The sequence below is a fragment of the Methylibium sp. T29 genome, assembly GCF_000576205.1.
GTDB classification, from domain to species: domain Bacteria; phylum Pseudomonadota; class Gammaproteobacteria; order Burkholderiales; family Burkholderiaceae_C; genus Methylibium; species Methylibium petroleiphilum.
Genome location: NZ_AZND01000009.1, coordinates 1 through 40,704, shown reverse-complemented (window position 1 = coordinate 40,704; position 40,704 = coordinate 1). Strand labels below are relative to the sequence as shown.

General features: G+C 66.6%; 33 protein-coding genes and 8 pseudogenes. 29 read left to right on the top strand and 12 right to left on the bottom strand.

Going from position 1 to position 40,704, the window contains the following annotated elements; translation table 11 throughout:
• Positions 1 to 26: 26 nt before the first annotated feature.
• Entirely contained in the window at positions 27 to 614 is a 588-nt protein-coding gene (locus x551_RS03050) for a TetR/AcrR family transcriptional regulator (RefSeq protein WP_011828513.1), read from the bottom strand.
• A gap of 224 nt (positions 615 to 838) precedes the next feature.
• On the opposite strand from x551_RS03050, the gene x551_RS03045 reads away from it, so the two are divergent.
• The 3 genes and pseudogenes from x551_RS03045 to x551_RS24015 form a co-directional block, all read left to right on the top strand.
• Positions 839 to 1,834, top strand: a complete 996-nt coding sequence (locus x551_RS03045; RefSeq protein ID WP_036230291.1) for an ATP-binding protein — start codon at positions 839 to 841, stop codon at positions 1,832 to 1,834.
• On the top strand, positions 1,831 to 3,279 hold the full coding sequence (locus x551_RS03040) for a sigma-54 dependent transcriptional regulator (protein WP_036230293.1): 1,449 nt from the start codon (positions 1,831 to 1,833) through the stop codon (positions 3,277 to 3,279). The genes x551_RS03045 and x551_RS03040 overlap by 4 nt, the downstream gene beginning before the upstream one ends.
• 18 nt (positions 3,280 to 3,297) lie before the next feature.
• Positions 3,298 to 3,618 (top strand): annotated as a pseudogene (locus x551_RS24015) (cyclic nucleotide-binding domain-containing protein); the annotation flags it as partial.
• Between the two features lie 161 nt (positions 3,619 to 3,779).
• Here the strand turns inward: x551_RS24015 and x551_RS26835 are convergent.
• The 4 genes and pseudogenes from x551_RS26835 to x551_RS26825 all read right to left on the bottom strand — a co-directional run bounded on the left by x551_RS26835 (position 3,780) and on the right by x551_RS26825 (position 6,250).
• Positions 3,780 to 3,938 (bottom strand): hypothetical protein, encoded by a 159-nt coding sequence (locus x551_RS26835; protein ID WP_253950286.1) that lies wholly within the window; start codon positions 3,936 to 3,938, stop codon positions 3,780 to 3,782.
• Positions 3,911 to 4,519, bottom strand: coding sequence for a sulfite exporter TauE/SafE family protein (locus x551_RS03035; RefSeq protein ID WP_253950285.1), 609 nt, complete (start codon positions 4,517 to 4,519; stop codon positions 3,911 to 3,913). Before x551_RS03035 ends, x551_RS26835 begins: the two co-directional genes overlap by 28 nt.
• Entirely contained in the window at positions 4,519 to 5,298 is a 780-nt protein-coding gene (locus x551_RS26830) for an STAS domain-containing protein (RefSeq protein ID WP_253950284.1), read from the bottom strand. Before x551_RS26830 ends, x551_RS03035 begins: the two co-directional genes overlap by 1 nt.
• Positions 5,271 to 6,250: pseudogene (locus x551_RS26825) on the bottom strand (SulP family inorganic anion transporter). The gene x551_RS26830 and the pseudogene x551_RS26825 overlap by 28 nt, the downstream one beginning before the upstream one ends.
• Before the next feature lie 431 nt (positions 6,251 to 6,681).
• Here x551_RS26825 and x551_RS03025 point away from each other — a divergent pair.
• The 18 genes and pseudogenes from x551_RS03025 to x551_RS24010 all read left to right on the top strand — a co-directional run.
• Positions 6,682 to 7,893 (top strand): Rieske 2Fe-2S domain-containing protein, encoded by a 1,212-nt coding sequence (locus tag x551_RS03025; protein WP_036230297.1) that lies wholly within the window; start codon positions 6,682 to 6,684, stop codon positions 7,891 to 7,893.
• A 27-nt stretch (positions 7,894 to 7,920) separates the two neighbouring features.
• The gene (locus x551_RS03020; protein ID WP_011828520.1) at positions 7,921 to 8,382 is read left to right on the top strand and encodes an aromatic-ring-hydroxylating dioxygenase subunit beta; all 462 of its coding nucleotides are present in this window, start codon (positions 7,921 to 7,923) and stop codon (positions 8,380 to 8,382) included.
• Positions 8,383 to 8,404: 22 nt separating this feature from the next.
• Entirely contained in the window at positions 8,405 to 9,442 is a 1,038-nt protein-coding gene (locus x551_RS03015; protein ID WP_011828521.1) for a 2Fe-2S iron-sulfur cluster-binding protein, read from the top strand.
• A gap of 13 nt (positions 9,443 to 9,455) precedes the next feature.
• Positions 9,456 to 10,184, top strand: a complete 729-nt coding sequence (locus x551_RS03010) for a cyclic nucleotide-binding domain-containing protein (protein WP_011828522.1) — start codon at positions 9,456 to 9,458, stop codon at positions 10,182 to 10,184.
• Positions 10,185 to 10,311: 127 nt separating this feature from the next.
• Positions 10,312 to 11,457, top strand: a complete 1,146-nt coding sequence (locus x551_RS03005) for an NrtA/SsuA/CpmA family ABC transporter substrate-binding protein (RefSeq protein WP_152543385.1) — start codon at positions 10,312 to 10,314, stop codon at positions 11,455 to 11,457.
• A gap of 96 nt (positions 11,458 to 11,553) precedes the next feature.
• Positions 11,554 to 12,888, top strand: coding sequence for an ABC transporter permease subunit (locus x551_RS03000; RefSeq protein ID WP_036247499.1), 1,335 nt, complete (start codon positions 11,554 to 11,556; stop codon positions 12,886 to 12,888).
• Position 12,889: 1 nt separating this feature from the next.
• Entirely contained in the window at positions 12,890 to 13,756 is an 867-nt protein-coding gene (locus x551_RS02995) for an ABC transporter ATP-binding protein (protein WP_011828525.1), read from the top strand.
• A 3-nt stretch (positions 13,757 to 13,759) separates the two neighbouring features.
• The gene (locus x551_RS02990) at positions 13,760 to 14,584 is read left to right on the top strand and encodes an ABC transporter permease (RefSeq protein ID WP_011828526.1); all 825 of its coding nucleotides are present in this window, start codon (positions 13,760 to 13,762) and stop codon (positions 14,582 to 14,584) included.
• 10 nt (positions 14,585 to 14,594) lie between these two features.
• Positions 14,595 to 15,485, top strand: a complete 891-nt coding sequence (locus x551_RS02985; RefSeq protein ID WP_011828527.1) for an ABC transporter ATP-binding protein — start codon at positions 14,595 to 14,597, stop codon at positions 15,483 to 15,485.
• A gap of 58 nt (positions 15,486 to 15,543) precedes the next feature.
• A complete protein-coding gene (locus tag x551_RS02980; RefSeq protein WP_036230300.1) occupies positions 15,544 to 16,401 on the top strand; it encodes an amidohydrolase family protein in 858 nt (285 codons plus the stop codon).
• A gap of 22 nt (positions 16,402 to 16,423) precedes the next feature.
• Positions 16,424 to 16,900, top strand: coding sequence for a GNAT family N-acetyltransferase (locus x551_RS02975; protein ID WP_011828529.1), 477 nt, complete (start codon positions 16,424 to 16,426; stop codon positions 16,898 to 16,900).
• A gap of 19 nt (positions 16,901 to 16,919) precedes the next feature.
• The gene (locus tag x551_RS02970) at positions 16,920 to 17,285 is read left to right on the top strand and encodes a hypothetical protein (RefSeq protein WP_036230304.1); all 366 of its coding nucleotides are present in this window, start codon (positions 16,920 to 16,922) and stop codon (positions 17,283 to 17,285) included.
• Positions 17,231 to 17,590, top strand: a pseudogene (locus tag x551_RS28080) (nitroreductase family protein); the annotation flags it as partial. The gene x551_RS02970 and the pseudogene x551_RS28080, both read left to right, overlap by 55 nt.
• Before the next feature lie 43 nt (positions 17,591 to 17,633).
• Entirely contained in the window at positions 17,634 to 17,945 is a 312-nt protein-coding gene (locus x551_RS28075) for a nitroreductase family protein (RefSeq protein ID WP_343252108.1), read from the top strand.
• Between the two features lie 57 nt (positions 17,946 to 18,002).
• The gene (locus x551_RS02960; RefSeq protein ID WP_036230308.1) at positions 18,003 to 18,581 is read left to right on the top strand and encodes a class I SAM-dependent methyltransferase; all 579 of its coding nucleotides are present in this window, start codon (positions 18,003 to 18,005) and stop codon (positions 18,579 to 18,581) included.
• Positions 18,582 to 18,701: 120 nt separating this feature from the next.
• A complete protein-coding gene (locus tag x551_RS02955) occupies positions 18,702 to 19,256 on the top strand; it encodes an Rrf2 family transcriptional regulator (RefSeq protein WP_036230311.1) in 555 nt (184 codons plus the stop codon).
• Between the two features lie 135 nt (positions 19,257 to 19,391).
• On the top strand, positions 19,392 to 20,600 hold the full coding sequence (locus x551_RS02950) for an NAD(P)/FAD-dependent oxidoreductase (RefSeq protein WP_036230313.1): 1,209 nt from the start codon (positions 19,392 to 19,394) through the stop codon (positions 20,598 to 20,600).
• A 91-nt stretch (positions 20,601 to 20,691) separates the two neighbouring features.
• Positions 20,692 to 20,887, top strand: a pseudogene (locus tag x551_RS24010) (cupin); the annotation flags it as partial.
• A gap of 34 nt (positions 20,888 to 20,921) precedes the next feature.
• Here x551_RS24010 and x551_RS02940 read toward each other — a convergent pair.
• The 7 genes and pseudogenes from x551_RS02940 to x551_RS26815 all read right to left on the bottom strand — a co-directional run bounded on the left by x551_RS02940 (position 20,922) and on the right by x551_RS26815 (position 28,076).
• The gene (locus x551_RS02940; RefSeq protein ID WP_051495569.1) at positions 20,922 to 21,581 is read right to left on the bottom strand and encodes an SDR family NAD(P)-dependent oxidoreductase; all 660 of its coding nucleotides are present in this window, start codon (positions 21,579 to 21,581) and stop codon (positions 20,922 to 20,924) included.
• Between the two features lie 98 nt (positions 21,582 to 21,679).
• Positions 21,680 to 21,841 (bottom strand): annotated as a pseudogene (locus tag x551_RS26820) (helix-turn-helix domain-containing protein); the annotation flags it as partial.
• 85 nt (positions 21,842 to 21,926) lie between these two features.
• On the bottom strand, positions 21,927 to 22,415 hold the full coding sequence (locus x551_RS02935; RefSeq protein WP_161727948.1) for a heme-binding protein: 489 nt from the start codon (positions 22,413 to 22,415) through the stop codon (positions 21,927 to 21,929).
• A 124-nt stretch (positions 22,416 to 22,539) separates the two neighbouring features.
• The gene (locus tag x551_RS02930; protein ID WP_036230314.1) at positions 22,540 to 23,433 is read right to left on the bottom strand and encodes an alpha/beta fold hydrolase; all 894 of its coding nucleotides are present in this window, start codon (positions 23,431 to 23,433) and stop codon (positions 22,540 to 22,542) included.
• 29 nt (positions 23,434 to 23,462) lie between these two features.
• A pseudogene (locus tag x551_RS02925) lies at positions 23,463 to 26,533 on the bottom strand (efflux RND transporter permease subunit).
• A gap of 41 nt (positions 26,534 to 26,574) precedes the next feature.
• Positions 26,575 to 27,672 carry an efflux RND transporter periplasmic adaptor subunit gene (locus x551_RS02920; protein WP_161727946.1) on the bottom strand — a complete coding sequence of 366 codons (1,098 nt, stop codon included), beginning with the start codon at positions 27,670 to 27,672 and terminating at the stop codon, positions 26,575 to 26,577.
• A gap of 32 nt (positions 27,673 to 27,704) precedes the next feature.
• Positions 27,705 to 28,076 (bottom strand): hypothetical protein, encoded by a 372-nt coding sequence (locus x551_RS26815; RefSeq protein WP_051511817.1) that lies wholly within the window; start codon positions 28,074 to 28,076, stop codon positions 27,705 to 27,707.
• 68 nt (positions 28,077 to 28,144) lie between these two features.
• Here x551_RS26815 and x551_RS26810 point away from each other — a divergent pair, with 68 nt between their 5' ends.
• The 8 genes and pseudogenes from x551_RS26810 to x551_RS02875 all read left to right on the top strand — a co-directional run bounded on the left by x551_RS26810 (position 28,145) and on the right by x551_RS02875 (position 40,595).
• The gene (locus x551_RS26810) at positions 28,145 to 29,080 is read left to right on the top strand and encodes a hypothetical protein (protein WP_051511814.1); all 936 of its coding nucleotides are present in this window, start codon (positions 28,145 to 28,147) and stop codon (positions 29,078 to 29,080) included.
• A 316-nt stretch (positions 29,081 to 29,396) separates the two neighbouring features.
• Entirely contained in the window at positions 29,397 to 29,918 is a 522-nt protein-coding gene (locus tag x551_RS02910) for a TetR/AcrR family transcriptional regulator (RefSeq protein WP_253950283.1), read from the top strand.
• Between the two features lie 739 nt (positions 29,919 to 30,657).
• The gene (locus tag x551_RS02905; RefSeq protein WP_197028733.1) at positions 30,658 to 31,566 is read left to right on the top strand and encodes a WYL domain-containing protein; all 909 of its coding nucleotides are present in this window, start codon (positions 30,658 to 30,660) and stop codon (positions 31,564 to 31,566) included.
• A gap of 7 nt (positions 31,567 to 31,573) precedes the next feature.
• Positions 31,574 to 33,144, top strand: a pseudogene (locus x551_RS02900) (class I SAM-dependent DNA methyltransferase).
• On the top strand, positions 33,141 to 34,421 hold the full coding sequence (locus tag x551_RS26805) for a restriction endonuclease subunit S (protein WP_036230321.1): 1,281 nt from the start codon (positions 33,141 to 33,143) through the stop codon (positions 34,419 to 34,421). The pseudogene x551_RS02900 and the gene x551_RS26805 overlap by 4 nt, the downstream one beginning before the upstream one ends.
• 56 nt (positions 34,422 to 34,477) lie before the next feature.
• Entirely contained in the window at positions 34,478 to 35,167 is a 690-nt protein-coding gene (locus x551_RS02890) for an abortive infection family protein (RefSeq protein WP_253950282.1), read from the top strand.
• A 97-nt stretch (positions 35,168 to 35,264) separates the two neighbouring features.
• A pseudogene (locus x551_RS28070) lies at positions 35,265 to 37,531 on the top strand (AAA family ATPase).
• Positions 37,452 to 40,595, top strand: a complete 3,144-nt coding sequence (locus tag x551_RS02875) for a type I restriction endonuclease subunit R (RefSeq protein WP_036247492.1) — start codon at positions 37,452 to 37,454, stop codon at positions 40,593 to 40,595. Before x551_RS28070 ends, x551_RS02875 begins: the two are co-directional and overlap by 80 nt.
• Positions 40,596 to 40,704 lie beyond the last annotated feature (109 nt).

The window sequence follows — 40,704 nt, the reverse complement described above, 5'->3', positions numbered from 1 at the left end:
CTGCCGGGCGCCGCGGGACCGCGGCGTCAGGCGGCCAGCGCCCGCAGCGCCATCGAGTTGAAGCGCTCGGCGATCTGCCGCGGCCCGACGCGGCCCGAGGGCTTGAGCCACAGGTAGCTGTAGAAGTACATGCCCAGCAGGCCCTTGAGCACGATGGCGTCGTAGGGGCGGAACACGCCCTGGCGTTCGCCATCGACCAGGATGCTCTTCCACGCACCCTCGTAGCGGGCGTGCAGCGCCATCACCTCGCGGTGCCGCTCGCCGGTGAGCGACTGCACCTCGCGGAAGCACACCGTCAGCTCGGCCTGGTGCGACGCGATCTTCAGCATCAGGTAGTCGCCCAGCAGCACCAGCCGCTCGGCCGGCGGCAGCTCGCTGCGTGCCACTTCGGCGGCGTGCGCGGCCAGGTCGACGATGTACTCGCGGCTGATGTCGTACAGCAGGTCTTCCTTGCTGCGGATGTGGTGGTAGAGCGCGCCGCGCCCGAGCGAGACCGCGTCGCCGAGTTCGGCGATGCCGACCGCGTGGAAGCCGCGCGCCGCGAACAGTTGGGCCGCGGTCTTGAGGATGCGATCGCGCTGGGAGGCTTCGGCGGGGGCCTTGTTCTTGTTCATCGGTCGTTCTGAAATCGGCAATCGACAGCCGGATTCTAGAGGCCGCTGTACCGTTTGTTCCACCCTTCGATACGGGGTCGGCGCGAGCGCCGATCGGTGCGTGGGGGTCGCTCTCTATTGCTGCGTGCACTGCCTGCCCATACGCTCTGTTCTGCCCCCGCCATCATCTGTTCCATTGACCGATACCGATGAGAGCCCAGCGCCATACGTACGATCTTGCCGAGGTGTTCGAACAGATCTTCTCGGCCGCGCCGTGGCCGATGCTGATGCTGGGCGAGGACGCCGCGGTGCTGGGTGCGAGCGACGAATACGGCCACGGTGAGTCCGACTCCGACCTGCCGCTGCGCGCGCGTGCGCCGCACTACCTGGCGTCGTTGCGCGGCGGCCCGCCGTGGTCGGCCGCGCAGGAGGCCGACAGCGTGCGGACGCTGCCCTCGGGGGCGCAGGTGCACGAGCGGCTCTTCCTGCGCCGCACGCCCTGGGGGGCCAGCCTCGTGATCGTCGACCAGACCGACCTGCGCCAGCTCCAGACCTCCGACCTGCAGACGGCACGGCTCGCGGCGCTGGGCTTCATGGTGGCGGGCGTCTGCCACGAGATCACGAACCCGCTCACCTCGCTGCACTCCATCGTGCAGATCCTGCGGTCCGAGAAGCAGCCGAGCCCGGCGCTGCTGGACAAGGGCTTCGACAACATCGCGGTCAACGTCAAGCGCATCCTCGACATCTCGCGGCGGCTGGTGAAGTTCTCGCGCGTCGGTGACGAGCCGCGCTACGGCTTCGCGGTCGACGAGGCCATCGAGGAGGCGCTCTACGTGCTGCGCCAGGACGACCTGCTGCGCGACGTGGAGCTGCAGTACCTGCGCCGCGACGCGGGCCTGAAGGTGTTCGGCAACACGGGGCAGATCCGCGAGATCTTCCTGAACCTGTTCGTCAATGCCGCTCAGGCGATGGCGGGCCGCGGCACGCTGCGCATCGAGACCCGCGAGGCCGGCCCGATGGTCGAAGTGCTGGTCGGTGACACCGGCCCGGGCGTGCCGGCCGAGGCCGTGGGCCGCATCTTCGAACCCTTCTTCACCACCAAGTCCAGCATGCACGGCACCGGGCTCGGGCTGGCGATCAGCACCGAGATCGCCCACGAGCACGGCGGCAGCCTCTCGCTGCGACACACCGGCAGCGAGGGCGCCACGTTCTGCGTCGCGCTGCCCAGGGAACGCGCATGAGCAGCCAGCCCCGCAGGGAAGCACCGGCCGAGGCACGGCGGCCGTCGGAACAGGTGCTCGTGATCGACGACGACCACGGCATCGGCGACTGCGTCGAGATGCTGCTGCAGCGCGCCGGCTACACCTGCGTGATCACGCGCACCGGCGGCGAGGGCCTGGCGCAGCTCCGCAGCCGCGAGTTCGACATGGTCATCACCGACCTGCGCCTGCCCGACGCCAGCGGGCTGGACATCGTGGCGGCCAGCAAGGCGGCCAACCCCGAGACGCAGGTGATCCTGATGACCAGCTTCTCGTCGGTCGAGAGTGCGATCGAGGCGTTGCGCCTGGGCGCCAACGACTACGTGATCAAGCCCTTCGACAACGACGACTTCCTGTTCTCGGTGGAGCGGGCGCTCGGCGAGCGCCGCACCCGCATGGAGAACGTGGCCCTCAAGCGCAGCCTGCGCAAGGCCTATTCCCAGAACGCCATCATCGGCGAGAGCGACGGCGTCAAGCGCCTGCTGGGCATGATCCAGCGCGTGGCCGCCACCGAGGCCAACGTGCTGATCCAGGGCGAGAGCGGCACCGGCAAGGAACTGGTGGCCCAGGCCATCCACTTCGGCGGCAATCGGGCGCACCGGCCGTTCGTCGCGGTGAACTGCGGGGCCATTCCGGCCGAGCTGATCGAGTCCGAGCTGTTCGGCCACGTCAAGGGCGCCTACACGGGCGCGGCCTCGGCCAGCGAGGGCCTGATCCGCGAAGCCAGCGGCGGGACGCTGTTCCTCGACGAGATCTCGGAGATGCCGCTCAACGTGCAGGTGAAGCTGCTGCGGGTGCTGCAGGAGCGCCAGGTGCGACCGCTCGGTTCGGGACAGAGCTACATCACCGACACGCGCTTCCTCGCGGCGAGCAACCGCAACCTGAAGGAGAGCGCCGAGAGCGGCAGCTTCCGCGCCGACCTCTACTACCGCCTGAACGTCATCACGATCCACGTGCCGCCGCTGCGCGAGCGCGGGGCCGACATCGAGCTGCTCGCGCGCCACTTCATGCAGTTGTTCAGCCGCAAGTTCGGCAGCCGGGTCAGCGGCATGGACCGGGACTTCATCGACTTCCTGCACCGCCACTCCTGGCCCGGCAACGTGCGCGAGCTCCAGAACGTGATCGAGCGCGCGGTGATCCTGGCCGATGCCGACATCCTGAGCGCCGCCGACCTGGAGGAAACGATCGCGCTGCCGGCCAAGGAGACCCACCTGCCGCTGGGCAGCGGGTTGCCCCTGTCGGTGGAGGAGTACATCAAGGAAGTCGTGCTGCTCTACCAGGACCGGCACGGCGAGGCCGAGCTTGCGGCGATGCTCGGCATCGGCCGCAAGGCGCTCTGGATGCGCCGCCGCAACTGGGGCCTGCACCGGCAGCGCGAGCGCGCACCGGCCGGCGACGAGCTAGACCACCTCCACCGCGTTCAGTGAACCGCACGGAAAGCAGCCATGTCGAACGAATCCGCCGAACTGCTGACACCGAACCTGATCCTCGCGCAGACGGGTTTCTTCCAGGGCCTGACCGCGCGCCAGCTCGAGCGCATCGCGCTGCTCAGCGAGGTGCAGCACTGCAGCGAGGGGCAGCAGGTCTACCGGGTCGGCGAACCGGCCAGCCTGGTCTATGTGCTGGTGCGCGGCATGGTCCGGCTCGCGGTGGGCTACGGCGAGCGCAACGCGAGTGCCGGCAACATGCTGCGGCGCGGCGAGGTGTTCGGCTGGGCGGCGCTCACGCCGAGCTGCAACCTGCGCATCGCCACCGCCACCTGCCTCACGCCCTGCAGCTTCCTGGCGATCGACGGCAACGGCCTGCTCGGTCTGATGGAGCAGGATCACACGCTGGGCTACCGCCTGATGACCCAGCTCAACCGCATCATCTCCGGCACGCTGACGGCCTTCGCCGCGGTTGACGCAGAGCCCGCGCGGCCGACGCGCTACAGCGCGCGCAGCAGCAGGCCGGCTCCGACCGCGACGCACAGCGCGCCCACGGCGCGGCGCAGCAGCGCGGCATCGACGGCGTGCGCGAGATGCACGCCGATCCACACGCCGGCCACCTCGAACACCGTCAGCAGCGCGGCGAGTTCGAGGTCCACGATGCCGTGCGCCAAGTGGCCCACGCTGCCCGAGACCGACGCAGGATCTGCACCACCTGGCTGGCGCCGATCGCGGTCAGCGGCGCGAAGCCGCTCAGCACCATCATCGGCACGGACAGCGCCGGACCGCCCACGCCGGTGAGCCCGGATCCGAAGCCGGTGAGCGCGCCGATGCCGAACAGCAGCGCGCGCCGCCACTGCGGCCGACCCTCGAAGGCGGTGCGGCGTCGTGCGCCGCCCCCGAGCAGCGTGTAGACACCGGCCAGCACGATCAGCACGGCCAGCACCAGCCCGAGCAGGTGGGCATCGAGCAGAGCGTTGGCCCAGGCGCCGACCGCGCCGAACAGCGCGCCGCCCACGCACAGCGGCAGCGTCACCGACCAGTCGATGCTGCCGCGCCGTTGGAAGAACCAGGTGCCGACGATGCCGGTGAAGATGAAGGTGAAGAGGGCCGTGGCCATCGACGCCTGGATGGGCAGCGGCGCCAGCAGGTTGAGCGCCGGGATCAGCAGGATGCCACCCACTCCCACGGCGCCGATCAGCACGCCGACGACCAGCGCGACCGCGATCAGCCCGGCCATCATGGGGTGCCGGCCGGCTCGCGCGGTGTGCCGTCGGGCAGCGTGCGCTGGCACTGGCTGAAGATGCGGGCCGGGCAGTGGCGGCAGATCTGCGGGTCCAGCCGCGGGTAGAGGGCGTCGATCACGTTGCTGCCGATCGCATGCAGGTTCTCGCGGCCGATGGCGTCGAGGTGGCCAGAGCGCGCCAGCACGTCGACGGCCGACGGGTGCAGGCGGTGGAAGTACAGGCCGCCGCCGAGCTGGCGCCGTCGGCGCGCCTCCTGGCCCAGCAGCTCGGCCCCCGAGCTGTCGATGAAGTTGATGCCCGGCGCCAGCACGAGCAGGTGCTTGTGGCCGGGATCGGCCGCGTCGATGTCGCGCAGCCGGCGCTGCACGTGATCGACGGCGCCGAAGTAGATGGGCCCGTCGATGAAGACCATCTTCAGCTGGCAGCAGTCGGGCTCGTCGGTCTGCGGCACGAAGTGGTAGCTGTGCGCGCCCGGCGCCGGGACCGCGTCGCGGATCTCCGGCCGGGCGGTGCGCTCCAGGAACACCATCAGCGACAGCAGCACGCCGACGTAGATGGCGAACTCGAGGTGCAGGAACAGGGTGGCGAGGAACGTCGCCGCCAGCACCGCAGCCTCGGCGCGACTGGTCCGCAGGATGCCGCGGATGTGGTGTACGTCGACCAGCGAGTACGCGACGACGAGCAGGATCGCCGCCATCGACGCGATCGGCAGGTAGCGCACCAGCGGCGCCAGCGCCACCAGCGTCAGCACCAGGAACAGCGCCGAGAACACCGGCGCCAGCGGCGTCTTCGCGCCGGCTGTGTGGTTGACCCGCTGCGCGTGAACGAGCCACTGGAGACATAGCTCGAGGCGAAGCTGCCGACCACGTTGGCGAGGCCCTGGCCGATGAACTCCTGGCTGCTGTCGATGCGCTGCCCCGACTTGAGCGCGATCGCGCGCGCGATGGCCACCGCCTCGGTGAGCGAGAGCATCGCGAGCGCCAGCGCGATCGGTGCGAGCTGCCTCAGGGTCTCACCCGAAGGATCGGCATCGACAGCGGCGGCAGGCTGCGCGGGATGGCCGACACCATCGCGATGCCCGTCTGCGGGCCGAACAGCGCGGTCAGCGCCAGCGCATGCAGGCTGCCGACCGCCATGGCGACGATCATGTGCGGCGCGCGCGGCAGCCAGGTGCGCGTGCCCACCGCGGCCAGCAGCGTGACGATGCCCACGCTCAGCACGTGGACGTTGGTGTCCGGCAGGCGCTGCACGAACAGGCGCAGGGTCTCGATGAACGAGGCGCTGGCCGGCGCGGTGATGCCGAAGAAGTTCTTCAGCTGGCTGGTGGCGATCAGCACCGCGGCGCCGGCGGTGAATCCGATCACCACGCTGTGCGAGATGAAGTTCACCAGCACGCCGAGGCGCGCCAGCCCCATCGCCAGCATCAGCAGCCCCGTCATGAAGGTGAGGCTCAGCGCGAGCTGGATGTAGGCCGCGCTGCCCGGCTCGGCCAGCGGGCTGAGCGTCGCGAAGATGACGATCGACAGCGCGGCGGTGGGGCCGGACACGAGATGCAGCGACGAGCCGAACAGCGCGGCCACGATCACCGGCACGATCGCGGTGTAGAGGCCATAGGCCGGCGGCAGCCCGGCGATGCTGGCGTAGGCGACCGCCTGCGGCACCAGGATGATGGTGCCCGTGAGTCCGGCGAGCAGGTCCGCGCGCAGGCTGCGCCGGTTCACCATCGGCCACCACTGCAGCATGGGCAGGAGCCTTGCGAGCCAGCGGTCGGTCGTTGCCATGGTGCTTTCGTTGGGACGCGCGTGAGGGCGGTGCGATGCGCGCCGCCCTCACGTCGTCGCATCGCCAGCGCCTCGTTCAGCAAAGTTGGTGCCACGCACGCCAGCGTGGACATCGCGGCGCATCGGCACGTGCGCGTTTCGAATGGAAACGGTCGCCGGTTTCGCTGTGAAACGTCGGTCGGTCCAGCGCGCTGATGGAAACCCTTGGAAGCGCCGCAACATCGGTTCGATGAAGCGCGATTTCGGCCTCCGCGCGGCCCGGAAACCGCGATTTTTCCCTTGGGCACGGACCGTGCAATGAAGGTGTCGTCACGGACGCAGCGGTGACCTCGAGCGCTGTGTCATCCCTGTCTTCGCAACTCACGGAGAGCCGCATGTCGCGCAATGCAACCGAGTGGCAGCAACGCCCCAATTTCCCCGACACCCACTTCGTCAGCACCGACATCTACACCGACGAGCAGATCTTCCGGCAGGAGCAGGAGCTGATCTTCAACAAGGTGTGGATCATTGCGTGCCACGAGTCGGAGCTGCAGAACGCCTACGACTACCGCACCTTCAACCACCCGGGCGGCGCGCCGCTGATCGTGGTGCGCGGCGAGGACATGAAGGTCCGCAGCTTCTACAACATCTGTCCGCACCGCGGCAACACGCTGCTCTACGAGCCGGTGGGCAATGCCAAGCGCATCACCTGCATCTTCCATGCATGGTCGTTCGACGTGAAGGGCAACTGCATCGACATCTCGCGCGGCAAGCAGGGCTACCAGGACCGCTACGGCTGCGAGCAGGCCGGCCTGCGCGAGGTGAAGACCGAGATCGGCTACGGCGGCTTCGTGTGGGTCAACGTGGATGACCAGTGCTCATCGCTCGGTGAGTACATCGGCGACTCGATGAGCATGCTCGACGAGCAGCTGAACATGCCGCTCGAGGTCTTCCACTATCACAAGGCCGTGGTCAACACGAACTACAAGCTGTGGCACGACACGAACAGCGAGTTCTATCACGATTACATGCACTACTTCAATCGCATCACCGGGATGATCCAGCCCGGCTATTTCGATCGGAAGTACACCGGCTACCCCAACGGCCACGCCTCGGTCGGCTCGATGGCGATCAAGTACGACGCCTACGAGGGCAGCAAGGCGCGCGGCGTGGGCTGGCCCGGCCTGGCGCCGGGAGGCTGGGTGCTGATCGACATCTTCCCGGGCATGACGTTCAACCTGCGCACCTCGGTGCTGCGGATGGACACGGCGATCCCGCTGGGGCCGAACAAGCTGCTGATCGAGTTCCGCGGTCTGGGCCTCAAGAGCGACACGCCCGAAGAGCGGGCCGAGCGCATCCGCGACCACAACACCATCTGGGGGCCGTTCGGTCGCAACCTGCACGAGGACCTGCTTGGGGTGCATGGCCAGGGGCTGGCGATGCGCGACCGCACCGACAGCAAGTGGGTGCTGCACGGGCGCGAGGAGAACATGACCATCCACGACGAAGGCGGCATGCGCCACTTCTATGCGGAATGGAGTCGCCGCATGGGCCGCATGGCCCATGACCCGCACGGCAAGGCCGGCACGGCCCAGGCCGCCGCCTGAGTCCGGACCACCGACGCGAGGAACACCGTGGACACACGCACCGCCATCACCGAACTGATCAGCCGCTCGGCCATGACCCTGGACGAGAAGAAGTTCGACGCCTACCTCGAACTCTGCGATCCGGCCTACGTGTACCGGATCACCGCCTACAGCCCCGAGATCCGCAAGGAGATGACCTGGCTGGAGCACGACAAGCCGGGCCTGAAGACGCTGTTCACCAACCTGCCGCGGCACAACAGCGACCAGTCGCCGATGACCCGCCACGTCTGCGTGTACACGGTGAAGCTCGACGACGGCGCGGCGCAGGCCGAGGTGGTGAGCACCGTGCAGGCCTACCGCACCACGCTGGACGGCGGCACGACCGAGCTGTTCGCGGTCGGCAAGATCTACGACCGGGTCGCGCTCGGCGCCGAGGGCCCGCGGATGCTCGAGCGCAACGTGCGGCTCGACACGCGGATGCTCGGCTTCGGCTACCACATCCCGATCTGAGCGCCGGCCACGGAGCCACCCCATGAAGATCGAAGTCAAGGCGCGCAACCGCGCCCACGCGTTCGACGCCGAGCCGGGCAGCCGGGTGCTGTACGCCGGGCTCGGCCAGGCCATCGACCTGCCCTACGAGTGCGGCAGCGGCACCTGCGGCACCTGCAAGGCGCGGCTGCTGTCGGGCGAGATCGACGACCTGTGGCCCGAGGCGCCCGGCCGCAAGTACCTGAAGCAGGCCGACGAGTTCCTGATGTGCCAGTGCGCCGCGCGCGGCCCGCTGTCGATCGAGGTGGCGAGCTTCGTCGAGGACCTCGAGCCCGATGTCTGCATCCCGCGCGCCGCGTCCGGGCGCATCGTCGCCGCCCGGCTGCTGACGCACGACGTGATGTCGCTGCGCATCGCGCTGGCCGCACCGCTGTCGTTCGACGCCGGGCAGTTCGTGCTGGTCCAGGTGCCGGGGATCGACGGCTACCGCGGCTGGTCGATGGTGAACCACGCGAAGGACGCCCTCGAGCTCGACTTCGTCATCAAGAAGAAGCCCGACGGGAAGCTGTCGGACTGGCTGTTCTCGGCCACGCCGGCCGGCACCGCGGTCGAGCTGTTCGGTCCGCTCGGCGCGGCCACCTTCTATCCGGAGCTCGACAAGAACATCCTCTGCATCGCTGGCGGCAGCGGCATCGCCGGGATGATGTCGATCCTGGAGCGGGCCGCGCGGGCCGACTACTTCGCCAGCCACGACGGCGACGTCTTCTTCGGCGTGCGCTCGATGAAGGACGCGTTCTTCCTCGACGAGTTCAGCCGCCTGCGCGCCGCCTGTGGCGAGCGACTGCGCGTCACGATCGCGTTCTCCGAGGAGCCGGCGTCCGACGCGTTGCGGGCGAGCCATCCGCTGCTGCAGTTCGAGACCGGCTTCGTGCACGAGGTGGCCGGCCGTGGCATGCAGGGGCGCTATCAGGGCGTGCGTGCCTACCTGGCCGGGCCGCCGCCGGCGGTGGACGCCTGCGTGCGCATGCTGCTGATGGCGCGCGTGTCGACCGACAACATCCGCTACGACAAGTTCAGCTGACGACGGGCCCCCCATGAAGCGCATCCGCATCTGCAGCGCCAGCGAGATCCCCGGCCAGGGGATGAAGTGCTACGACACGGCCACGGGCAGCAAGGTCCTGGTGGTGAACAGCGGCGACCAATTCCACGCCTTCCAGGGCCTGTGCCCGCACCAGGACGTGTGCCTCGACGAGGGCTTCTTCGACGGCAGCACGCTCACCTGCCACCAGCACCTGTGGCAGTGGGACGTGAAGACGGGCGAGGCCCTCGGGCTGGCCGAGGCGCCGCTGGAGCGCTACGAGATCGAGCACGTCGACGGCGAGATCTTCGTGCTGCAGTCCAGTGCGCTGCGGGCCTGCGAGCTGTTCAAGGGCATCTCCGACGCGGTGATCGGGCGGCTCGACGCCCTGGCGCGGCGGGAGGAGCACGGCGTGGCGGCGGCGCTGTACGACATCGGCGATCCGGCCGACGACCTCTACATCCTCGAATCGGGCCGCGTGGAGTTCGAGATCGGCCGCGAGGACCGCACGCGCATGGCGGGCTTCATGCTGCGCAAGGGCGAGATGTTCGGGTGGGCCGCGCTGCTGCAGGACCAGCCGCGCCGCATCGCCCGCGCCACCTGCATGGAGCCGTCCACGTTCCTGCGGCTCAAGGGCGAGGACGTCCTGAAGGTGCTGGCGGAGGAGCCGGCGGCAGGCTTCCTCGTGATGCGCCAGCTCTCGACGCTGATCACGCGGCATCTGCGCACGCAGGGCGGCAAGTGAACCGCGCCGCACGGGAACCGACGCAAGGAAGGCAAGCAACAACAAGGAAGCCCGCAGAGGGAGTCGAATGGTCCGATAAAACCGGGCCCGCTGCGCGGGCACCGCATGAACCAACAAGGAGACAAGCATGACGTTCTGGATGAATCAGCGTGTACGCGCGGCCGCCGCAGCGATGGCGGTGGCTTGCGGCCTCGGCATCGGGGCTCCTTCGACGGCGCTCGCCGCCGACCTCGACTACGGCAAGCCGGGTGATCCGGTCCAACTGGTGATCGGCTACCAGCCGTACTACACCCAGTCGTGGTCCGGCGTGGTCATGCGGGGCAAGAAGTTCTACGAGAAGTACCTGCCCAAGGGCTCCACGGTCGACTTCTCGATCGGCCTGCAGGGCGCGGTGATCGTCAACGCCATGCTGGCCGGCAAGCAGCACATCGGCTACATGGGCGACATGCCGGCGATCGTCTCGACCACCAAGGAGTCGGTGGCGGACATCCGCATCGTCGCGACGCTCGGCGTCGGCTTCGACCAGTGCAACATCCTGCTGGCCCGCAACGACGCGCCCAAGTTCGGCAACGGCAAGGAAGGCGTCAAGTGGCTCGAGGGCAAGCGCATCGGCATCCCGCTGGGCAGCTGTGCCGACCGTTTCGCGAAGGAGGCCTTCCGCAAGGAGGGCGTCGCGCCGGCGGCCATCATGAACCAGAACATCGAGGTCATCACCAGCGGCTTCCGCGCCGGCAAGCTCGATGCCGCGGCGATCTGGGAGCCCACCGCCTCGCGGCTGGTGGAGGAGGGGCTGGCGCGGCGCATCGCCAGCGGCGCGACGGTCAACGAGAAGGACGCCGGCTTCCTGGCCATGCGGGCCGACCTGATCAAGCAGCGTCCCGACGTCGCCAAGGCCTGGCTGAACGCCGAGCTCGACGCCCAGCTGTTCCTCGCCGACCCGAAGAACGCGATGGAGGTGGCGGCGATGGCCGCGCAGCAGGCGACCGGCTTCACCGAGAAGATGCTGTGGCACTCCCTCTACGGCCAGTACCCTGCCGAGATCGGCGGGATCCCGGTGCGCATGCAGATGCCCTTCACGCTGACGCCCGACGTGGTGGCGCAGATCAACCAGTCCGCGGCCTTCCTGTTCTCCATCAAGAGCATCAACGTCGAGAAGCTGCGCGCCGACGCGCTGATGAACGACATGGCGGCGCAGGTGCTCAAGGAGCGCAACCTGAGTTCGCCGATCGGTGAGGTCAAGTCCATGCCCGACAGCGAGTACGGCAAGAAGTAGCCGGCCGTTCGGCCCCGATCGAGAGAGAGCAGCCGGTCATCGCCGCGGCCAGGGGCCGCAGGCGGTGCCGCCACTCGGCCCCATTCAGGAGGATGCATGGATCACATCGGTGCGGTGCTCAAGCGAGCCATGCCGTTCCAGACGGTACCGCCGGAGATGCTTCAGGAGATCGTGAAGCTGTCGAAGCTGAAGTCGTATGCGCGTGGCGACATGATCTACGACCTCGACGAAGAGGCCGACGATGTCTACATCGTCGCCTCCGGCAGCGTGAACCACGCCCTGCGCAGCGAAGCCGGCGGCGAACTGCTCGAGAAGGTGATGCGCCCGGGCGACGTGTTCGGCTGGGCGGCCGTACTGACCGGTCGCAATCGCCGCATGGCCCGGACGGTGTGCCTGGAGCGTACCGAGGCCATCCGCATCAACGGCGGGGCGCTGATGGCGCTGATCAAGCAGTCTCCGGCGCGCGGCGACGTGGTGATGAGTCGTTTCGCGACCATGATCACCCGCGAGTTCTCGGCGTCGCCGTCGGTCGCGGCGCGGGTGCCGCATTTCGGCGCAGCCGACTCCGGCGCGGCGCAGGGCGGTGGAGGCGGCGACGGCTGGGCGCGCACGATGTTCCGCCTCTCGCAGTGGCTCAAGAGCCCCAAGCCCTACATGATGCTGGCCGGCTACGCCATGCTGCTGGGCTTCTGGTACTTCACGGTCGAGGTCTGGAAGCTGCCGCGCTTTCGGGACATGCCGGGCCTGACGACGGTGTTCACCGAGATGTTCAACCGCCATCCGGTGTACGGGCTCTCGATCTACACGCCGGAGTACTACGACCACATCTGGGCCAGCGTGCGGCGGGTCGCCACCGCCTTCTTCCTGGCCACCGGGCTGGGCGTGCCGCTCGGGCTCTTTCTCGGCTGGTCGAAGACCTTCCGCGAGTACGTGTTCCCGATCTTCGAGACGCTGCGGCCGATCCCCATCCTGGCGTGGGTGCCGCTGGCGATCCTGATGTTCTCGGGCACCGAGACGCCGGTGATCTTCCTGACCTTCCTGGCCTCGTTCTTCGCCACGGCGCTCAACACCATGCTCGGCGTCGAGTCGATCGACGAGTCCTACAGCCGCGCGGCCTACTGCCTGGGCGCGAGCAAGTGGCAGGTGTTCCGCGAGGTCATCGTGCCGGGTTCCATGCCCTACATCTTCACGGGGCTGCAGATCTCGGTCGGGGTCGCGTGGTTCTCGCTGGTGGCCGGCGAGATGGTCTCGGGCGAGTTCGGCCTGGGCTATGTGATCAACACCTCGTACACGATGGTGCAGTACCCGACGATCGTGATCGGCATGGTCACGCTCGGTGCGGTGGGCTACGTGACCAGCGCCATGGTGCGTGTGGTGGGCGACATGATGATGCAGTGGCGCGTGCGCGAGCTGGCGTTGGGAGGACGCTGAGATGAACACCACCCAGGAAAGACAGCGCCAGTCCGGCGGCCGGGCCGCCACGCAGGGCGCGATCCGCATCGACGATGTCGTCAAGGTCTACGACCCCGACGGCGCGGCCGTGATGGCGGTGGACCATTGCACGCTCGACATCGCGGCCGGTGAGATCTGCATGATCGTCGGGCCCTCGGGCTGCGGCAAGACCACGCTGCTCAACGCGATCGCGGGCTTCCACAGCATCAGCTCGGGCACGATCACGATGGACGGCGAGGTGCTGTGCGGTCCCGGCAAGCCCAAGGCCGAGCCGGGCTCGGACCGCATCGTGGTGTTCCAGAACGGCGCGCTGTTCCCGTGGAAGACCAACCTCGAGAACGTCGCCTTCGGCCCGCTGATGCAGGGGAAGATGGGCAAGAAGGAGATCTACGAGAAGGCCCGTCGCATGATGGCCGATGCCGGCCTGAGCGGCACCGAGAACAACTACCCCGGCGAGGTGTCGTCGGGGCTGCGCCGGCGCGTGGAGATCGTGCGCGCGCTGATGAACGACCCGAAGGTGCTGCTGTTCGACGAGCCCTACCGAGCGCTCGACTCGCTGACCAAGTCGGTCATGCACGAGGCGCTGCTGGAGATCTACTACAAGAACAAGGTCACGATCTTCTTCATCACCCACGACCTCGAGGAGGCCATCTTCCTCGGGCACCGGCTGGTGATCATGACCTCGCGGCCGTGCCGGCCGAAGAAGATCCTCGATGTCGACATTCCCCATCCGCGCGACTACAGCGTGCTGACCAGCCCGCGCTTCCGCGAGCTGATGGAGGAGACCAGTGCGATCGTGCACGAGGAAGCGAAGAAGTCCTTCGCGGCCGGCGAGAAGGAGGGCTGAACCATGAGCCATGGCATCACCCGGTTTCGCCAGCGCGTGCTGAGCCGCTCGACGCTGCGCGCGATCATCGCGCTGACGGCCTTCGTCATCCTGTGGGAACTGGGCGCGCGCTCGCCCGAATGGCTGGGCTTCGCGCTGCCCTGGATCGGCCAGGTGCCGGCGCCCAGCGGCGTGCTCAAGGCCTGGGCGGGCCTGCTGGGCAACGCCGGCTACTGGGAGAGCTGGTACCTCAGCCTGGTCCGGGTGCTCGCGGGCTTCGGCGCGGCGATGCTGATCGGCATCCCGCTGGGCCTGATGATGGCCGTGAGCAAGGCGGTGCACGGCGTCGTGTTCCCGAGCTTCGAGCTGCTGCGGCCGATCCCGCCGCTGGCCTGGGTGCCGGCCTCGATCATCTTCTGGCCCACGGCCGAGATGTCGATCGCCTTCGTGACCTTCCTCGGCGCCTTCTTCACCATCGTCATCAACGTCGTCGGCGGGGCCAAGTCGATCGACGTGCGCTACTTCCAGGCGGCGCAGGCGATGGGCGCGTCGCAGTGGGACATCTTCCGCCGCGTGGTGCTGCCGGCCACGCTGCCGTCGATCGTGGTCGGCTCCGCGGTGGGCATGGGCATCACCTGGGAGGTGGTGGTGGCGGCCGAGATGATCTCCGGGGGCGGCAAGAGCGCCGAAGGCGGGGGACTGGGCTTCTTCATCTGGAACTCGTACGTGGGCGGTTCGTACGAGCAGATCGTCGTCGGCATGATCAGCATCGGCATCGCGGGCTTCGCCTGCAGCGAGGCGCTGCGCGCGCTCGGCGGACTGGTCACGCCCTGGTTGAAACAGCGTTGAGGAGTGCACGATGGCCCAACACAAGCCTTCGGGCAGCACGCGCGGCGAGATCCAGGTCCGCAACGTCACCAAGACCTACGGCACCGGACCGTTCGCCAAGACCGTGGTGCAGGACTGCTCGTTCACGATCGAGCGCAACAAGCTCACCGTGATGATCGGCCCGTCGGGTTGCGGGAAGAGCACGCTGATCCGGTTGCTCGCGGGCTTCGAGAAGCCCGACAGCGGCAGCATCCAGATCGACGGGCGGCCCATCACCGGGCCCGGCAAGGACCGTCTCGTGGTGTTCCAGGAAAGCGCGCTGTTCCCGTGGATGACGACCATGGACAACATCCTCTACGGACCGCGCGCGCGCGGCGAGCAGAACGGGCAGACGCAGTCGCAGGCCGATTTCCTGCTGGAGAAGGTGGGACTCAAGGCCTTCAGCCGCAAGTACCCCACGCAGTTGTCGGGCGGCATGCAGCGACGCGCCGAGCTGGCGCGGGCGATGATCAACAACCCCGACGTGATGATCCTCGACGAGCCGTTCCGCGGCCTCGACGCGATGTCGAAGGAGCTGATGTGGGAGTACTACTCCGGCCTGTACGAGGAGTCTCACCGCACCAATTTCTTCGTGACCACCGACATCGACGAGGCGATCTTCCTCGCCGACCGCCTGATCGTGATGACGAACATCCCGACGCAGGTGAGGGCCACGCTCGAGGTCGACATCCCGCGGCCGCGACGGCTGGCCAACGCCTTCGACAGCGAGCGCGCCAACGAAATCAAGATGCAGGCGCTGTCGCTGCTGCACGAGGAGGCCATGAAGTCCTTCTCGGGCGGCAGCCGCGCCGCGGCGGACTTCATCGAGGCCTATGCCAAGCGCACCGGCAAGGCGCCGGCCGAGGCGAAGCAGCCGGAATGACACCTGTCGCGCCGTCGACCCGAACAACGAACGAACCATCCAAGAAGGAGAACGATCCATGGCCAGCAAGAAGGTGATCGACATGCGCAGCCGCCCTGCGTTCCTGCACGACTTCTACGGCAAGACGCGCGGCACGCCGGAGTTCGAGGTCGTGAAGTGGCTGAACGGCCGGGTCGGTTCGCGCGACCTGGAGCACTTCACTCATTCGAAGAACATCGACGGCTACCTGCGCGACATCAAGGAGACGAGCATCACGGCGGCGGTGGTCGTCGGCCGCGACACCCCCGGCATCAAGCACTCGAACGACGAGATCCACGACCTCGTCAAGGGCCACAAGGAACTGGTCGGGGTGGGCTCGATCGATCCGCACCGCTGGGGCGTCAAGGCGGCGATCGACGAGGTGGAGCGCGCGGTGCGGCAGCTCGACCTGAAGGCGATCAACGTCGAGCCCGGCTTCGGCAGCCCGCTGTGCAAGGCCGACGATCCGATGCTGTTCCCGATCTACGACGCCTGCGCGCAGCTCGGCGTGCCGGTCTCCATCATGTCCGGCCCCACCGCGCCGAGCCTCGACATGGTGACGCCGACCGCGGTCGGCCATGTGGCGAAGGCCTTCCCCAAGCTGTCGATCATCTGCTACCACGGCTTCTATCCGTACGTGAACGAGATCATCGGCGTCGCGTTCCGCTGGGAGAACGTGTTCATCGTGCCCGACATGTACATCTTCGCGCCGGGAGGCTCGCTCTACGTCGAGGCCGCGAACGGCTGCATGCGCCACCAGATCCTGTTCGGCAGCTCCTACCCGTTCCGGCCGATGGGACAGTCGATCAACGACTACCGCACCCTCGGTTTCGCGGAGGGCGTGATCGACGACGTGATGTACGGCAACGCGAAGCGCGTGCTGAAGCTCGGCGTCTAGCCGCCCGGACCGGAGAACCGCCGTGAAGGACCTCGAGATACGCGCCGCGCGGCTGTCCGACGTGCCGCGTCTCCTGGAGTTCTACAAGCAACTCGACATCACGCCCGAGCCCGAGATGCCGATCGAACACGCCTGGGCGCGCTTTCTCGACCTGGAAGCGAACCCGCTGCACCACATCTACGTGGCGGAGTCGAACGATCTCATCGTGGGTACCTTCGCGGTGGTCTTCGTGGGCGGCATCTCCCACGGCGCGCGCGACTCGTGCATCGTGGAAGACGTGGTCGTGGCGCCGGACGCCCAGGGGCAGCGGATCGGCCGGCGGATGATGCAGTTCGCGATGAAGCTGTGCGCGGCGCGCGACTGCTACAAGCTGGTGTTGTCGAGCCACGTCAATCGCGAGAAGGCCCATGCCTTCTACGAGGGCCTGGGTTTCCGCAAGCACGGCTACAGCTACCTGATCGACCCCGGCGACGCCGCCGCTCCGGCGGCGCCTGCCTGACCGACCGGAGGAGACTCGCATGGTGGAGGCCGACGAACGCGGTGCCGAGTACAGCATCCAGGTGAGCGCCGTGGCGGACGCCGGCTGCTCGGTCTATCGAGCACGGGTCGTGGTCAAGGAGTTGCCTGCGATGCGCCCGGTGTTCTGCGACGACGTGCTGCCGCAGGAGCAGACCTGGCCTCAGCTTCAGGAGGCGCTCGCCGCGGCGCTCGCCCGGGGGCAGCGGTTCGTGCGCTTCGCGCTGTGCCGCCGGTTCGCCGAGGGCATGGACGACGACGAGGCGGCCTGGGAGGCGATGCCTGCCGGGCTGGCCCGCAGAGCGGCCGCGACATGCTCGCCGGTCGAGTGGCGCAGCACCGGGCTCCATCCGACGTGGACGCAGTGACGTCCGTCGCGCCCGAGGAAGCCGGGGGCCGCAGAACGCCGTCGCTGCCAGCGTGCGATGACGACGGCGCGTCGCGGGCGGGTGTCGAGTTGCGGGCGACGATGGCCGCAAGGCAGCACACGTCTCCGAAGCGTCTGGTCGAGCCGGGCCCCGACGCGGACCAGATCGAGAGCCTGTTCTGCGCCGCCGCGACGGCGCCGGACCACGGCCGGCTCGTACCCTGGCGCTTCGTGATCGTTCCTGCCGACCAGCGCGCGCGCCTGGCCGAGGCCTTCGCGCTGGCCTTGATCGACCGTGATCCCGGCGCGACCCTGGTCCAGATCGAGGCAGCCCGGCTCAAGGCCTGGCGTGCCCCGTGGATTGCCCCTGGCGATCGCGAGATTGCGAGACGACGAGCGCGATGCCGACGCCGTCCCCGCGGCCGAGCGGCTCGTCTCGCTCGGCGCCGCGCTCCAGAACCTGCTGCTCGCGGCGCACTCGATGGGCTTCGGCAGCGGGTTGACCAGCGGCCGCGCGATGGATTCGGCCCGCCTGCGCGGCCTGTTCGGCGTGCAGCCGCAGGAGCAGGCCGTGTGCTTCGTCAACGTGGGCACCGTGGTGGGACGGCGACCCGTGTCGCCCAGGCCGGCGCCGGCCCGGTTCGTCAGTTGCCTGTCGTAGTGGCCGGCCGGGGCTGCGGCGTATGCTCGCCGCCACCGCAATCCTCGGTGCGCACGGATGAGCAACTTCTACAACGATCACATCCTGCCGCGCGCGGTCGATGTCATCTGCGGTCTGCCCAGCTTCGAGAGCGGGCGCGCGGAGCTGGTGCCGCAGGCCTCGGGCCGGGTGCTCGAGATCGGCATGGGCACGGGACGCAACCTGCCGTACTACCGCGCTGCCGGACTGCAATGCCTGTGCGGTGTCGATCCCGGCCTGCATGCCCTGGCCCGGCGCCGGGCCGAGGCCGCAGGCCTGGAGATCCATGCGCTGCCGCTGTCGGCCGAACGCATCCCGGTGGACGACCGCAGCTTCGATTGCGTGGTGTCCACCTTCACGCTCTGCACCATTCCCGATGCGGCCCAGGCGCTGAAGGAGGTCTACCGCGTGCTGGTGCCAGGCGGGCGCCTGCTGTTCCTGGAGCACGGTGCCGCGCCTGACGCGTCGGTGCGGCGCTGGCAGGATCGCCTCACGCCGTACTGGAGGCCGCTGGCCGGCGGCTGCCATCTCAACCGCGAGATGCCGGGGCTGATCGAGTCGGCGGGCTTCCGGATCGAAAGTCTGCAGCGCCGCTACCGGCCCGGGCGAGATGGCTGACCAGTCTGTACTCGGGGTCGCCCGACGCAGCGACGATCGTTGAGCCTTCACTCCGGCGACCAGTCAGTGCGCTGCTGATTTCGCTTGCGCCATTGAACGCGGACAAATATAGTCTGCGTTATGGCGCACCTCACCAGCAGTGTCGAATACGGCCTCCATTGCCTGCTCTGGCTGGTGGACGCCGGCGAGACGCAACCGAGCAGCCGCGACCTGGCGGAACTGCAGGGCATCTCGCCCAGCTTCGTGGCGAAGATCTTCCCGAAGCTGGAGAAGGCCGGCATCGTGGCGGCCAGCGCCGGCGTGCGCGGCGGCTACCGCCTGGCGCGGCCGGCGGAGCGCATCACGGTGCTGGACGTGGTGGACGCGATCGAGGGCGACAAGCCCCTGTTCGACTGCCAGGAGATCCGCGGTCGTTGCGCCGTCTTCGAGGGCGACGCGCCGCGCTGGGCGACCGGCGGCGTCTGCGCGATCCACGCTGTGATGCTGCGCGCGGAGAAGTCGATGCGCGACGCCCTGGCCCAGGAAACGCTCGCCGGCCTGGCCCTCACGCTGGGCCGCAAGGCGCCGGCGCGTTTCGGCCCGGACGTGCAGGCGTGGCTGAGCGACCGCGGCCAGTCGCGCGGCACCGCCAGGACCGTGCCGATCGCGCCGCTGCGGCGCGATCACGACCCGTGAACTGAGCGTCCCACCCCCTGATCGGCACCGCTTGCCCGGAGGCCTGCCGGCCCATCGGGAGCGCCGCCGCATGCCTGCGCGTCTTCTTCGAGCGCCGGAACCTCGCCACTTCTATCCTCATCAAGAAAGCATCGAATGACCCAGAAGATCGTGATCGCAGGCTCGGGCTTCGCCGGGACGTGGGCGGCGCTGTCGGCCGCTCGGGCCGTGTCGCTGGCCGGTCGGGAGCGCGACGTGGAGATCCTCGTCGTGTCGCCCACGCCCCATCTGCACATCCGCCCGCGCCTCTACGAGACCGCGTTCGAGGAGATGGCGCCGGACCTTGCGCCGCTGTTCGCGGCGGTCGGTGTCCGCCACCTTGCCGGGGTGGTGGAGGCCGTCCACACGGAGCGGCACGAGGTGGACGTGACCGGCACCGACGGCCGGCGCGTCACGCTGCCTTACGACCGCTTCGTGCTGGCGACCGGCAGCCGGCTGTTCCTGCCCGACGTGCCCGGTCTCGCCGAGCACAGCTTCAACGTCGATCAACTGGCCAGCGCGATGGCCCTCGACGCCCATCTGCGCTCGCTGGTCGAGCGGCCGGAGACGGCCGCGCGCAACACGGTCGTGGTGGCCGGCGGCGGCTTCACCGGCATCGAGACCGTGACCGAGATGCCACGGCGCTTGCGTGACATCCTCGGTCCGGACGCGAAGATCCGTGTCGTGATGGTGGAACAGGCACCGGTCATCGGTCCGGATCTCGGGCCGGTGCCGCGCCCGGTGATCGAGTCGGCCCTGGCCGAGTGCGGCGTGGAGGTGAGGACCTCCGCGGGGGTCGTGGCGATCGACGCCGACGGCGTGACCCTCTCCAGCGGCGAACGCATCGCGACCCACACCGTGGTGTGGACCGCCGGTGCCCGTGCCCACCCGCTGGCCGCGCAGATCGAGGGCGAACACGATCGCTACGGGCGCGTGCACGCCGACCCGCAGCTGCGGGCCCGCAGCGTGCCGGACGTGTTCGTCACCGGCGATGTCGCGCTGGCGGCCACCGACGGCGAGGGCCATCACGCGGCGATGTCCTGCCAGCACGCGCTGAGCCTGGGCCGAGTGGCGGGCCACAACGCTGCCGCCGAACTGGTGGGCCTGCCCACCCACCCCTACAGCCAGCCGAAGTACGTGACCTGTCTCGATCTGGGGCCCTGGGGCGCCCTCTTCACCGAAGGCTGGGACCGCCAGATCAAGCTGACGCGCGAGGTCGGCAAGGCCACGAAGCAGGCGATCAACACGCAGTGGATCTATCCGCCCCAGGCGGATCGCGAGGCCGCCTTCGCGATCGCCAACCCCGACCACGTCATCGTGCCGTGATGCGCGGCAGTGCATCAGCGGGGCATTTCATTTCCGTTTGGAGTTCCTCATGATGAAGACGCTCGCTGCTCCCCTCCTGCTCGCTGGCGCCATGCTCGCTGCGCCGGGGTCCCAGGCTGCCCCGCCTGCCCACGTCGAGCAGGTCATGTCCAGGCCGCTGGCCGACCTGACCGGCAAGGAAGCTGGTGCTCACCGTGAAGTACCCGCCGGGCGGGGCCGACGCCATCCATCGGCACAACGCGCATGCCTTCGTCTATGTGCTCGCGGGAGCGATCGTGATGCAGGTTGGCCTCGACGACGCCGACGGTCGCCTGCACGCGCTCAGTGGGCTCGGGCCGGCCGGTTGATGCCGACCGCGCCGTCGTTCGCTTCGAGCCAATCGAGCACACGCGATGCAATATGATCGACCACGATCCTTTGACTTGACAGATCGTAGTTGCCAAGTGAGTCGACCAGCGCGGAGCGAAAGTACAGCAACTGCGTTCCTTGCGCCGCGAGCCAGCTTCTCAGGCCGTCTCTCATCGCCCAGTCCGAGGTTCGCGAGCCGACATCAGGATGGCCCTGGTTCCACAAGGCGCGCATGCTCGACATGGACACGACATTGACCACCGCGCCGCCGCCATTTGTGGACAGCACAGGCGCGAACGCGTCGATGAGCTGCAGCAATGGGATTGCGGGCATCTGCTGCACGTCGACGAACCCAGCGTGCGCGTCTGCTGTAGGTGGCTGCCCAGGCTCGACCAGGGCTTCGTGGTTGACGATCAAGCTCACGTCCCCGAGTTCGCGTGCCAGCGCCTTCAACTGCCCGGGCCAAGCAACATCAAGCTGCACCGGGACGAACCGGAGCAGCTCCGAGCGGCCTGCGTCGGGCGATGCCCCATAGACCTTGGCCGCACCCCGTGCCAGCAGTGCGCGTACCAGCGCGGTGCCAATACCGCAGTCGGCCCCGGTGACGAGGGCGACGGTGCCATCGATTCTCATGTGGGGATCCGGGAGGACTGCGAGCGCCCGCCAGGTCGATCCATCAGTCCTTCAAGAACGAAGCCGAAGTACCTGTCGAGATCCTCGCGATCGCATGGCATGGCATCCTCGCTGTCGAAGTAGAGGTAGAGCGTCCTCCTGCAGACGCCGGCGCGTGCGGCAATCTCGTCGGCGCGTGTTGCAGCAAAGCCCTTCTCGATGAACGGTCCGAGGGCGGCATTCAGAAGCTCCTGAGGCCGCGCGTGCTTGCGTCGTCGGATCTGGAAGGCTGTGTGTCGATCATCGAAACGGCCTGTTCGCGTGCGGCGACGCCGGTCCTTCAGCGCCGCACCTGGCTCGGCTACTTCAACAGGTCCTTGATCGCATCGAGCCGGCCTGCGCGCAGACTTCGTCGTTGTCGGGCATGCTGCCGCTCACGCCGATCGCGCCCACCAGCACATCGCCCACCTTGATCGGCAGGCCGCCGGGAATGCTGAGGACGCCGGGCGCCAAGGCGAGGCCCGGCATCGCGCCACCGCCCTTGTGGTCCTTGCCGAAGGAGAGCTCCTCGAAGACCCGTGTCGGAAACGGCGTGTTGGCCGACGCCTTGGCCTTGCTGATGGCGATGTCGCCCGAGCCGAGGAAGGCGGCGTCCATTCGCTGGAACAGGATGGGATGGGCACCGGCATCGACCACCGCGATGTTCATGCGCCAGGCCTTCTGTACCGCCAATTGACGGCAAGCGCTCGCTGCCTTCTCGGCCACGTCCAGCGACAGGACGGGCAGTCGTTCGAGCGCCGTTGCGGAAGTGGCGATGCCGGCGGCCATTGCAGCGACGGCACCGAGGCAGGTCATGCGGAGGCCCCGAGTGGGTGAGAGCCTGGAGGCAACGAAATCCGGCAGAGAGGCAAACATGTCTGGTCCTTTGCGTTTCGGGTTGAGGAAGAAGGCGTCGCGGCGAGCGACATGAGGGGGCGGCTTATGGAACGCGCGCGAGTCGCATCGCGTCATTCAGAACCTTGGCGGGCACGTCCGGCCTTTCGAGGACGATGAAGTGACCGGCTTCAGGCACCTGGATGAAGTCGGCCGCGGGGAGGAGTTGCCGGTTGGCCTGCCGGTCCGACGGTCGTGACCAATCCATTTCTCCATAGATGAGATGGACCGCTGCGCTGACCTCGGGATAACGGGAACGTGCCTCGATGAGGCTGGGCAGATTGCCGTACACCGCGCGTGCGACGACCGGGTAGCCGGGGCGGCGCCCTACCTTCAGCAGTTCATCGACGTAGTCCTCGTGCAGGGCGGCCGTGTTGCCGAGACCCCCACGGAGCACGGCGCGCATGATGGGCTTGGGTTCGACGCCGGCGACGGTCGGGCCGATGCCCGGCGCAAGCACGCCGGTCACGACGACCCGGGCCAGGAGGCTGGACCGCGCGATGCCGCCCGCGTAGTCGTAGGCATTGATCGCCACGACACGCCGCACCCGCTCGCGCAGGTCGGCCGCGGTGGTCAGGGCGAGCGTCGCGCCCATCGACTCGCCGAGCAGCGTCACGTCGCGCAGGTCGAGTCGGGTGACGAGGCTCTTCACCGCCGCGCGCATCGCGGGCTCGTCGTACGAAGCACCTGGAACGATCTGCGAGTAACCCATGCCAGGCAGATCGAGCGCGTACACCGTGTACCGCTCCTGGACCAGCGGGATGAGGTGGCGGAAGTGCTCGGCCTGCGTGCGTACGGTGTGCAGCAGGACCAACGGGGCCCCCGTTCCGCCCGCGAGGTAACGCAGTCGACCGTGGAGTTCCGGCCCGAGCGGGTCGAGAACGTGTTCGGTGGTTCCAGGAATGCTGATGGTGGATTGGGAATCGGTGGTCGCAGACAAGCTCGTCTCCTCGAAGTGGGGTGGGTGCGTCAGGGGCCCGTGGGTGTGGCCGTGGCTGTGGCGGCGAGCGGCACAGCGGCCGAGGCCCGAGCCGGGCTGTCGCGCCGGATGCGGAACCACGCGGCATACAGCGCCGGCACGAAGACGAGCGTGAGCGCCGTGGCGACCACCAGGCCGCCCATGATCGAGATGGCCATCGGCCCCCAGAACACGCTGCGCGTGAGCGGAATCATCGCCAGCACCGCGGCGGCGGCGGTCAGCACCACCGGGCGCGAGCGCCGCACCGTGGCGTCGACGATCGCCGTCCACGGCGCGACGCCGCGCGCGATGTCCTGGTCGATCTGGTCCACCAGGATGATCGAGTTGCGCATGATCATCCCGCTGAGCGCGATCACGCCCAGCAGCGCGACGAAGCCGAACGGGGCTTGGAAGACTAGCAGCGCCGGGACCACGCCGATGATCGCCAGCGGTCCGGTCAGGAACACCATCGCGAGCCGCGAGAAGCTCTGCAGCTGGATCATCAGCAGCGTCAGCATCACGGCGAACATGACCGGGAACACGGCGAACAGCGCCTCGTTGGCCTTGTTGCTCTCCTCGATGGCGCCGCCTTCCTCGATGCGGTAGCCCGGGGGCAGACTGTCGACAATCGGCTGCAGCGACGGCCGGATCTGCGCCGTCGCATACGGGCCTTGCACGCCGTCGACGACGTCGGCGCGCACGGTCAGCGCCATATCGCGGTTGCGCCGCCACAGCACCGGTTCCTCGAAGCTCGGCTCGATGCGCGCCATTTGCGACAAGGGCACGGTCGTCCCGCTGCGCGTGAAGACCTGCAGGTCGCCGATCTGGCCGATGCCCTTGCGCTCCTCCGGCACCGCTCGCACGACCACGTCGACCAGCTCCTCGCCGCGGCGGATCTGCGTGACCGGCGCGCCGTCGAGCGTCGTCTGCACGAGGCCCTGGATGTCCGCCGTGCTCAAGCCCAGCAGTCGGGCCTTGTCCTGGTCGACGTCGACCCGCACCGAGCGCACCTGCTCGTTCCAGTCCAGTTGCGTGTCGCGCACCAGGGCGCTCTGGCGCACCGTGTCGCGCACACGGTAGGCGATCTCGCGCACCTGTGCCTTGTCGGGGCCGACGACGCGGAACTGGACCGGGAAGCCCACCGGCGGCCCGAACTCCAGGCGTTGCACGCGAGCCCTGAGGTCTGGGAAGTCCTCGTCCTTGTCGAACAGCTCCATCAGGCGGGCGCGTACGCGCTCGCGCTGCTCGATGCCAGCCGTCTTGATGACGAACTGCGCGAACCCGGGGTTGGGCAGCTCCGGCTGGATGGACAGGTAGAAGCGTGGTGTGCCGGCGCCGGTGTACGCAGTGAAGAATTCGATGTCCGGGTCCTTCGCAAGCCGTTCCTCGACCCGCTTCACCTCACGCTCGGTAGCGGCGAAGGACGCGCCCTCGCGCAGCCGCAGGTCGACCAGCAGTTCGGGCCGCGAAGCGGTAGGGAAGAACTGCTGCTGCACCTTCAGCATGCCGGCGCCGGCGATACCGAGGATCAGCACCGTGGCCGCCAGAACCACGATGCGGTGCTGTACCGCCCAGTCGACGACACGGCGCAGCCGGTGGTAGACGGGCTTGTCGTACACGTCATGATGCGCGCCGGCCGACAGCTTCTTCGGCAGCAGCATCATGCCGAGGTACGGGGTGAAGATCACGGCCGCCAGCCACGACAGGATGAGCGCCACCCCGACGACCCAGAAGATGCCGCCCGCGTACTGGCCGGCGATCGATTTCGCGAAGCCGACCGGCATGAAGCCGGCGGCCGTGATCAGCGTGCCGGTCAGCATCGGAAACGCTGTCGAGGTATACGCATAGCTGACCGCTTGCAGCCGATCCCAGCCTTCTTCCAGCTTCACCACCATCATCTCCACGACGATGATGCGTCGTCGACCAGCAGGCCCAGCGCGATGATCAATGCGCCCAGCGAGATGCGGTCGAGGTTCCAGCCGGCGGCGTACATGACCGCCGCCACCAGCCCGAGCACCAGCGGCACCGACGCTGCGACCACGATGCCGGTACGCCAGCCAAGGAACAGGAAGGACACGGCGAGCACGATCGCCAAGGCTTCCAGGAACACGCGCTCGAACTCCCAGACTGATTCGGCCACGACGCGCGGCTGGTCGGCGTACTGCTGGATCTCCACGCCGGCCGGCAGTTCCTGCTGGACCTGCGCCAGCCGCTGCGCCAGCGCTTGCCCGAAGTCGAGCACGTTGCCGTTCTGCTGCATGGTCACGCCGATGGCCAGGACCGGCTCGCCGTTGTGGCGGATGCTGAAACTGGGTGGGTCCTCGTAGCCGGCGCGCACGGTGGCGATGTCGGCCAGTCGCAGCAACTGGCCACCCACCTCGAGCGTGACGTTGGCGACGTCGCGGACGTTGCTCAGTCGGCCGTCCACGCGGACCTGGACGCGGTCGTGCTCGGTGTCGGCCGAGCCGGCCGGCGTCACGAGGTTCTGGCGCGCCAGCGCATCGAATACCGCCGTCGGTGCGATGCCGAGCGCGGCCAGGCGCCGCGTGGAGACCTCCACGTACACCCGCTCGGCCTGCTTGCCCAGCACGTCGACCTTGGCTGCGCCAGGCACGCCCTGGAAGCGCCGCTTCACCGCCTCGGTGACGTCGACCAGCTCGGCCATCGACAGATCGGGGGCGCTCAGCGCGTAGAGCACGCTGTAGCGATCGTTGTACTCGTCGTTGAAGAAGGGGCCGCGCACGCCTTCGGGAAACTCCTGGCGGACGTCGCCGATCTTCTTGCGCACCTGATACCAGGCGTTGTCGAGTTCGGCCTTGCTGCTGCCGCCTTTCATCCACAGCGTGATGCCGCCGTAACCCTGGCGCGCGAAGCTGCGGACATAGTCGAAGTGATCCAGCTCCTGCAGGCGGCGCTCGATGCGGTTGAGCACCTGGTCCTGCACCTCCTGGGCCGTGGCGCCGGGCCACACGACGATGGCCGTCATCTGCGGCACGTCGAAATTCGGGTCCTCGAGGCGCCCCAGGCGGTTGAAGGACAGGCCGCCGACGATCAGCGTCGCGATGAGCAGGAACAGCACCATCGGCCGATGCGTGACGGCCCATTCTGAGAGGTTGAAACGCTTCATGAGCTGGTCTTCGCGACAGGGGGCGTGGCGGTATCTGTGACGCGCTCGATCGCGCGCACGCGGGTGCCGGCATCGAGCTTCTGGGCACCGACGCTGACGACCCGGCTGCCCATGGCCAGGCCCGTGACACGAACCGTCGCGTCGTCGAGCGACACGACCTGGACCGGCGTGAACACGAGACCTGAACCCTTGGCATTCAGCGCCCACACGCCGGCGGAGCCGCTCCCCTTGACCAGCGCGCTGACCGGCAGCACCGTGGCCGCGGAGCCGGCCGGTGCGCCGGATAGCGTCAGCTGCATGGTGCTGCCCAGCGGAAGCGCAGCCACTGGCGCGCGCGACTCCGCGGCGGCCGAGTACCGCGCGCGGTAGGTCCGGCCCGGCGTGCTGGCCTGCGGCGAGAGTTCGCGCAGCACGAGCCGGACCGGCGATCCCGGCTCGTTCCACGGGGCTGCCGTGGCGGCCAGAGTCCGCGCCCGGCCGACCCAATCCTCCGGCAGCTCGGCGACGATCTCGCGCTCGCCGTCCCGGGCCAGCGAGACGACGGACTGGCCTTCGGCCACTACCTGCCCACGCTCGAAGCGCAGCGCCGTGACGACGCCCGCGTAGGGCGCCACCAGCGTGGCGTAACCCGCGCGATTGCGGGCCAGTTCCAGCTGGCGCTTGGCCTGGTCGAGGCGCGCGGCCGCGGCATCGGCACGCGCCTTCTGCCGCTCGTGGTCAGCGGCGCCGACCGATCCGTCGGCCAACAACCGCCGGAACCGCGCTTCGTCGGACGCCGCCTGCTGCGCGTCTACCGAAGCGGCCTGCGCCTGATCGGCGGCTGCCTTCACGGCGAGCTCATAGTCGGCGGGGTCCAGCCGGGCCAGCACCTGCCCAGCCTTGACGCTGTCGCCGATCTCGACCAGCCGCTCGACCACCTTGCCGGCCGTTCGAAAGCCGAGTTCCGTTTCGACGCGGGCCCGGACCACCGACGTGAACGTGCGGGTTTGCGCGGAGGTGGCCGGCGCCACGGTCGTCACGAAGACCGGCTTCGCGATGGCCGGCGGCGCGGGCGGTTGGCTGCAGCCGGCCGTCAGCAGGGCGGCGGCCGCCATGCTCGTGAGCGCGGCGGCGGGGATGATCCTGTTCATTGGGGTGTCCTAGCGGCAAGAGGAGTGATGTCGGTGCCGGACTGGGTCACGGGAAACCCGCCGCCCAGCGCCTTGAAGAGCTGCACGTCGGCCAGCGCCTGCTGCAGGCGGCTGTCCGACCAGGCCAGTTCGCTGGCGAGCACGGAGCGCTGCACGTCCAGAAGCACCAGCAGGTCGATCTGTCCTTCGCGCTGCAGCGACTCGGCGCGCTGCAGCGAACGGCGGCGGTGCTCGACGGTGAGCGCGAGAGCGGCGCTGCGCTCGGCTTCCTGCGAGCGCACGAGCAGGCTGTCCTCGACTTCCTGGACCGCCACCAGCACGGCCTTCTGCCAGGCCAGCAAGGCCTCGTCGGCGCGCGCGGACTGCACGCGGATGCCCGCATCGAGCGGCCGCCATTGAAGATGGGCGCAGCAAAGGCCAGGGCCACGTTCGAGAAGTGCACCGGTGCGAGATCCAGCGCGTTCAGGCGCAGGTCCTGGCGGCCGACGAGCGCGCTCAGGAACAGCTTGGGCCACCACTGGGCGCGGGCTTCGGCGCTGCGCAGCGCCTCGGCCCCGACACGCGCCTCGGCGGCGACCAGGTCGGGCCGGCGCCGCAGCAGCTCGCTCGGCTGGCCTGCTGCGATGGCCCGCATCGCCGGCCACGCGAAGGCCTGGTCGGCCTCGACCACCTTCGCCGACGGGTTGCGGCCGAGCAGGACGGCCAGCTTTGTCTGCGTGGTACCGACCAGCACGCGAAGCGCCGGAACCTGGGCATCGAGCGCATCGGCCTCGGCGCGCGCGCGATCCAGGTCGAAGGCGCTGGCCTGGCCTTCACGAAGGCGGCTTTGCACGCGCGCCGCGGTCTGACGCTGCGCATCCGCCAGAGCCAGCACGATGCGCAGCCGTTCCTCGGCACTGCGCAGCACGAAGTACTGCCGCGCCGCTTCGCTGGCTACGAGCAGGCGCGCGCCGTTTACCCCGGCGACGGCGGCTTGCGCATCGGAGTTTGCCGCGTCACGCGCCGCTCGAACGCCACCGGCCAGATCGATCTCCCAGGCGACATCGATGCCGGCACGCAACGTGCGGGTGTCCGGCAGGCTTTGCTTGACGGGTTCGGGCACTCCGCTGTGGCTGCGCGACGCGGCGGCCTGCGCACCCAACGTTGGCCACAACCGCGAGCCTTGGATATCGGCGCCGCGCGGGCCTGGACGACGCGCTGCAGTGCGATGGTCACGTCGTGGTTGGACGCCACAGCCTCGCTCACGAGCTTGGCCAGAGCGGGATCGCCAAATCCGTCCCACCAGTCGGCGTCCAGCGCCGTCGCCGAGCCGGTGGAAGGGGCGTCGTTCGAGAAGCTTCTCGCCAGCGGCACGGGCGGGGATAGGGCTTGAGCGCCGGGGCCGAGCACGCGGATAGGATGAACAGCGCCAAGACCGCTGTTGCAGCGCGGCTGGATCGCATGCGGACATGGCGGCGGCGATGCAACGAGGGTCTCATGGGTCTCTACAGTTAGTGGACTTGAAAGTCCAGTAAGTGTAGCGGCATATAATGTACTGTCAAGTCTACAAATTACATCGATGGCACGAAACGACAAGGAAGCGGCGCCCGTCTCGCGTCGCGGCCGGCCGCGCGACCCGGAGCCGCTGTCGGCGCATCCTGGAAGCGGCGCGCAAGCACTTCTATGCGCACGGCCTGGAGCGCGCCAGCGTGGACGCCATCGCGGCGGAAGCCGGCGTCTCGAAGATGACCATCTACAGCAACTTCGGTTCGAAGGAGGGGCTGTTCGAGGCGATGGTCCAGGACCGTACCGACCGCGTGATGGGCGGTTCTGCCGGTGTCGAGGCGCTGGACCCGATGCAGCCGCGCAAGGCGCTGCTCGCGATCGGCGACCAGTTCCTGGTGCTGACGCGCGAAGAGCACACGCTGGGCAAGTTCCGCTCGCTGTACGGCGCCGCCGGTTCCCAGCCCGAGGCTTGCCAGGGCTTCTACCGGCAGGGCCCCGAGCGACTCATCGGCGAGTTGGCCGCGTACCTGCGCCGAGCGAACGACGCGGGATCGCTGAAGGTGACGAACCCCCGGCTGGCTGCCGACCTGTTCCTCGCGATGTTCCTGGGCGACGGCCACATGCGCGGGCTGCTGATGCTGACGATGCCCGAAGCGCGCGAGAACAAGGCACTGCTCCGCGAGGCCGTACGCATGTTCATGGCAGCCTACGAGATCGCGGGCTGATGCGCCTGCGACTGCCGGAGTCGGGCGTCGCTTCGATCAGGCCGAGCCGAAGGTCTTTCGCAGGCCGGCATCGACTGGATTCGTGGATCGTGCGTATCGCTCTGAATACGTCGGTATCGAAGCGTGCCTGCGGCTCGGCGATGGACGCGTTCCGCCGCCGTAACGCGATTCTGGGCCGTTGCCGGTTCGATGGACACCGTCCTAAGCTTCTCGATCCTTATCGGACTGTGTGGGACTTACGTTGCCGAGAGACGGGTGCCGGCGAGTAGTCTCGACAGACTTTTCCAGCGTCGACCCCCATTGGCTTCAGATCGTCCACTGCAATCTCACCAGCCAGGGACGCGCTAAGCAATCTGGAGTTTGGTGGGCCGGATGGTGCGTCAAACGAAAAACGGGCCGCGAAGGCCCGTCTTTCCTGGCATTTTGGTGGTGCTGAGGCGACGCCACGCGGCCTATCACGGCTGCAATGAGTTCCGATGAGCACCGTTCGGCGATGATTCTACGCTGATCACCGTCCTTTGGCACTCCTGTGTCGTATCCGGCCGTCTTTTGCGGACGCCGGTTCAATCCCCAAACGCGGAATCGAACTCGACCCCCGAGGCGTAGCTACGCTCGTGTTGTTGCGGTCCAAGTTGTGGCGCATAATGTCATCAGTTTGATGATGTGAACCGCCTAGCAATGGACAAACATAAAACCAATCGCAGTCTTTCGGCCGTCCGTCTTGGATGAGGAGCCTTCGGTGACTCAACCCCATCGCGTCGAGAGCTTGAGCCACGCCCAGCGCGAGCGGCTGGCCTACATCGACTTCCGGCTCTACTTCTTCGGTGAGATCGGTCGCCCAGACCTGATTGAGCGCTTCGGCGTGGCTCCAGCAGGGGCGACACGCGACTTGGCGCTGTACCGGGAGATCGCGCCGCAGAACATCACCTTTGACGGTAGCAACAAGATCTACCGGATCGGGCAGGCGTTCTCCCCGCTGTTCGAACACGCATCGCAGCGCGTGCTGTCGGCGCTGGCTCTGGGCTTCGGCGATGGCGTGAACGGCGCAACGCAGCCGCTGCTGCCGTGCGAGTCGCCCACCGCTCTGAGCAACCCCAGGATGGACGTGTTGGCCCCGGTCTGCCGGGCGATCCACGCCAAGCGACCCGTCGCCATCCGATACCACTCGATGAGCAGCGGTGAGTCCGAGCGAGTCATCGTGCCCTTCGCGCTGGTGGATACCGGCCTGCGCTGGCACGTCCGGGCCTTTGATCGCAAGAGCGGAGAGTTTCGGGATTTCGTCGTCACCCGCATCGAAGCGCCAACGCTGCTCGACGAGGAACCACAGGCCAACGAACGGCCGGACAACGACATCCAGTGGACGCGCATCGTCGAACTGGACTTCGTGCCGCACCCGCGCCTTGAACGCCCCGAGATCATCAAGATGGACTACGGGATGACCGACGGCTCGATTCGGATGCGCGTTCGCGCCGCTGTGGCGGGCTACATGCTGCTGCGCTGGAGCGTGGACTGCTCGCCCGACCACCGTCTCAAGGAAGAACAGTACCGCCTATGGCTCAGCGATCCGCTGGCGCTGTACGGCGTTGAGAACGCCAAGCTTGCGCCGGGGTATCAAGCCCCGGCAGCAAAGACATCACGTAAAGGGTAAGAACACGATGGCACAGAACGACACCGCCAAAAACGGCAACGGAGGCAACCTCGGCTTCGAGGCTGATCTTTTCAAGGCCGCCGACAAGCTGCGCGGCAACATGGAACCCAGCGACTACAAGCACGTCGCGCTCGGGCTCATCTTCCTGAAGTACATCTCCGACGCCTTCGAGGCCAAGCACAAGGCGCTGCTAGCCGAAGACGCGCAGGCCGCCGAGGACAAAGACGAGTACCTCGCGGACAACGTGTTCTGGGTGCCGAAGGAGGCGCGCTGGTCGCACCTTCAGGCCAACGCCAAGCTGCCCACCATCGGCACCTTGATCGATGACGCGATGCGCGCCATCGAGAAGGACAACGAGTCTCTCAAGGGTGTGCTGCCCAAGGACTACGCCCGACCCGCGCTCAACAAGGTGATGCTGGGCGAGCTGATCGACCTGATCTCCGGCATTGCGCTCAACGAGGAAGGCGACCGCTCGAAGGACATTCTCGGGCGCGTGTACGAGTATTTCCTGGGCCAGTTCGCCGGTGCCGAAGGCAAGCGTGGCGGCGAGTTCTACACGCCGCGCTCCGTGGTGCGCGTGCTGGTCGAAATGCTGGAGCCGTACTCCGGCCGCGTGTACGACCCGTGCTGCGGATCGGGCGGGATGTTCGTTCAGTCGGAAAAGTTCGTGCAGGAGCACGGCGGCCGCATTGGCGATATCGCGATCTATGGGCAGGAGTCGAACTACACCACGTGGCGGCTAGCCAAGATGAACTTGGCGGTGCGCGGCATCGACTCCGACATCCGCTGGAACAACGAGGGCAGCTTTCACAAAGACGAACTGCGCGACCTCAAAGCCGACTACATCCTCGCCAACCCGCCCTTCAACATCTCCGACTGGGGTGGCGACCGCCTGCGTGAAGACGTGCGCTGGAAGTTCGGCGCACCGCCTGTGGGCAATGCCAACTACGCCTGGCTCCAGCACATCTACCACCACCTCGCGCCCAACGGCACGGCTGGCGTGGTACTGGCGAACGGCTCGATGAGCTCCAACCAGTCGGGCGAAGGCGATATCCGCAAGGCGATGCTCGAGGCCGACGCGGTGGATTGCATGGTCGCGCTGCCCGGGCAGCTCTTTTACTCCACGCAGATTCCCGCCTGCCTGTGGTTCCTGGCCCGCAACAAAACCCGGGCAAGGGGCTGCGCGACCGGCGCGGGCACGTGCTGTTCATCGACGCCCGCAAGCTGGGCGTGCTGGTGGATCGCACCCGACGCGAACTCACCGACGAGGAAGTCCAGAAGATCGCCGACACATACCACTCCTGGCGTGGTGAAGATGGCGCGGGCGAATACGCGGACGTGGCGGGTTTCTGCAAGTCTGCCTCAATGGACGACATCCGCAAGCACGGCCACGTATTAACGCCGGGGCGCTACGTTGGGACTGGAGACCTCGTCAAAGACGATGAGTCCTTCGAAGAGCGGATGACTCGACTCACGACCGATCTGGGGGAGCAACTCGTTGAGTCTGCGAGCCTGCAAGCGACCATGCGAGATCAACTGAAGCTCCTAGGCTTCCCCATCGCGGAGCTTGAGCAATGAAGTTGTCCGATCTGATCGATTTCAATCCGAAGCGTCCCATTGAGAAGGGTGCCATTGCACCATTTATTGAGATGGCGGACTTGCCCGAGGGAGAGCGAGACGTCTCAGGAATCGGCAACCGCATCTTCAACGGTGGCGGCAGCAAGTTCAAGAACGGCGACACGCTGTTCGCTCGTATCACACCCTGTCTCGAAAACGGAAAGACCGCGAAGGTGAGCGGCCTGCCTGACAACGCTGTTGGTCATGGCTCGACCGAATTCATCGTCATGGCCGCAAAAGACCCGGGCGTCGACGAAGATTTCGTCTACTACGTTGCGAGGCATCCCGAGTTTCGGGCCTACGCGAAAGGCCGGATGGAGGGAACGTCTGGGCGACAGAGAGTCTCCTGGCAAGCAATCTCAGATTACGAGATCCCAGACTTTTCCAGCCATGAGCGAAGCGGAATCGGAAGTGTTTTGTCGTCGATGGACAACCTCATCGCCAACTACCGTCGGGTCAATCAATCGTTGGAATCGATGGCTCGCACCCTGTTCAAGGCGTGGTTCGTAGACTTCGAGCCGGTGCGCGCCAAGATCGAAGGCCGCTGGCAGCGTGGCCAGTCGCTGCCCGGCATGCCCGCGCACCTCTACGACCTCTTCCCCGACCGGCTCGTCGAATCGGAGCTGGGTGAGATTCCGGTGGGTTGGGAAATGCGCTCCCTGGACTCGATTGCGAACTATCTAAACGGTCTTGCGCTACAGAAGTTCCCGCCGGAAAGCGACGACGAGTTTCTGCCGGTCATCAAGATCGCGCAGCTACGCGCCGGGAACACGAATGGGGCAGACCGGGCAAGCGCCCGAATCAAGCCTGAGTATGTTGTTGTCGATGGCGACGTACTTTTCTCGTGGTCAGGCTCGCTTGAGGTCGAGGTGTGGAACGGCGGGCGGGGTGCGTTGAATCAGCACTTGTTCAAGGTGACGTCCGATACGGTTCCGAAGTGGTTCTACTTCTTCGCTACTCGCCATCATTTGCAGAGCTTCCGTGCGATTGCCGCCGACAAGGCGACGACCATGGGTCACATTCAGCGCAAACATCTGACAGATGCCCGGGTCGCTGTTGCGTCTCCGGAGGGAATGAAGAAGTTTGACATCGCGATTGCTCCGCTATTCGATCAGCTGGTCAGCAATGCGCAGCAATCCCGCTCCCTCGCCCAACTGCGAGACACGCTGCTGCCCAAGCTGATTTCCGGCGAACTGCGCGTGCCTGATGCCGAACGCATCGCCGGAGCGGCGGTATGACCTTGGATTGGTGCCCCGGTATCCGCGAGGCCTGCGGCCATTGGCGTGACGCGCCGATGCTGCAGCAGACCTTCGAGGCGATGGAGCGCAATCTGGAGCAAAGCAACGATGCGTGCATCGACTGCGCCAAGACCGTCGTCGAGGTGGTGTGCCGCGTGGTGGTGGAAAGTTTCCACACCCAACAAGGCCCGCTCAAGCCAACGCAGGAGACGCCCTCGCTGTCGGATTGGCTGACCGCAGCAATTCGCGCACTCAAGCTGGGCGATGTCCGTGACGACCGTTTCAAGAAGCTGGTGTCCAGCCATCACAAGTTGGCCGACGCGCTGAACGACCTGCGCAACAAGGCAGGCCCCGCCAGCCACGGCAAAGACCCGTATCTGGCTCGATTGGCAGAACACCACCGCCGCAGCGCGGTTCTGGCAGCCGATGCCATCGTGGCCTTTCTGCATCAGGCTTATCTGGATGCGCAGCTCGACCCGATCAGCTCTCGCGAGCCGTGGGAGCGGTTTGCGCAGGATAACGCGCTGATCGATGCGCACGTGGGGCTGGCGGTGGACGCTGAGGATGGCGACTCGCCAACCTTGCGCTTCCTGCTGCCTGGCGGCGATGAGCTGCCCATCAACATCGAAGTCAGCCGTTTGCTTTACCAACTGGATCGGGATGCCTACGTCGAAGCCCTGAACGCTGCGCGCGGCGCACCTGCTCTGGCTGCGGAGCCGGTCGAAGGACAAGGAGAGTCAGCATGAAGTTGACCCGCATCGCCAAGCTACGGCTCCGAGTGTTCCGCGACTTTGCTTGGCCAACAGAACTGCACTCGTTCGCGCAGTTCAATGTCATCTATGGATGGAACGGCAGCGGCAAAACGACGCTGTCATGGAGCTTTCGCTCGTTGAGAAGAAGACCGCGCTCCTTGAAGGTGAAGCGGCACTGGAGATCGACGGCACAACGAAGGTCGCAGGCTCCGCTTTCGCTTCGGCGCAACTGCCCCAAGTGCGCGTCTTCAACCGGGATTTCATCAATGCCACCCTGTCACAAACGGGCGGCATTGCGCCGATCTACTTTCTCGGCGAAGACAGTATCGAGAAGCAGGCACGGGTCGAGCAGCTCAAGAAGGAACTTGCCACGACCGACATCAATTCGCGTACTGCTCAGGCCGACAAGACAAGAGCAGAGTCGAAGCTGGACGATTTCTGTAAGGACAAGGCGAAGCTCATCAAGGAGCTGTTGACCACCGCGAACAGCCAGACCTACAACAACTACGACAAGCGACTTTTCAGGCGTGCCGTTGAAGCAATGGATGCGCAGCAGGCGGCGGCCGCGACTCTGACCGACGAGCAGAAAACACAGCTCCATAGCCAGAAGAACGCCCAGCCAAAGCCCCTGGTAGAGAAGGTCGCCGCGCCATCCATCGAACTTGATGTGTTGGCGAGTGAGGTAGACACCCTGGTCGGTCGCTCCGTCGTCGCGCAGACGCTCGATGAACTGACCAGCAATGCCAAGCTTGCCGCGTGGGTGCAAGAAGGGCTTCATCTGCACTCGGGCGAGCACGCCTCCGACACCTGCCGCTTCTGCCAGCAGCCGCTTCAGGCAGCGCGTCGCGCCGCGCTCGAAGCTCACTTCAACGATGCCTTCGCGGGATTTCAGAAAGACCTGTCTGCTCTTTTATCGAAGCTGAAGGCGGCCAAGCAGGCTGCGGCCTCACTGTCGCTGCCCGATGTTTCACGCTTCTATGAAGCGCTCGCGTCCGAAGTGCCATCCGCCTGCACGATGGTTTTGACGGCGCAGTCTGAGACCCAATCCGCGCTCGATGCCCTCATCGCACGTGTCGAGGCCAAGCGCGATCAGCCGTTCGCACCCACCGCCACGCTGACACCTGCTACCGCGAAACCTTCCTCGATCACCGACTCAGTCGCCGCATTCAACGGGATCGTGGAGAAGCACAACCGCATCTCCGCAGAGTTCACAGCGTCAGTCGATAGTGCGTGCAAGAAGCTTGAAGCCTCGTATGTCGCGGAGGCACACACCGAGTTCGTCCAGCTCTCCGGGGCTGCGAAACCGCGACCGCCGAACTGGATGGCATAAAGGCTACGCAGGCAGAAACCCAGACGCAGATCAATGAGCTGGAACGCGCGATCCTCGAACATCGCCGCCCCGCTGACGAGCTGACTGCAGAGCTATGCGCCTACCTTGGGCGCGACGAGTTGCGCTTCGAGGTGAAAGGCACCGGCTACGCGCTGACCCGCAGCGGCCAGTACGTAACGCATTTGAGCGATGGAGAGCGCACGGCGATTGCATTCCTCTATTTCCTCAAGTCGCTGCAGGACAGAGCATTCGACTTGAAGAATGGGATTGTCGTCATTGATGACCCGGTGTCGAGCCTCGATGACAACGCACTGTTCTCGGCCTTCGGCTACATGAAGGATCGCACCAAGGAGGCCGGGCAGCTTTTCATCTTGACGCACAGCTTCTCGTTTTTCCGGTTGGTGAAGAACTGGTTCCATCACCTGCCTGGGCAACGAAAGAAGAAGGTCGAAGACCGGCCCGGTCGGCTCTTTCTGCTTCGTACCCGGCGTCACGCGGACGGATCGCGCACCAGCGAGTTAGGCCACCTTGATCCTCTACTTGAAGAGTACGAATCGGAGTACCAGTACCTGTTCAAGCGCGTCCACGAGGAGGCTCACCGCAATGACGTTGTTCAACTGGAACACCACTACGGTTTGCCAAACGTCGCGCGCCGATTGATCGAGGCCTTCCTCGCATTCCGATTCCCCGAGATGAGCGGCGATCTTGGCCCACGACTCGAGCGGGTGGATTTCGACAGCGCGAAAAAGACCCGCATCCTCCGCTTGCTCAACACGTATTCACATGCTGGCGCAATCGCTGATCCGGGACACGATCTTTCTCTACTTGCAGAAACCCAACCCGTGTTGCGCGACACACTCGAAATGATGATGGCTGTCGACCGTGAGCATTACGACGGTCTATTGAAGCTGGTGGCGATTCAGCCATCGAAGAACAAGGAGAACCGTAATGGCGTTTCTGTCGGAGGCCGCCGTGGAGCATGCGCTGCTGGATCAGCTGCGTGCTCTCGATTACAGCATCGAACGTGAGGAGGACATCGGCCCCGATGGACACCGCCCGGAGCGTGAGAGCCACGATGAGGTCGTGCTCAAGAAGCGGTTCGAGGACGCCGTCGCGCGTCTGAACCCTGGCCTCCCATTGGAGGCACGTCAGGATGCAATTCGGAAGGTGACGCAGTCCGAACTGCCCTCATTGCTCGAAGAAAACCGCCGCCTCCACAAGCTGATGACGGAAGGCGTCGACGTCGAGTATTACGCCGACGACGGCACGCTGACAGCGGGCAAGGTCGCGCTCATCGACTTCGAACACACGGAACAGAACGACTGGTTGGCGGTGAGCCAGTTCGTGGTGATCAACGGCCAGAACAACCGGCGGCCCGATGTGGTGGTGTTCGTGAACGGCTTGCCGCTGGGCGTGATCGAGCTGAAAGCGCCTGGCAGCGCAGGGGCGCATCTGCTGGGCGCGTTCAACCAGCTGCAGACCTACAAGAAGCAAATCCCGGCGCTGTTCAACACCAACGCGCTGCTGGTCACCTCGGACGGCATTGCGGCCCGGGTGGGTTCACTCTCGGCAGACCTGGAGCGCTTCATGCCGTGGCGCACCACCGACGGCACGGACGTTGCCCCGAAAGGTGCGCCGGAACTCTCGACCCTGATCGAAGGCGTTTTCGAGCATCGTCGCCTGCTCGATCTGCTCTGTCACTTCACGGTCTTCGGCGAAACCGGTTCCGGGCTCGCCAAGATCATCGCGGGCTACCACCAGTTCCACGCGGTGCGACACGCGGTCAACAGCACGGTGGCTGCGTCCTCGCCGGAGGGCAATCAGCGGGTCGGCGTCATCTGGCACACCCAAGGCTCCGGCAAAAGCCTGCTGATGGCTTTCTACGCCGGGCAACTGGTCAAACACCCGGCGATGGCCAACCCGACACTGGTGGTGCTGACCGACCGCAACGACCTCGACGACCAGCTCTTCTCTACGTTCTCGATGTGCCGCGATCTGATCCGGCAGACGCCGGTACAGGCCGAGAGCCGCGAAGATCTTCAGAAGGTCTTGAGTCGGGCATCTGGCGGCGTGATTTTCACGACCTTGCAGAAGTTCGGCGAGATTGCGGAGCCCCTCACTACGCGCCGCAACGTGGTCGTCATCGCGGATGAAGCGCACCGCAGCCAGTACGGCTTCAAGGCCAAGGTGGACGCAAAGACCGGGGAAATCTCCTACGGCTTTGCCAAGTACATGCGCGACGCCCTGCCGAACGCATCCTTCATCGGCTTTACCGGTACGCCCATCGAAGCGGACGACGTCAATACCCCGGCGGTGTTCGGCAACTACATCGATGTCTACGACATCAGCCGCGCGGTCGAGGATGGCGCGACCGTGCCGATCTACTACGAGTCGCGGTTGGCGCGGATCGAACTCGACGAGGAAGAAAAGCCGAAGATCGACGCCGAGGTCAACGAATTGACCGAAGAGGAATCCGAGGCCGACCAGGAGCGCTTCAAGAAGAAGTGGTCAACGGTCGAAGCCCTGGTTGGCAGCGACAAGCGCCTTGCCCTGGTAGCCAAGGATATGGTCGCCCACTTCGAGGATCGCGTAGCAGCCCTCGACGGCAAGGCGATGGTGGTGTGCATGAGCCGCCGCATCTGCGTCAAGCTCTACGACGAGATCGTCAAGCTGCGACCGGACTGGCACAGCACCGATGACAACGCGGGAGCGGTCAAGATCGTGATGACGGGCGCAGCGAGCGACCCGCAGGAGTGGCAGCAGCACATCGGCAACAAGGCCCGGCGCGATCTGCTGGCCAAGCGTGCCCGCGATCCCAAAGACCCGCTCAAGCTGGTGATCGTGCGGGACATGTGGCTGACCGGCTTTGACGCACCGTGTATGCACACGATGTACGTTGACAAGCCGATGCAGGGTCACGGACTGATGCAGGCGATTGCGCGCGTGAACCGCGTGTTCCGCGACAAGCCTGCCGGACTGATCGTGGACTACATCGGTATCGCGCAAAACCTGAAGTCTGCCCTGCAGCAATATTCCAAGAACGACCAGGAGAACACCGGCGTCGACGAAGCGCAGGCCATCGCGGTGATGATGGAGAAGTACGAAGTCTTGCGGGACATGTACCACGGCTACGACTACGTTTCCGCGATGAGCGGCACGCCGCAGGAGCGCCTATCGATGATGGCGGGAGCCATCGAGTGGATTCTCGACCTGCAACAGAAGTTGGCGGCGAAAGAGAAAACCAAAGAAGGCAAGAAGAACGCTCACCGCCGATACCAGGACGCCGTGCTGGCGTTGTCCAAGGCGTTCGCCCTGGCATCCGCTTCCGACGAGGCCCGCGAAATCCGGGAGGAAGTCGGCTTCTTCCAGGCGATCCGTGCCGCGCTGGTCAAGAGCAGCACGGGGTCTGGCGTGACCCAGCAAGAGCGCGAGCTGGCCATCCAGCAGATCGTCAGCCGTGCGGTAGTGTCTACCGAGATCGTGGACATCCTGGCCGCTGCGGGCATCAAGAGCCCGGACATCTCCATCCTCTCCGACGAATTCCTCGCCGAAGTTCAGCAGATGGAGAAGAAGAACCTCGCGCTGGAAGCCTTGCGCAAGCTGATCAACGACGGCATTCGCTCGCGCAGCAAGGCCAACGTGGTGCAGACCAAGGCGTTCTCGGAGCGATTGGAGGATGCGGTGGCGCGCTACCACGCCAACGCCATCACCACCGCCGAGGTGCTGCAGGAACTGATCCAACTGGCCAAGGACATCCGTGCGGCGCGCCAGCGTGGCGAAGAGGCAGGGCTGTCTGATGAGGAGATCGCCTTCTACGACGCCCTGGCCGAGAACGAAAGCGCGGTGCAGATGATGGGCGACGACAAGCTCAAGCTGATTGCCCACGAATTGCTGATGAGTCTGCGCGAAAACGTGTCGGTCGACTGGGCCCACCGGGACTCTGCCCGCGCACGGATGCGGGTGCTGGTGAAGCGCATCCTGCGGAAGTACGGCTACCCGCCCGATCTCCAAGACACCGCTGTGCAAACGGTTCTGCAGCAGGCCGAGGCGTTGTCATCAGGGTGGTCGATTACGCATCGCGGCACTACCTGATCAGTACCGGCAAGAGGCGTCACTTCACTGAAACAAGAAAAGAGGAAAGCCGAGAGATATGGCCCGCATCGAAAACCACAAATACAGCATCGAGGAAGTGTGCGCGCCG

Bases quoted from the DNA above. Each gene is read 5' to 3' on its own strand.
- x551_RS02995 (WP_011828525.1), top strand. From the start codon at position 12,890: ATGAACACCACCCAGGAAAGACAGCGCCAGTCCGGCGGCCGGGCCGCC.
- x551_RS03040 (WP_036230293.1), top strand. From the start codon at position 1,831: ATGAGCAGCCAGCCCCGCAGGGAAGCACCGGCCGAGGCACGGCGGCCG.
- x551_RS02960 (WP_036230308.1), top strand. From the start codon at position 18,003: ATGAGCAACTTCTACAACGATCACATCCTGCCGCGCGCGGTCGATGTC.
- x551_RS03005 (WP_152543385.1), top strand. From the start codon at position 10,312: ATGACGTTCTGGATGAATCAGCGTGTACGCGCGGCCGCCGCAGCGATG.
- x551_RS02940 (WP_051495569.1), bottom strand. From the start codon at position 21,581: ATGAGAATCGATGGCACCGTCGCCCTCGTCACCGGGGCCGACTGCGGT.
- x551_RS02955 (WP_036230311.1), top strand. From the start codon at position 18,702: ATGGCGCACCTCACCAGCAGTGTCGAATACGGCCTCCATTGCCTGCTC.
- x551_RS02970 (WP_036230304.1), top strand. From the start codon at position 16,920: ATGGTGGAGGCCGACGAACGCGGTGCCGAGTACAGCATCCAGGTGAGC.
- x551_RS02920 (WP_161727946.1), bottom strand. From the start codon at position 27,672: ATGGCGGCCGCCGCCCTGCTGACGGCCGGCTGCAGCCAACCGCCCGCG.
- x551_RS02980 (WP_036230300.1), top strand. From the start codon at position 15,544: ATGGCCAGCAAGAAGGTGATCGACATGCGCAGCCGCCCTGCGTTCCTG.
- x551_RS02990 (WP_011828526.1), top strand. From the start codon at position 13,760: ATGAGCCATGGCATCACCCGGTTTCGCCAGCGCGTGCTGAGCCGCTCG.
- x551_RS02985 (WP_011828527.1), top strand. From the start codon at position 14,595: ATGGCCCAACACAAGCCTTCGGGCAGCACGCGCGGCGAGATCCAGGTC.
- x551_RS02875 (WP_036247492.1), top strand. From the start codon at position 37,452: ATGGCGTTTCTGTCGGAGGCCGCCGTGGAGCATGCGCTGCTGGATCAG.
- x551_RS03050 (WP_011828513.1), bottom strand. From the start codon at position 614: ATGAACAAGAACAAGGCCCCCGCCGAAGCCTCCCAGCGCGATCGCATC.
- x551_RS02935 (WP_161727948.1), bottom strand. From the start codon at position 22,415: ATGACCTGCCTCGGTGCCGTCGCTGCAATGGCCGCCGGCATCGCCACT.
- x551_RS03000 (WP_036247499.1), top strand. From the start codon at position 11,554: ATGGATCACATCGGTGCGGTGCTCAAGCGAGCCATGCCGTTCCAGACG.
- x551_RS03025 (WP_036230297.1), top strand. From the start codon at position 6,682: ATGTCGCGCAATGCAACCGAGTGGCAGCAACGCCCCAATTTCCCCGAC.
- x551_RS02950 (WP_036230313.1), top strand. From the start codon at position 19,392: ATGACCCAGAAGATCGTGATCGCAGGCTCGGGCTTCGCCGGGACGTGG.
- x551_RS03010 (WP_011828522.1), top strand. From the start codon at position 9,456: ATGAAGCGCATCCGCATCTGCAGCGCCAGCGAGATCCCCGGCCAGGGG.
- x551_RS26805 (WP_036230321.1), top strand. From the start codon at position 33,141: ATGAAGTTGTCCGATCTGATCGATTTCAATCCGAAGCGTCCCATTGAG.
- x551_RS03015 (WP_011828521.1), top strand. From the start codon at position 8,405: ATGAAGATCGAAGTCAAGGCGCGCAACCGCGCCCACGCGTTCGACGCC.
- x551_RS02890 (WP_253950282.1), top strand. From the start codon at position 34,478: ATGCTGCAGCAGACCTTCGAGGCGATGGAGCGCAATCTGGAGCAAAGC.
- x551_RS03035 (WP_253950285.1), bottom strand. From the start codon at position 4,519: ATGGCCGGGCTGATCGCGGTCGCGCTGGTCGTCGGCGTGCTGATCGGC.